This window comes from Paenibacillus bouchesdurhonensis, assembly GCF_900155685.1.
Classification (GTDB): domain Bacteria; phylum Bacillota; class Bacilli; order Paenibacillales; family Paenibacillaceae; genus Fontibacillus; species Fontibacillus bouchesdurhonensis.
In genome coordinates, this window is sequence record NZ_LT732548.1 from 38,062 (window position 1) to 95,732 (window position 57,671).

At 47.1% G+C, this 57,671-nt stretch carries 50 protein-coding genes, 1 rRNA gene, 1 pseudogene, 1 riboswitch and 2 other annotated features (1 of these 55 running past the window's edge); of the genes and pseudogenes, 10 read left to right on the forward strand and 42 right to left on the reverse strand.

The features are described 5' to 3' along the window. From CZ379_RS04270 to CZ379_RS04360, 19 genes are all read right to left on the reverse strand, one after another. Positions 1-1,232 (reverse strand): polysaccharide biosynthesis protein (locus tag CZ379_RS04270; protein ID WP_110934239.1); only part of this gene is annotated, 1,232 nt, incomplete at its 3' end. A gap of 238 nt (positions 1,233-1,470) precedes the next feature. Then, positions 1,471-2,013 carry a stage V sporulation protein T gene (gene spoVT / locus CZ379_RS04275; protein WP_110930519.1) on the reverse strand — a complete coding sequence of 181 codons (543 nt, stop codon included), beginning with the start codon at positions 2,011-2,013 and terminating at the stop codon, positions 1,471-1,473. Between the two features lie 323 nt (positions 2,014-2,336). Beyond that, on the reverse strand, positions 2,337-3,488 hold the full coding sequence (locus CZ379_RS04280; protein WP_110930520.1) for a peptidylprolyl isomerase: 1,152 nt from the start codon (positions 3,486-3,488) through the stop codon (positions 2,337-2,339). Next, positions 3,475-6,999: a transcription-repair coupling factor gene (gene mfd / locus CZ379_RS04285; protein ID WP_110930521.1), complete on the reverse strand. Its 3,525-nt coding sequence runs from the start codon at positions 6,997-6,999 to the stop codon at positions 3,475-3,477. Before mfd ends, CZ379_RS04280 begins: the two co-directional genes overlap by 14 nt. Positions 7,000-7,149: 150 nt before the next feature. Continuing rightward, positions 7,150-7,380, reverse strand: a complete 231-nt coding sequence (locus CZ379_RS04290; RefSeq protein WP_110930522.1) for an anti-sigma-F factor Fin — start codon at positions 7,378-7,380, stop codon at positions 7,150-7,152. Positions 7,381-7,544: 164 nt separating this feature from the next. Continuing rightward, positions 7,545-8,105: an aminoacyl-tRNA hydrolase gene (gene pth / locus CZ379_RS04295; protein WP_110930523.1), complete on the reverse strand. Its 561-nt coding sequence runs from the start codon at positions 8,103-8,105 to the stop codon at positions 7,545-7,547. A 494-nt stretch (positions 8,106-8,599) separates the two neighbouring features. Continuing rightward, a complete protein-coding gene (locus CZ379_RS04300) occupies positions 8,600-9,553 on the reverse strand; it encodes a ribose-phosphate diphosphokinase (RefSeq protein ID WP_110930524.1) in 954 nt (317 codons plus the stop codon). A gap of 211 nt (positions 9,554-9,764) precedes the next feature. Beyond that, complete coding sequence (gene glmU / locus CZ379_RS04305) at positions 9,765-11,162, reverse strand: bifunctional UDP-N-acetylglucosamine diphosphorylase/glucosamine-1-phosphate N-acetyltransferase GlmU (RefSeq protein ID WP_110930525.1); 1,398 nt, start codon at positions 11,160-11,162, stop codon at positions 9,765-9,767. Positions 11,163-11,287: 125 nt separating this feature from the next. Then, complete coding sequence (gene spoVG, locus CZ379_RS04310) at positions 11,288-11,572, reverse strand: septation regulator SpoVG (RefSeq protein WP_110930526.1); 285 nt, start codon at positions 11,570-11,572, stop codon at positions 11,288-11,290. Between the two features lie 183 nt (positions 11,573-11,755). Then, the gene (gene purR, locus CZ379_RS04315) at positions 11,756-12,586 is read right to left on the reverse strand and encodes a pur operon repressor (protein WP_110930527.1); all 831 of its coding nucleotides are present in this window, start codon (positions 12,584-12,586) and stop codon (positions 11,756-11,758) included. 71 nt (positions 12,587-12,657) lie between these two features. Further along, positions 12,658-13,512 carry a 4-(cytidine 5'-diphospho)-2-C-methyl-D-erythritol kinase gene (ispE, locus tag CZ379_RS04320; protein WP_110930528.1) on the reverse strand — a complete coding sequence of 285 codons (855 nt, stop codon included), beginning with the start codon at positions 13,510-13,512 and terminating at the stop codon, positions 12,658-12,660. Positions 13,513-13,702: 190 nt separating this feature from the next. Further along, a complete protein-coding gene (locus CZ379_RS04325) occupies positions 13,703-13,879 on the reverse strand; it encodes a small, acid-soluble spore protein, alpha/beta type (protein WP_110930529.1) in 177 nt (58 codons plus the stop codon). A gap of 170 nt (positions 13,880-14,049) precedes the next feature. Then, positions 14,050-14,328 carry a biofilm formation stimulator Veg gene (veg, locus tag CZ379_RS04330; protein ID WP_110930530.1) on the reverse strand — a complete coding sequence of 93 codons (279 nt, stop codon included), beginning with the start codon at positions 14,326-14,328 and terminating at the stop codon, positions 14,050-14,052. Positions 14,329-14,541: 213 nt separating this feature from the next. After that, the gene (yabG, locus tag CZ379_RS04335) at positions 14,542-15,492 is read right to left on the reverse strand and encodes a sporulation peptidase YabG (protein ID WP_110930531.1); all 951 of its coding nucleotides are present in this window, start codon (positions 15,490-15,492) and stop codon (positions 14,542-14,544) included. A 24-nt stretch (positions 15,493-15,516) separates the two neighbouring features. Next, positions 15,517-16,401, reverse strand: a complete 885-nt coding sequence (gene rsmA, locus CZ379_RS04340; RefSeq protein ID WP_110930532.1) for a 16S rRNA (adenine(1518)-N(6)/adenine(1519)-N(6))-dimethyltransferase RsmA — start codon at positions 16,399-16,401, stop codon at positions 15,517-15,519. Between the two features lie 6 nt (positions 16,402-16,407). Continuing rightward, positions 16,408-16,962, reverse strand: coding sequence for a ribonuclease M5 (gene rnmV, locus CZ379_RS04345; protein WP_110930533.1), 555 nt, complete (start codon positions 16,960-16,962; stop codon positions 16,408-16,410). Positions 16,963-17,075: 113 nt separating this feature from the next. After that, complete coding sequence (locus CZ379_RS04350; protein ID WP_110930534.1) at positions 17,076-18,212, reverse strand: 3D domain-containing protein; 1,137 nt, start codon at positions 18,210-18,212, stop codon at positions 17,076-17,078. 255 nt (positions 18,213-18,467) lie between these two features. Beyond that, a riboswitch (cyclic di-AMP (ydaO/yuaA leader) is annotated at positions 18,468-18,698 on the reverse strand. A gap of 215 nt (positions 18,699-18,913) precedes the next feature. Next, a complete protein-coding gene (locus CZ379_RS04355) occupies positions 18,914-19,681 on the reverse strand; it encodes a TatD family hydrolase (protein WP_110930535.1) in 768 nt (255 codons plus the stop codon). A gap of 17 nt (positions 19,682-19,698) precedes the next feature. Further along, entirely contained in the window at positions 19,699-20,985 is a 1,287-nt protein-coding gene (locus CZ379_RS04360) for an HD domain-containing protein (protein ID WP_110930536.1), read from the reverse strand. A 337-nt stretch (positions 20,986-21,322) separates the two neighbouring features. On the opposite strand from CZ379_RS04360, the gene CZ379_RS04365 reads away from it, so the two are divergent. Continuing rightward, positions 21,323-21,577, forward strand: a complete 255-nt coding sequence (locus CZ379_RS04365; protein WP_019640040.1) for an AbrB/MazE/SpoVT family DNA-binding domain-containing protein — start codon at positions 21,323-21,325, stop codon at positions 21,575-21,577. A gap of 183 nt (positions 21,578-21,760) precedes the next feature. Here the strand turns inward: CZ379_RS04365 and rsmI are convergent, their stop codons facing one another. From rsmI to CZ379_RS04415, 10 genes are all read right to left on the reverse strand, one after another. Continuing rightward, entirely contained in the window at positions 21,761-22,654 is an 894-nt protein-coding gene (gene rsmI / locus CZ379_RS04370; protein WP_110930537.1) for a 16S rRNA (cytidine(1402)-2'-O)-methyltransferase, read from the reverse strand. Then, positions 22,651-23,418, reverse strand: a complete 768-nt coding sequence (locus CZ379_RS04375; RefSeq protein ID WP_110930538.1) for a tRNA1(Val) (adenine(37)-N6)-methyltransferase — start codon at positions 23,416-23,418, stop codon at positions 22,651-22,653. The genes rsmI and CZ379_RS04375 overlap by 4 nt, the downstream gene beginning before the upstream one ends. A 90-nt stretch (positions 23,419-23,508) precedes the next feature. Continuing rightward, positions 23,509-23,889, reverse strand: coding sequence for an initiation-control protein YabA (locus CZ379_RS04380; RefSeq protein ID WP_110930539.1), 381 nt, complete (start codon positions 23,887-23,889; stop codon positions 23,509-23,511). A 43-nt stretch (positions 23,890-23,932) separates the two neighbouring features. Next, positions 23,933-24,733 (reverse strand): PSP1 domain-containing protein, encoded by an 801-nt coding sequence (locus CZ379_RS04385; RefSeq protein ID WP_110930540.1) that lies wholly within the window; start codon positions 24,731-24,733, stop codon positions 23,933-23,935. Positions 24,734-24,858: 125 nt separating this feature from the next. Beyond that, positions 24,859-25,839, reverse strand: coding sequence for a DNA polymerase III subunit delta' (gene holB / locus CZ379_RS04390; protein ID WP_110930541.1), 981 nt, complete (start codon positions 25,837-25,839; stop codon positions 24,859-24,861). 72 nt (positions 25,840-25,911) lie between these two features. Then, entirely contained in the window at positions 25,912-26,355 is a 444-nt protein-coding gene (locus CZ379_RS04395; protein WP_110930542.1) for a YaaR family protein, read from the reverse strand. 298 nt (positions 26,356-26,653) lie between these two features. Beyond that, positions 26,654-26,983: a cyclic-di-AMP receptor gene (locus CZ379_RS04400; RefSeq protein ID WP_019640047.1), complete on the reverse strand. Its 330-nt coding sequence runs from the start codon at positions 26,981-26,983 to the stop codon at positions 26,654-26,656. 82 nt (positions 26,984-27,065) lie between these two features. After that, positions 27,066-27,710: a dTMP kinase gene (gene tmk / locus CZ379_RS04405; protein ID WP_110930543.1), complete on the reverse strand. Its 645-nt coding sequence runs from the start codon at positions 27,708-27,710 to the stop codon at positions 27,066-27,068. After that, positions 27,700-29,406 (reverse strand): aminotransferase class I/II-fold pyridoxal phosphate-dependent enzyme, encoded by a 1,707-nt coding sequence (locus tag CZ379_RS04410; protein WP_110930544.1) that lies wholly within the window; start codon positions 29,404-29,406, stop codon positions 27,700-27,702. The genes tmk and CZ379_RS04410 overlap by 11 nt, the downstream gene beginning before the upstream one ends. A 170-nt stretch (positions 29,407-29,576) precedes the next feature. Then, positions 29,577-29,762 carry a sigma factor G inhibitor Gin gene (locus tag CZ379_RS04415; RefSeq protein WP_110930545.1) on the reverse strand — a complete coding sequence of 62 codons (186 nt, stop codon included), beginning with the start codon at positions 29,760-29,762 and terminating at the stop codon, positions 29,577-29,579. Between the two features lie 216 nt (positions 29,763-29,978). Between CZ379_RS04415 and CZ379_RS04420 the strand changes: the two genes are divergently transcribed. After that, complete coding sequence (locus tag CZ379_RS04420) at positions 29,979-30,515, forward strand: hypothetical protein (RefSeq protein ID WP_407668598.1); 537 nt, start codon at positions 29,979-29,981, stop codon at positions 30,513-30,515. 158 nt (positions 30,516-30,673) lie between these two features. On the opposite strand, the gene CZ379_RS04425 is transcribed toward CZ379_RS04420, so the two are convergent. The 4 genes and pseudogenes from CZ379_RS04425 to gyrA form a co-directional block, all read right to left on the reverse strand. Next, positions 30,674-31,102 (reverse strand): hypothetical protein, encoded by a 429-nt coding sequence (locus CZ379_RS04425; protein ID WP_110930547.1) that lies wholly within the window; start codon positions 31,100-31,102, stop codon positions 30,674-30,676. Positions 31,103-32,184: 1,082 nt separating this feature from the next. After that, positions 32,185-32,301 (reverse strand): 5S ribosomal RNA (gene rrf, locus CZ379_RS04430). Positions 32,302-32,469: 168 nt separating this feature from the next. Continuing rightward, positions 32,470-33,331: a sequence feature (23S ribosomal RNA rRNA prediction is too short), on the reverse strand. A 3-nt stretch (positions 33,332-33,334) separates the two neighbouring features. Continuing rightward, positions 33,335-34,137: a sequence feature (23S ribosomal RNA rRNA prediction is too short), on the reverse strand. A 69-nt stretch (positions 34,138-34,206) separates the two neighbouring features. Next, positions 34,207-35,127, reverse strand: a pseudogene (locus CZ379_RS27135) (HD-GYP domain-containing protein); the annotation flags it as partial. Between the two features lie 383 nt (positions 35,128-35,510). Then, a complete protein-coding gene (gene gyrA, locus CZ379_RS04440) occupies positions 35,511-38,075 on the reverse strand; it encodes a DNA gyrase subunit A (RefSeq protein ID WP_110930549.1) in 2,565 nt (854 codons plus the stop codon). 345 nt (positions 38,076-38,420) lie between these two features. Between gyrA and CZ379_RS04445 the strand changes: the two genes are divergently transcribed. Beyond that, entirely contained in the window at positions 38,421-39,200 is a 780-nt protein-coding gene (locus tag CZ379_RS04445) for a YheC/YheD family protein (protein WP_110930550.1), read from the forward strand. Between the two features lie 106 nt (positions 39,201-39,306). Here the strand turns inward: CZ379_RS04445 and gyrB are convergent, their stop codons facing one another. The 9 genes from gyrB to gnd form a co-directional block, all read right to left on the reverse strand. Then, positions 39,307-41,220: a DNA topoisomerase (ATP-hydrolyzing) subunit B gene (gyrB, locus tag CZ379_RS04450; protein WP_110930551.1), complete on the reverse strand. Its 1,914-nt coding sequence runs from the start codon at positions 41,218-41,220 to the stop codon at positions 39,307-39,309. A 51-nt stretch (positions 41,221-41,271) separates the two neighbouring features. Beyond that, positions 41,272-41,520: an extracellular matrix regulator RemB gene (gene remB, locus CZ379_RS04455; protein ID WP_110930552.1), complete on the reverse strand. Its 249-nt coding sequence runs from the start codon at positions 41,518-41,520 to the stop codon at positions 41,272-41,274. Positions 41,521-41,536: 16 nt separating this feature from the next. Continuing rightward, complete coding sequence (gene recF / locus CZ379_RS04460) at positions 41,537-42,649, reverse strand: DNA replication/repair protein RecF (protein WP_110930553.1); 1,113 nt, start codon at positions 42,647-42,649, stop codon at positions 41,537-41,539. Between the two features lie 69 nt (positions 42,650-42,718). Further along, positions 42,719-42,934, reverse strand: coding sequence for a S4 domain-containing protein YaaA (gene yaaA, locus CZ379_RS04465; protein WP_110930554.1), 216 nt, complete (start codon positions 42,932-42,934; stop codon positions 42,719-42,721). A gap of 64 nt (positions 42,935-42,998) precedes the next feature. Continuing rightward, complete coding sequence (gene dnaN / locus CZ379_RS04470; protein ID WP_110930555.1) at positions 42,999-44,141, reverse strand: DNA polymerase III subunit beta; 1,143 nt, start codon at positions 44,139-44,141, stop codon at positions 42,999-43,001. Between the two features lie 304 nt (positions 44,142-44,445). Beyond that, positions 44,446-45,792 (reverse strand): chromosomal replication initiator protein DnaA, encoded by a 1,347-nt coding sequence (gene dnaA, locus CZ379_RS04475; RefSeq protein ID WP_110930556.1) that lies wholly within the window; start codon positions 45,790-45,792, stop codon positions 44,446-44,448. A gap of 682 nt (positions 45,793-46,474) precedes the next feature. Then, positions 46,475-48,022 (reverse strand): gluconokinase, encoded by a 1,548-nt coding sequence (gene gntK, locus CZ379_RS04480; RefSeq protein ID WP_199925467.1) that lies wholly within the window; start codon positions 48,020-48,022, stop codon positions 46,475-46,477. 236 nt (positions 48,023-48,258) lie between these two features. Continuing rightward, positions 48,259-48,930: a GntR family transcriptional regulator gene (locus tag CZ379_RS04485; RefSeq protein WP_110930558.1), complete on the reverse strand. Its 672-nt coding sequence runs from the start codon at positions 48,928-48,930 to the stop codon at positions 48,259-48,261. Between the two features lie 68 nt (positions 48,931-48,998). Next, the gene (gene gnd, locus CZ379_RS04490) at positions 48,999-49,898 is read right to left on the reverse strand and encodes a phosphogluconate dehydrogenase (NAD(+)-dependent, decarboxylating) (RefSeq protein WP_110930559.1); all 900 of its coding nucleotides are present in this window, start codon (positions 49,896-49,898) and stop codon (positions 48,999-49,001) included. A 320-nt stretch (positions 49,899-50,218) separates the two neighbouring features. On the opposite strand from gnd, the gene rpmH reads away from it, so the two are divergent. The 7 genes from rpmH to rsmG form a co-directional block, all read left to right on the forward strand. Then, positions 50,219-50,353 carry a 50S ribosomal protein L34 gene (gene rpmH / locus CZ379_RS04495; protein ID WP_110930560.1) on the forward strand — a complete coding sequence of 45 codons (135 nt, stop codon included), beginning with the start codon at positions 50,219-50,221 and terminating at the stop codon, positions 50,351-50,353. Positions 50,354-50,763: 410 nt separating this feature from the next. Further along, complete coding sequence (gene rnpA, locus CZ379_RS04500) at positions 50,764-51,114, forward strand: ribonuclease P protein component (protein ID WP_110930561.1); 351 nt, start codon at positions 50,764-50,766, stop codon at positions 51,112-51,114. Between the two features lie 75 nt (positions 51,115-51,189). Continuing rightward, positions 51,190-52,077 carry a YidC/Oxa1 family membrane protein insertase gene (locus CZ379_RS04505; protein WP_110930562.1) on the forward strand — a complete coding sequence of 296 codons (888 nt, stop codon included), beginning with the start codon at positions 51,190-51,192 and terminating at the stop codon, positions 52,075-52,077. Then, positions 52,074-52,787, forward strand: a complete 714-nt coding sequence (jag, locus tag CZ379_RS04510) for an RNA-binding cell elongation regulator Jag/EloR (RefSeq protein ID WP_110930563.1) — start codon at positions 52,074-52,076, stop codon at positions 52,785-52,787. Before CZ379_RS04505 ends, jag begins: the two co-directional genes overlap by 4 nt. A 900-nt stretch (positions 52,788-53,687) precedes the next feature. Then, entirely contained in the window at positions 53,688-55,067 is a 1,380-nt protein-coding gene (gene mnmE, locus CZ379_RS04515) for a tRNA uridine-5-carboxymethylaminomethyl(34) synthesis GTPase MnmE (RefSeq protein ID WP_110930564.1), read from the forward strand. Between the two features lie 124 nt (positions 55,068-55,191). Beyond that, positions 55,192-57,078 (forward strand): tRNA uridine-5-carboxymethylaminomethyl(34) synthesis enzyme MnmG, encoded by a 1,887-nt coding sequence (gene mnmG / locus CZ379_RS04520; RefSeq protein ID WP_110930565.1) that lies wholly within the window; start codon positions 55,192-55,194, stop codon positions 57,076-57,078. A 4-nt stretch (positions 57,079-57,082) separates the two neighbouring features. Then, on the forward strand, positions 57,083-57,671 hold the 5' portion of the coding sequence (gene rsmG / locus CZ379_RS04525; protein WP_110930566.1) for a 16S rRNA (guanine(527)-N(7))-methyltransferase RsmG. It continues 134 nt past the right edge of the window; the window shows 589 of its 723 coding nt (coding positions 1-589); the start codon lies at positions 57,083-57,085; the stop codon falls past the right edge of the window.

Below are 57,671 nucleotides of genomic sequence, written 5' to 3' on the forward strand. Positions count from 1 at the left end.
CCCTGCAGCAGCGCGGCGCTGACGGTGACGAGCGCGCCAGGGGCCGCCGTCCAAGCGATCCACGCCAGCGTGTCGCTGCCGGCAGCATCCTCATACAGCATCACGTTGATCGGCTGCGCCAGCAAGGCGAGACCGGCCGATGCGGCAAGGCCGATCAGCCAGAACCAGCGCAGTGCCGTTGTCGTCTGCCGCTGTATGCCTTCTCGGTCGTTCTTCATTCGCAGCTCCGTCAGCGCAGGAATGAAGAGTACGGATAGAGAAGAGGCCAGCATGGTCACCAATTGAACGAGCGGTACGCCCCGATTGTATATGCCGACCTCTGCCATCGCTTGCAGCTCATTCGCCCCCCTGCTTTGCAGCAGCCTGGGAAGCGTGAAGGTATCCACTAAACTGATGAGCGGAACGGCAAGCGCAGCGAGACAGACGGGAATCGCATAAGCGAGCATCGACCCCAATAGCTTCGTCCCTTTTTCCAGATGAGCGCTTCCCATCAGGTTAGGTACCCCGGCCAACTCAGACTCGTCCGAAATTGACGTCCTGGCACTCCTTCGCCCAGATGCTGCCCCGCCCTTTACTCTAAAACCTCGACGCCAATAAATAAGCATGACAAAGAGTCCAACTGCTCCGCCTGCGGCCGATCCGGCAAAGGCCCCTCCTGCAATGACATCGTCCGGGGCGCCAAGCCCCGTCCAGTAAATAAGCAAAATAATCATCACTGTCACGCGCACCGCTTGCTCCGTAACCTGAGATACCGCCGTCGGCACCATTTCCTGAAGCCCTTGAAAATATCCGCGGAATGCTGCGCTAAGCGGTATGAACAGCAAAGCCGGGGCGGCGTTTTGCAGAGCTGGAATGAGCTGGCTGCTGCCGATGGCTCGCGACAATAATGGAGCCCCGAAATACAGCAAGGCGAAGCCCGCTGCTCCAAGCAGCCCCATAATCAGACTAGCCATTCGCAGGACAGCTCGTTTGCCCGCCTCTGCTCCAAGTACGTGGCGCTCCGCGATAAACTTAGAAATTGCCGTCGGAAAACCGGCCGTAGCCAGCGTAATAATCATCATATAGAACGGGTAAACGGTATTGTATATTCCAAATACCCCGTCTCCCCCTATATTTTGCAGCGGAATCTTCTGCAGTGTTCCCAGCAGCTTGGTCACAATGGCCGCTAGTGCCAGAACAGCGGCTCCCTTCAGCAGCTTGGATGACCGGGGTTCGGTTGTTTCGTCCTTCATAAGCACCCTACTTTATAATTCAAAATGTGCATCAGGTACCATTATAAGACGATTCCGTCCCCCGTTAAAGCTGAAAGCAGCTTGCAGCATACGAATTCCTCTCCACCAAGCCTTGATACAGCATAGCTTTACGCCTCATAATTCCCGGCTGGACATGCCTTAACAAATAAACTCCCGCCTGCCCAACGGCGCATCACCGTTTGCAGTAGCGGGAGATCATCAGCTTAACGGAACAGGATTACTGTTCCATTTGTTTGCCGAGAAAGCCTGCGGCGGTCTCAGCCATTTTCGACTCAAGCTCTGACATTTTTACGGCATCATCCTTATTCATCAGCACCACTGTACCGATCGGGTCTCCGCCCGAAATGATCGGTGCAACAACAAAAGAGGATATATTCTCCGGATGATCCTTAGTAATTTCATAGCTTCCCGTGTTGGTTTCGAGTAGAATTTTTCGCCCATCCATGCTGCTTTCCAGCAGCAAACTGATTTGCTTGTCCAAATACTCTTTCTTGGAAGCACCAGCTACTGCGATCAGCGTATCCCGGTCAGAAATTAGGGTAATATGACCTGTGCTCTCATATAGAGATTCCGCATACTCTTTGGCGAAATCGCCTAATTCGCCGATTGGGGAATATTTCTTCAGAATCACTTCACCGTCGCGATCCACGAAAATTTCGAGCGGATCTCCCTCGCGAATCCGCAGTGTGCGGCGGATTTCTTTAGGAATAACCACCCGTCCAAGATCATCAATACGTCGTACAATTCCAGTAGCTTTCATATCACATGTTGCCCCGCTTTCTTAAGAAGTTTTGACTACTGTCTGATGAATATTCTCCTTACCCTTTAGTACGTAATTCCAAAAGTCCGCAATTTGGCAGACGGTTTGCACCCCTCTTGCTTTAGGCAATCTGGCCGGCGATTTGTGTATATAATAAAGGGATTTCGGCTTCTGTGATTCTGACCATAGTATTCATCCCTTTCCAGCACCTTATTCATTGGATTTGTGCTTGAAATCAGCTTCAAACACGAATTGGGAAAAGAAAGCAGCGCGAAATGATTCGCGCTGCGGCCTTCAAGGTTGAATAAGAAGCCTAAGTTGCCTTACTTCGTGGTCCCTGCATCCCCGTCCGTTTGCTCACTGTTGGTTGCTCCAGCATTTCCGCTATTGTCAGATCCCTTATTCGTTCCTTCGGAATCTGTGCCCGCGTTGCCTTCGCTCGCCGGTGGCGTCTCGGCCCCGTTGTCAGTTTCTGTATTGTTCTCCGCCTTAGGCAGATCGATCTTCTTGATGAGCTTGTCCAGATCCTTCTCCATGAACTCGTCCAGTTTGTTCGAACCGACCAAGTTCTTGATCATGTCCTTCTCCTCTTCGGTTAAATCCTCATATTTCTTCTCCGTACGCGATTCAACCCGCATAATATGGTAGCCGTAATCCGTCTCTACCGGATCGCTGATTTCATCTATCTTCAGCGTCCTCGCTTTCTCTTGGAATTGCGGCACCCACTGCGAAACTAAAGCATCTGCATATAAGCCACCATTTTCTATATTTTGCTGTCCATCATCAGAGTATTCCTTCACCAGGGTCGCAAAGTCTTCCCCTTTATCGAGCTTGGCCTTCACTTCGTTGGCTAGCTTCAAGGCATCTTCCTTGCTGCGCTCCTTGCCTTCTGCATCCGTTAACCCAATCAGGATATGACGAACAGATGCTTTTGTATAGTCGTCCTTCGTCGCTTGGAATTCCGCCTTGATGTCTTCCTCCGTAATTCCGGCCGTTTGACTAGCCACTACTGTAAAAATACGGGTCATATAATTTTGCAATTCATTCTCAGTTACATTCTGGGCTCCCAGCATTTCCTTGAATGTCTCATCGCCCATTTGCGCTTTGATCGCCTTTAGTTGATCTTCCGCCGTTTTCTTGCCTTCCTTCTTGGCTTTATCGTCTGATTTCTCTGACAAGTATTCATAGGTTATGGCTTGCTTCACCAGAAATTCCCGAAAATCGTCCAACTCTAACAGTTGCCCCATTTGCGGTTGAAGTGTCTTCATGATGCGAAGCTCAAGATCGAATTCCTTCTCCGTGATCTCTCCGCCTTCATAGGTGGCAACTACTTTACCATTGCTCCCACCGTTATTTGCTGCTTCCTTATTCGTGTTATCCTCTTTCTTCCCGCATGCTGCCAGCATGGAAACCGTTAATACCGCGACAAGCGCGATAAAAAGCGTCTTCCAGGAACGTGCTTTACTTCGAGACATCTTGTAGTTCCCCTTTCAATTTGAACGAAACCTTCAGGGCCTCAAGGAATTGCTCCAGCAAACCCATCAATGCTTTATCGTCCAATTCCTTGGTTTTGATTCGGATCAGCATCGCCGAACCCTGATTAAATTGTACACGCCTTCCGAACAGATTGCCAACTTCCGCAAGTTTGCCCGGAATGATGTCCTTCTCGCGGCCATCAAGGAACTTAATCACTACCTCGTCACCCCGCCGCGTCATGGATTCGATACTGTAGAGCTTGCCGTATAGCTTCACCCGAGCGACGGACAGCAAATTTTCTACAGCCTCCGGCAACTCGCCGAATCGGTCGAGAAGCTCGTCCTCCAGCTCCGCAACATCCTCGAAGGTTGCTGCTGAGGCCGTTTTTTTGTAAATTTCGATCTTTTGAATACTATCATAAATATAGTCTGACGGTAAATAAGCATCTATGCCAAGATCGATCGTCGTATTCCATGTCTTGTCCTCCGGCGCCTCTTCGCCAAGCATCGATACCTTTCGCTTCTGAATTTCTTCAGCCAGCATTTGGGAGTAAAGATCAAAGCCAACAGACGCGATGAATCCATGCTGCTCCGCACCGAGCAGGTTTCCTGCCCCCCGAATGGATAGGTCTCTCATTGCGATTTTAAAGCCGGAACCTAGCTCTGTAAACTCCTTAATCGACTGTAGTCGCTTCTCCGCCACCTCCGTCAGCGATTTGTCTCGCTGATAGGTGAAATAAGCGTAGGCAATCCGATTCGAGCGACCGACCCTTCCGCGCAATTGGTAGAGCTGGGACAGGCCCATTTTATCCGCGTCATGCACGATAAGTGTATTTACGTTCGGAATGTCCACCCCGGTCTCAATGATGCTCGTACTGACCAGCACATCATATTCGCCGTCGAGGAAGTCGAGGATCGTCTTCTCCAGCTCCTGCTCCGACATTTGACCGTGCCCCACTCCAACTCTAGCCTCCGGAACAAGCATCGATATTTGCGCAGCCATTTCCTGAATACCCTGAACACGATTATACAGGTAGTATATTTGCCCGCCCCTCGCCAGTTCCCGTTCGATTGCCTCACGAACCAGAGCTTGGCTATGCTCCACGACATAGGTCTGGACAGGGAAACGATTCTCTGGAGGCGTCTCGATAACAGATAAGTCCCGAACACCGAGCATAGACATATGCAGCGTTCTTGGAATCGGCGTCGCCGTTAGGGTTAGAACGTCCACATTCGTCTTCAGCTTCTTGAGCTTCTCCTTATGAGTTACGCCAAACCGCTGCTCCTCATCGACAATTAATAGGCCTATATCCTTGAAAACCACATCTTGCGACAGAAGGCGATGCGTGCCGATGACGATATCCACCGTTCCCTGCCGGATGCCCTTGATCGTCTCATTCTGCTCTTTGCGGCTGCGGAAGCGGCTTAACGTCTGGATGTTGATCGGGTAACCTGCAAATCGTTCGCGAAATGTCTCATAATGCTGCTGCGCCAAAATCGTCGTCGGCACCAGCACAGCAACCTGTTTTCCCTCGATCGCACTCTTGAAAGCGGCCCGGATTGCCACCTCCGTCTTCCCATAGCCAACGTCTCCACATAACAACCGATCCATTGGCCGCGGCTGCTCCATATCCTTTTTGATTTCTTCAATAGCCCTGACCTGATCTCGGGTCTCGTCATAAGGGAACATCGCTTCAAATTCCTGTTGCTCGGGTGTATCCTTCTCGAATCCATAGCCAGGCGAAGCTTGACGATCAGCATACAGCTTGATGAGATCATCGGCGATGTCCTGTACCGAGGTGCGAACCTTGTTCTTAACCCTCGTCCATTCGTTCCCGCCTAGCTTATATACTTTTGGTTCTTTATCCTCGGAGCCCACATATTTCTGAATCAGGTCGATTTGCTCGATCGGTACGGAGAGTTTATCCCCGGCCGCATACATAATGTGCATATAATCCTTGTGTATGCCGCCAACTTCCAATGTGCCGATACCGAGGTATTTACCGATCCCATGATTCTGATGAACGACATAGTCGCCTACTTTGAGTTCGGTATAACTTTTAATGCGCTCGGCATTATCCATGCTTTTCGTTACTTTACGAGCTTTACGCTGCTTCTTGGAGAACATTTCTCCTTCCGTAATGACGACCAGATGCACCGAGGGCAGCTCAAACCCAGACTGTAGATTGCCTTGCAGTAAGGTCGGTTCATCGATGCCATAGTCAAGCAGCACCCGGCGCACACGCTCGATGCGCTCCTCGCCGTTCGCCAGCATGATCACATTCGCTCCGCTTTTCCTCCACCGATCCATTTCTGCCTTGAGTACATTCATTTGGCCATGGAAGTCCTGCATTGCCCGGCTCACAAAATTGATGATGTTCTGCGGCTGAACATGAGGCACCTGCCTTAAGAACAGCGACAGGAACAATGTCTGGAAAGAACGACGGTAAAGAACCTGATCTCCCTCCATCGCAAGCGGCAGATCAGGTAGGCTCTTGCCATTCTGGAACAGATGTAAATGCCACTCTGCTTCATCCCGCTCCAACTGCTTCGCCGTTTCCAGCAGCCGGGCCGGTTCGTCCAGAATCAGCAGTGTATCATCAGCCATAAAGTCATACAGCGTTTTGTTCTCAGGATAGATTAGTGAGATATATTTATAATTCTCAGGAAAATAAACCTGCTCACGCAGCAGTTCGATTTCTCTGGAAATTTCCTCTTTTAATCTTTGTTTAGCCTGACGGTCGGTCATCTTCTCCAGCTGCTGCTCCAGTCTCTCCGAGACGAGCTGTGCTGCCTTGGCTAAGCGTTCCTTAGAGGCGATGAGCTCCTTGCATGGAGGCACCGATACATGCTTCACCTGATCAATGGAGCGTTGATCCGCCGGATCAAACGTTCGTATTGAGTCAACTTCATCGTCGAACAGTTCAATTCGATAAGCGAGTTCCGCGGTCAGCGGGTAGAAGTCGATAATTCCCCCGCGAATGCTCATCTCTCCCCGCGACTCTACGCGTTCCACGCGCTCGTAGCCGAGCTCGACCATTTTACTCAAGAAATGATCCAACTGCAGCGTACCGCCAAGAGATATATCCAAATGGGCGGCGGCCATTGTTTCAGGCGATGGGATGTATCTGCGAATGCCGGAATAAGGCACCACCACAATCCCCCGGAATCCTTGGGAGCATTTCAGTAGTACCTCTATTCGCTGCGCCAGCGTCTCGGGACTGGATACCGCCGACTCTGCCGCTACGAGCTCATTGGCTGGATACAGCAGCACTTCATCGGACGATAGCGCTTCCTGTAAATCTTCTGCGATTTTCTGAGCTGCGAACATGTTATGAGTCACGACAAGCAATGGACGGTTTGTTTCCTTGTGCGCTGCGGCCAGCATAATTTGTTTAGACGATCCGGATAAGCCGGAAATCAATTGTTCTTTCATTCCCGAATTTACGCCTGCGATAGCAGTAGCAAAATCGGAGTCTTTAGAAAAAGCTTGTATAAGTGCTTGTAGCAAATGAGGCACCTCTCTTAAAATACTTACTAAAAATCTATGTTTGCCCTTTGTTCACGGCCTGTGGACTCGAAGCAAAAAGGAGCCTCAGCAACCGTGCCAAGGCTCTATTCAATCACCATCGATGTATAACTGCGCTGTTTGTTCCGCCTGTCATTGCAGCGGGCTGTTGAGCAGTGTCAGCTCCGGATGATTCGAAAGCGCTTCGGCGCAATAATCGCAAGTGACGCGAACCGTCGTGTCGCCGCTCGAATCATACGCTATTATATCTCTCCGCTCATCGGGGGTCAAGAAATGGAAACCAAGCTGCGCTTCGGATACGTGAGCAGCTTCAATTCGGCCAATTTGCGTGCGGCAATGTCTGCATACATAGTTTATTGCCATCTATATGCCTCCTGAAACATCATTATACCTCCAGTATGCCCCGGATAAACGACGTTTAGCCCTATTTAGCAATCCGTGTTCTGGATGCTAGCATAAACTTTAGGTTCTGGTTTCAGGGGGAGAAATTGATCACAGAATCAATCATAGCGCCCCAGATCGTTTGATCAGCGATTAAATTTAGCCATCGTTTGCTCGAAGGTATGATCGAGGCTGAACTCAAGCGCATCACATGCTTCCTGGATGGAATCGTCAAGTAACGGTCTCTCCTTTTTTGCAAAAGGGGACAGTACGTAATCGACAACCGCATATCCCGGCTCCGGCCTGGAGATGCCCATCCGAATCCGATTGAACGTTTGAGTTCCCGTATGTTGAATGATGGACTTAATCCCATTGTGGCCGCCAGCGCTTCCTTGATAACGAAGGCGGTTTCTGCCTATTTCGGTATCCAGATCATCGTATACGACGATCATGTCTTCTAGGCTGGCTTTGTAATAATCCATGAACGCCCTTACCGCTTCACCGGACAAATTCATGTAAGTCATCGGTTTAATGAGCGCAACCTTCTGCCCGCCGATTATGCCATCGCCTATCAGGGCTTTGCATTTACTTTGGCGGATATCAATGCTATGCCGCCTTGCCAGCTCGTCCAGCGCCATAAATCCGATGTTATGCCTTGTCTTCCCATATTGGGCTCCCGGATTCCCGAGGCCTACAAACCATTTCATGAGGTGATGTGCTCCTTTCACTCTGGTCTCAACCCTCCCAAACCCTCCCTTACCGTAAGGGAGGGCCCCCGCAAGGCTTGCAGCCCTCGGGACTCCCGCAAATTGGAGGAACGTGGGAGGTACAGAGGCGCTACTGCCCGCTGTCCCCTTTGGGGATGCGCTCTACTTTCGGTGCGTGGAACGCTTTTCCCCCTTCGGGTACGTCTTACTTTTGGTGCACCCGGGCAACCTGGAAACATGCTGCGGAATGGGGCTGCGCTCGGCGCTCCAGGGTTACCATTATGCTCTGAGCCGCTTGCCGCCCTGACGGGCCCGCTCTTAGCCTCGCTCCTGCAGGGGTGTGCTTTATACGTAACTCCTTGCTTGGAGACGCTCTTCGTTTGGGATTCGTTTCTTTTCGACGAAATTCATCGCATGTCTATATAGACGTAAATACGCCGATAAGGGTTACATCTTCCGTATGGAAGATGTAACCCCCGAATAACAAGGAATCCTTATTCGATTTCGAACAGTTTACTGATGGAGAGCTCCTCATGGACGCGAATAATCGCTTCTCCCATCAGCGGAGCGACCGACAACACTTTAAGCTTGCTCGTTGGGTTCGGTTGCGTAATTGGAATCGTATCAGTAACCACAACTTCCTTCAGCGGAGAATTCTCCAGACGCTCCATGGCCGGACCAGACAGCACTGGATGCGTACAGCAAGCGTATACCTCTTCAACACCGCCCTCTTTCAAGGCATTGGCGCCGAGAACGATCGTACCAGCCGTATCAATGATGTCATCGACGAGTATAGCTGTCTTGCCCTCGATGTTACCGATGATGTTCATCACTTCACTGACGTTCGGCTCTGGACGGCGCTTATCGATAATCGCAAGCGGTGCGTTCAGGAAATCCGCCAATTTTCGTGCACGTACTACACCGCCATGGTCTGGCGACACGACGACCGGATTTGAAATTTGCTTGGAACGGAAATACTGGGCAAGAATCGGCACACCCAGCATGTGATCAACCGGAATATCGAAGAAGCCTTGGATTTGCATCGCATGCAAGTCCATTGTAATGACGCGATGTGCGCCGGCCTTCTCAATCAGATTGGCCACTAGCTTTGCTGTAATAGGGTCACGGGAGCGTGCCTTCCGATCCTGACGAGCGTATCCGTAATATGGGATAACCACGTTAATGCTCTTGGCCGAAGCCCGCTTCAAAGCATCCACCATGACAAGAAGCTCCATCAAATTATCGTTAACCGGCGCGCAGGTCGATTGTACGATATATACGTGGCAACCGCGTACGCTCTCGGACAGCTTCACTTGGATTTCTCCATCGCTGAAGCTTGTCGTTTCCGAATCTCCCATCGGGATACCGATGTAATCGGCAATTTGATGCGCCAATTTGGGATTAGAGTTACAGGTGAATATCTTCAGTTTAGAATCACAATAAGTCATAAAATAAAAACCCTCCGTGCTGTATCGATAGTTCAAATCGATCTGGTCATTAAAATGGTTACTGCGTCTACATTCCATTGCTATGTTGTCATACTGTTACTGCCGTAATCAAGATTCCTCGGCTCATACATAAATGAACACATACTTCTATATTACACTATCTTGCTATGACATTACTATTAGAGGTTGTTCACTTTGTGAACATGGGCTATCATTGCTTCTCCCGATCATGCTTTGCCTTAGCCCGATTACGAAGCTTCTCGGCATATCCCGCCTTGTTCTCCTGCCGATTTCTGGCGATAGCAACGTCATTCTCCGGTACGGATTGAGTAATCGTCGAGCCTGCAACGACATAAGCTCCTTTACCGACCTTCACCGGCGCAATTAAATTAACATTGCTGCCTACGAACGCATCATCTTCAATTTCTGTAATGGACTTATTATAACCATCATAGTTAACAGTTATCGCACCACAGCCAATATTTACATTCTTGCCTACTTTGGCGTCACCGATATAGCTCAAATGCGACACTTTAGAGCCATCGTCAATTGAAGCATTCTTGATTTCCACGAAATCGCCAACTTTAACGTGCGCTCCAAGTTTTGCCCCTGGACGCAAATAAGCGAAAGGTCCAACGGTAGCTTTGCTACCTACTTCGGCATCCATAAGTACCGAATGCTTAACCTCCGCGCCGTGGTCGATTTTGCTATTATTTATTTCCGCCCCTGGCCCGATGATGCAGTCCTCGCCGATCACCGTATTTTCCGTCAACAATGTTCCCGGATAAAGAATAGTATCCGCTCCGATTTGAACATCTGCGCCGATATACGTTGATTGCGGGTCAATGATGGTCACCCCATTCAGCATATGCTTCCGGGCAATTCTCTCCCGCATAAACTGTTCAGCCTCTGACAGGGCCAGCCGATCGTTAACACCGATCGATTCCGCATAATCCTCGGTCATATAACCTTCAACAACTTCGCCGGAATTCACTAGAATACCGATTACATCCGTCAAATAATATTCCTGCTGGGCATTGTTGTTCGTTACTTTGCCAAGAGCGGCAAATAGCTTCGCATTATCAAAACAATAAGTACCTGTGTTAAATTCCTTTACCGCATCTTCTTCCGGAGAACAATCCTTCTGTTCTACGATTCGCACAACAGAACCATTCTCCCCCCGGATAATCCGACCATATCCCTGCGGGTTCTCCGTCCAGGCAGACAGCACGGTAGCTGCAGCTCCGCTGTTCGTATGCAAAGCGATGAGCTCCTCGAGCGTCTCTGGCTTCACGAGCGGAGTATCTCCGCAAATGACGATCGTAATTCCTTCCTCGCTGGCAAGCAGCGATTCAGCTTGCTTAACAGCATGACCCGTGCCTAGCTGTTGCTCCTGCAGCACGTATTCTGCTGACGTTCCGAGATAAGACTGTACCGCATCTGCACCGTGGCCAACCACCACAATGCTTCGCTCACACTGAATTTGCTTTACCGTGTCCAGAACATGTCCTACCATCGGTTTGCCACAAACGGGATGGAGCACTTTATAAAGCTTGGACTTCATGCGCTTCCCTTGTCCTGCAGCAAGAATAATCGCTAATCTTTTCAAGGCCCCGGCCTCCTTCTCTTAAACTCATTACTGAATATATCTTATTTAAGACAAAAAGAAAAGAGAGCCATGATTAACATGGCACCCTTTTCTTCGAACCCCAATTGGTTAGACAAAACCAGTACTTAAGCCCCTTCTTCAATAACTTCTTCTTGGTCAGCAGCGCGTTCGTACTCAGCCAATACTGCGGCTTGAATCTTCTCGCGTGTGCCTGAAGAAATTGGATGCGCGATATCCCGGAACTCCCCGTCCGGTGTGCGCTTGCTAGGCATTGCTACAAACATTCCATTATTTCCGTCGATGACGCGAATGTCATGAACAACAAACTCGTTATCGATGGTAATGGATGCAATTGCCTTCATTCTGCCTTCCGAGCTGACTCGGCGGAGCCTTACATCCGTAATTTGCATATGTGTTCACCACCTTTTTCCATCAGGGACTTGGTGTAATATTCCACATAGCCAACGGAAATCCTCCTTTTTTATGGAACAAAATACCCTAAATTCAGGAATTTTTTTGTAAACATGAGGTTTTCGACATGATTCGTCTAGATCATAGCCGATTTTTAATGAATCGACAGAAGAATTGACCAACTATTCTATTGAGAAATAGTTACCAGGCTCGACTTTTATTTCCTTCCCCTTAGCATCAACTACCGTGAGCGTCGCCAAAGACACATAGTCCTGGAGCAATCTTTGTTCCGACTCGATCTCGCCTGACTCTACGAGCACACCGACACCTGCCACCTTCGCGTCAAATTCGGCAAGTAGGTCTACCATCCCTTGGATCGTGCCTCCGGCCTTCATAAAATCATCCATAATTAGGACTCTGGATTTCTCTTTGAGCGCACGGCGCGACAAGGTCATCGTATGCAGACTTTTGTGCGAGCCTGATACATAATTGATGCTAACGGCAGACCCTTCTGTAACCTGATGGTCCCGCCTTACGAGTACGACTGGTAAATTCAGCTCAGCACCTGTGGCATAAGCAAGTGGGATTCCCTTAGTCTCTACCGTCATAATACAGTCGATCTCCCGATTTGAAAAAATAGTTGCAAATAACTTTCCGGCCTCGTTCATTAGTGCAGGCTGACCTAATAAATCAGACATGTACAAATAACCGCCAGGCAAAATACGATCTGGCTGGGACAATCTCTCGCACAGCTGGTTAATAAATGCTAGAGCATGCTCTCTGCTTACCTTAGGAATATATTTCACCCCTCCAGCAGCTCCAGCCAAGGTGTGGAGTTCGCCCATGCCTTCGTTTTCGAATACTTCTTTAATAATAGCCAAGTCCTCGCTAATAGATGATTTGGCCGCACCATAACGTTGTGCAAAAGTGGTCAGTGGTATCAAATGATGGGGACGTGACAATAGAAATCGCGTCATTTCCACCAATCGAGCGCTTCTTTTTAGTTTTTTCACGAAGTACCCCTCTAAATCCGAATATTTTAATGAAAATATTACACGTTTGTACGTCTTTATTCAAGTCTTCCTTAAGTAAGCAAGCGTACAGCGTAGACTTCTTTACAAAATCCCCTCAGCCCATTATAAATCCGCGATACTTTGGATTCCTTGGAAACCAAGCCAAATACAGTTGGACCGCTGCCAGACATCAATACTCCATCCGCTCCAAGCTTCAACATCGTTTCTTTAAGATGCGCCACCTCGGGATAGAGCTTAAGAGTCACTTCTTCCAGCACATTGCCTAGTTCCTCGCATACCCCCTGAAAAGAGGAACGCTCGATCGCCTGTAGCATGCGCCCCGCCGAAGGATGCACCACCACTTCATCGCTGCGAAAACGTCCATAAATCTCCGCCGTCGATACGTTGATCGGCAGCTTCGCCAGCACGACCCAGCATTGCGGCGGATTGGGAAGGGGGGTCAGCAGCTCTCCTCGGCCAGTCGCTAGCGCCGTTCCGCCTGTAATGCAGAAGGGTACATCCGACCCCAATTCGGCGCCAAGCTGCTTCAGTTCCTCTGCGGGGATCTTTAGATCCCACAGCCGATTCAAACCGCGCAGTGCCGCAGCAGCATCACTGCTGCCGCCGGCTAAGCCTGCGGCTACTGGAATGTTTTTATCCAAATGAATATACACGCCGCTGCGGACGTTGTACCGTTCTTTAATCAGCTTAGCCGCCTGGAAGGCCAGGTTCTTCTCATCCAGCGGAATATAGCCCGCCTGGCTCGAAATAATGATCGTATCCCGCGAGAGGGCTTCCATTTCCAAGCGATCAGCTAAATCCACCATGGTCATGATCATTTCAACCTCATGATAGCCATCCGGCCGCTTATGCAATACGTCCAGCATCAAATTGATTTTTGCCGGAGCTTTCTCGTAAATTTTCAAGGCGTACACCACCCTCAGCATGTCCATGGAATCATTTCTAATGTTAAGCAAGTAATAACGTTTACCATATTATAAAATTAACTGTCGGCTTAGTCTATTACAGACGGACAAATACCTGGGTTGTGTACGATTTTTTCTTAATATGTTAACAAACAGGGGACCCTCCTGAATCAGGAAGGCCCCCTGTGAATTATTTCCGTGTAGCTGCACGCTCTGCCAGCTCAATTGCTCTCTTCACCATATTGCCGGCGTCCTTCGCCTTAATGCCCCCCCAGCCTTCCTGCTGAACGGTGTCGTAGAACCCCAAATCCTTTGCAAGCTCCATCTTCAGCTCTTCCGACATTACACTGCGCCGTCTCCGCGCCATGGCATGCCCCTCCTTACAGGGTGATGGATGTAGGAACATTGGATAGTATGCGCTGTCCGTAGCCCTTCATACGGCGAAATACCTGCCAAGGAAACGCCAAAGAGGCGAAAAAAGAAAAAAACGGCGCCGCAGGATGCGGATCGCCGTTTACTAACTGAACATGATGCTCACTATTTAATATACGTAATCCGCATCTCGTTGTCGCTGTTGTCGTCACAAATCATTACTTCAACGGATTCGGTAAGTATATCGGCATAACTGTAAGACACTCGCTTAAAGGTCTGTTGCTCTTCATCCAGTTTCACGATAAAGACAGATGGATATGTCTCCTCCAATACGCCGGTACGTTCGACGGTCTTACGGCGACCACCGTTTGCACGCAGCATAATTTTCTGTCCTACGTAAGCGTCGAGACTATGCTTAATTTCCGACAGCGTATTTTTAGCCATTGCCTGTGACCACCTTCTTTCTTTGTCCATTATACACAAAAGCTGAGTACATGTCAAATGCAAAACCAATAATTATATCAGTCTGAAAAAAGTATTGTCAACGATTTTTTTTCGACATATTTTTAACAGCCAAATTATCGGCTAAAAAATCTTGAAAAAACAAAAAAAGCACCTCACGGTGCCTCTTAAAAAAACAGAGTTTACAAAATAAGTTTACATGGACGGCACTACCTTCAAAGTGGATAAATCTTTGAGCTTCGGCAATCCAATCCGGTAACTGCCACGCGTCTCGATTCCGCCGACTCCTTGCGTGCCACTGATCGTATTATTTAATATATCCATCATGTTAATGGTATCCCGGATCGAGGTAAAGGACACCTTTGCCGCAATATATACCGGATCCAACGCGTGAATAAGCACGCGAGAGGGTGAACTGGCGAAATTAGCCCCGGCTTGCAGCAATGCCTCGAAATGAGACTGGCATGCTCCTGCAACTACGGTTAATGCATCGAAGTTACGTTCGTACTGTCTTGCCGCCTGAACGGCTTCAACGAAGTGGCTGGAGTTCTTATAGCTCGACAAATTGTAAAGATCTGCTTGCGGACGATTCTTAAGGACACCATCATGTCCTGTTATGACGACAATATCCGGGCGAATACCAGGAAGCAGGCGGTATAAAGCACTGGCCATCTGCGATTCTGTCACATAATAACCATGAGCGGGAACCCGGAGCTTCTCGTACAGATCAAGACTCTTCTTCAAATATCGTTCATCCCCGTCCAGATGCAGGACCTTGCCTGGGACTTCAAAATAAGACGGCTCACTTTGTGCGTACCATAATTGACTCAGACTAGCCTGATTGCGTTCGGTTTGCTCTTGCCGATCTCGATGCAGCCGTTTAAGCGACTCTGTCGCCTTGATGCGCGCTCTCTTTGCCTTCTCCGTTGGAGAGGCCGGATCGACCTTCACAAGATCGTGCAAAGGCGCATCGGCCAGCAGTCGGAATTCTGTTCCCTTGATCATAGCTTCATTGCGTTGTATGCTCTCCACCCGGAAAGTCACGTCACCGCCGTATGATTTTCGGACGACCAAGTCTCCCAAATTCGTCAAATGAATCACCTCTACCCTAAGGTATGGGCGAAAGCTGAGATTGGTTACAGACATCCATTCTTGCACTCATCAAATTTTCTATTGCTTCAAGCCAGCTGAATAGAGCACATTGCTAAGCACAGCATACTCTTGCAAGGAAAGCGTCTCCGCCCTTCGGCTTGGTTCTATGCCCGCTTCGGCAAGGAACCGCTCCAGCCGTTCACGGCCTTCCTTCGGGAAAAATCGGCTCTTCAGGTTGTTCGCAATCGTCTTCCTTCTTTGTGCAAAGGAAGCGTGCACCACGTCAAAGAAGAAAGCCTCGTCCTCTACCGATACTGGCGGCTCCTTACGGACGCTTAAACGGATTACTGCAGATTCCACATTGGGCTGGGGAATGAACACCGTATGCGGCACAATACAGACGAGCTCGGGCTCGCTGTAATATTGAACGGCGATGCTAAGGCTGCCGTACTCTTTGCCGCCGGGAGATGCAGCCATGCGCTCCGCAACCTCCTTCTGGATCATCACGACGATATGCTCCAGCGGCAAGCCTTCCTCCAGCAGCTTCATCAATATCGGCGTGGTAACGTAATACGGCAAATTCGCCACGACACTGACTCCAGATACATCTTTAAACTGCTGTTCAAACAGCTCGCGCAAATGGAGCTTAAGAACGTCCCCATGTACGACATTAACATGCGGGTACGGCTCCAGCACCTCCTCCAAAATAGGAAGAAGCCGCTGGTCGATCTCCACCGCGGTTACTTTGCCTGCCTGCTGCGCCAGTTTCTCTGTCAGCGCGCCGATGCCCGGCCCGATCTCCAGAGCCCCTTTAGTCTTGTCCAAGCCGGCCGCGTCAATAATTTTGGCTAGTATATTCTGATCGACCAGAAAATTCTGGCCGAGGCTTTTCTTAAATGAAAACCCATGCCGCTGGATAATTTCCTTCGTTCGGCGCGGTGTCGATATATCTTCTCTGCTCATCGTACATTAAACCCCTTTATCCTCCAGTTGAGCCAGCGCAGCCGCAAACTCCTCCCGGCTAATCCGAAATACGGTAAGCCGCTTATAAAGCTGCTTGCCGTTACAGTAACCGATGCCAAGCAATTCGCCAATCACGCGCCGTCTGGCGGCGGCTGACGGGTGAACGATCAAGCCCGCTTCTATTAAGTCTTCCCAATCGATAAGTTTATCATCATTCCTGGCAGTTCCAGTCTCTGTATGCACACGTGCCAGCGCTTCCCTGATGGCTTCGGGCGAGGCATTCTCCACGCCGATATCGCCGTGGCGCGTAGCATCGGCTTCCCGAAGAAAAGCATGTTTGCAGCCGGGTACCTTGTTCGCGACGATTTTGCGGATTCGCTCGCCGGCATGGTCTGGATCCGTCAGAATGATGACCCCGCGGCGCTCCTGAGCCAATGCAATTTTACGCAGTACAGTCTCATTGATAGCCGAACCCCCGGTTTCGATCGTATCAGCCTCGACGGCTCGTTTGACGGCGACCGTATCGTCCCGCCCTTCTACAACAATGACTTCTTTGATCATCGGAAAGTTAACCCTCTTCCTCATACGCAAAAAGAAGAGGACTTCTCCTCTTCTTTACATACCTTTTTCATTTATCTATAGTATCTTATTCCCTTTGCAATGTAAAACAGGAATTAGTTTAATTCTGGTTTGTTCGGCCCGATTACATAAACGGTACGTCCTTTTTTACGACCGAAGTTTTTTGCCGTTTTCAAACTATCGAAATAAACGTCCATTTTATTGCCCTTAATGGCGCCACCTGTATCTTCAGCCCTGCGGAACCCTATGCCTTCGATATACACCCACCAGCCCATAGGAACGACGCTCTTATCCACGGCAATCGTTCTGCCTTCCGTTACGCGAGTTCCGGAGGCGGTCTTTGTGCCGATCCCGTCTTCCTCGGCGGAATAAGCGGTTAATGTGACGTTTTTGAGCACCTTTTTATATTTAAATGAGACACCGCCTTTGGTTGTTGTTCCGCTGATATCCACTTGATCCGCAGTGCGGGTAATGTTAGCGGCAAGCACAGCCTCTGGCTTGGGCTTCGTACCGACAGCGACCACCTTGTCTTGAGCCTTTGTCTCAATCTCTTTGCTCAGCCAACGCTTGGATACGAAATGTCCGTCTTCATACACTTTTTCAACGTGATGGACAACTACTCCCTCGTTGCCCTGCTGTAGCACCTTCGTCTGGCCCTTCTCCAAATTAGGATCAGAGGTTTTGACGACGTTAAATGGCACCGTCTCTTTCGTCTGTACCGTGTGCTTAGCCACACGTACGACGCTGATTTTGAGGTCGGAAGTAACTTTGCTGCTTAGCTCCGGAGTGACTTTATCATCCGGATTCACCTTAATACCAAGCTCATTGATAATGCCCTGCACACTGGATTGAGTCGTTAAATGCGACTTCGTTGCGCCATCCACGCTCACCTGTACCGGAACCGCCCTTACGATAACGATCCGATCTCCTTCTTTGAGAGAGCTTTCGAGCGAACGCGATATTGTATCGCCTTGGCTCAGCACGATAGATTGTTCATCCAGTACTTGATTCACTAAAGATTTGCGGGTCTCGATCTCCTGGATCTGCCCGTCTACCACCAAATAAATGTTCTTGCTGTTGCCATTCAGCCAAATTAGAATGACAAAGATCGCTGCGACAGTTAACAAAGTGACGACCGATATCTGACGTAGATTCTCATGCTTCCATCGTAATGCGTAAGACATACTGGATGAGCGCGATTCATGGGTCTCTTCTTTCTGGAAAATGCCCACTTTCCGTCCTCCTTCATAGTCCCGCCCTAGGTCAATGCATGATTAAATGTTGACGTGACTATATCCGTTTTTTACGAAATGCTAGAGGTTCAGCATCTCGCATCCTGCCCCAGTCTGGTCGGCATTTGTCACCTCCTGTTATAGAACAGTATGATGACCCTATTACAATTATTCAAAACAAAAGAAGCCCGAAGAAAGAGTTAGAGCAACTCTTTCGTGGCTCCCTGAAGGTCTTGGTGTAATAGGATGCACGAAGTTGCCTCTCTTGACACGCTTACGAGGTTAGCTGTCGGGTTCGGACGAAGAGAGCCGCCCTTTCTTAGTTCATTCGCTCATGGCGCAATGACCTCGAATTCACCCCAAAGATCCTGCAAAGAAATCAAATACGGCCTGATCACCTTCAGTTGACTGTAGATCAAGGATATTGCATTAATACCGTATCCGGTTCCCCCGTTCTCCAAAATGGAGACTCAGCGAGACTGGTTCATGGAACCTGGATCGTGGCCATGTTGCATTGCTCCAAATTCGGCCAAATCGATCACTGAAAAGATTCTATCCTGTTTCGATGCATGTTGTAAAGGACGAATCAAGAACGTTTTCTTAAGAAAAAGGTTAAAAAAATGTAATAGACTCGCTGTTTTAAATTAAAATGTATTAATCTTTCTCAAAAGCTCTTCTTTTCACCGCTTTTACTCCCGTTTTCATTGAATGCCAAATCGTTCCAGCGCGTTCCGGGTAGTTTTTTCTGCTATTTCCTGGAAAGAGACCCCTTTTAATTCAGCTGCTGCTTCTGCTACCAAATTGACATAAGCGGATTCATTTCTTTTCCCGCGATAAGGATGAGGCGTCAAATATGGAGCATCTGTTTCAAGTAATAATCGATCGATTGGCGTTTGCTTCAGCACCTCTTTAGGCTGCTTCGCATTTTTGAACGTAATGGGGCCTCCAAAGGACAAATGAAACCCCATATTTAGACATAATTTGGCGGTTTCCCAGCTTCCTGAGAACGAATGCATTACTCCGCCGACTTCATGCGCCTTTTCTTCCCGTAAAATACGGATCGTGTCCTCATGGGCATCTCGATTATGAATAACAACCGGCATACCTAGCTCCCGCGCCAACCCGATCTGCTTGCGGAATACGGCATGCTGCACGTCCTTTGGCGACGTGTCCCAATAATAATCAAGGCCGATTTCCCCAATAGCGACGACTTTCTCGTGGCGGCACAATTCCGCAATCCAGTCCAAATCCTCGTCCTTCATCGTAATGGCATCCTGAGGATGCCAGCCGATGGCAGCATAAATGAAATCATAAGTCTCGGCCAGCTTCATCGTCGTAGGGATCGTCTCCCGATTAAAGCCGATATTAATAAGGCGCGTAACCCCTTGCTCTACCGCGCGAGCAATCGTTTCCTCCCGATCCTCATCAAACTGCTGCGCATCCAAATGCGTGTGTGTATCTACCAACATGGTAATATTCCTCCTAGTTAACACTCCGAGCCAAAGAGCTCGACTAATTCCGCAGGCAATCGATGCCATACGGCCCGTAATTTATTGTCCGGAAAGTACAAATAAAATTTTCCCCGCTGCATGCCGCTGATCGAACGAACAATATCAGAGACCTCGGATATTTCCACCAATCGCTCCTGCTTGTCCAGCAGTAATATTTGCTTTCCCTGAAGCTCTTCGTCAGGACGAGACACATCATAAGGCAAGTCCGTTGGAAAATCAATTTCCAAATCATATTTCGGATTTAAGCCTAAATTCCGGAATATTTCGCGGATTTCCTCTATTTTGTCCAAATTCAACGATTCAAGTTCAACATATTTGTACAATTTACGATCCATGAATCGGGTACAAAGATCAGAAAGGAGTTCATCCTCTTCATTCTTCCACTGCATAAAAGCCGTTTGGACTAAAGCTTCATCTAATAACAAATATTGCTGAACCGTCAAATCTGAATTGAACAAGCCAGGTAAAGGATGCGGCAGAAACGAAAAACTATAACCTTCAGCAAATAATTCCTTCGCCCGGCGAAGAATTTGCCGCAAAATAATTTCCGAGCTCCGCGTAACCGGATGAAAATAAATTTGCCAATACATTTGATAGCGGGACATCAAGTAATCTTCAACCGCATGCATGCCCGTCTCCTTGACGACAATCCGTCCCTGGTAGGGGCGGAGCATTCGCAATATTCGATCCATATCGATCGTACCGTAATTAACACCCGTAAAGTAAGCGTCTCTCAGCAGATAATCCATTCGATCTGCATCAAGCGGGCTGGTCACCAGATTAACGACAATCTCATTCGGATAATCTTTACGGATAACCGAGGCGACCTTAGCCGGAAATTCATCGCCCATTCTCTTTAATACGTGCCCCACTTCCGTTTCTCCAAGCAAAATTCGGCAAGTCCAATCCTCATGATTCATCTCAAAGGCTTGTTCAATAGAGTGAGAGAAGGGGCCATGTCCCAAATCATGCAGCAATGCTGCGCAAAGAGCAACAAGACGTTCCTCCTTAGGCCAATCTGGATAATTATTTCTTTCAAATTGGGAAATGATTCGCCGCGTGATCTCATATACTCCTAAAGAATGAGAGAATCGGCTATGCTCTGCCCCATGAAAGGTTAAATATGAGGTGCCAAGCTGACGGATCCGGCGAAGCCGCTGAAATTCCTTCGTATTAATAAGTAACCAGATCAATTCGTCCTGAACATGAATATAATTATGAACAGGATCTTTGAATACCTTTTCTTCGCGAAGGTTATGCATGGTTAATTCTCCTTGTTTTCAATTTTTTTGAAACTAAAAGAATTTAACGCCTTAGGTTTTGTCGAGATGTCGACATAGTTTGTCGAATTATGTCTAATAGTGTCGTATTAAGTCTTGTAAATATGTCGAATGCTTAAAAAGCCCGGTATAAAAGCAATTTTTTGATGTAATTCATGCATTTGTGTCTTTAATTTAGTAATTTAACTGAACTCTACCATAAATAGGTTGACTGTTTTGGGAAACGTTGGTATTATAAATATCATAAAAGATAGAAGTTTGTCGAATAATGACGCTTTAAATTAATTTCAAAATTTTTGCGAGAGGGGTATCATCAGTCATGATGAAATCAACAGGTATTGTTAGAAAAGTAGATGAGCTAGGTCGTGTAGTTATTCCTATCGAATTGCGCCGTACACTCGGAATCGGAGAGAAAGATGCGCTTGAAATTTATGTAGACGGTGAGCGTATTATGCTTAAAAAATACGAGCCTGCATGCATCTTCTGTGGCAATGCTGAAAACGTAACTTACTTCAAAGGCAAAATTGTTTGTCATGAATGTCTCACAGAAATTCCAACACCTGTGACAAATTAAGAATTATAGTATATAATAGACTTACTGAATCTGTTAATTCTAACCTTTTTCATATCTCCTTGGTGCCTTCTTCGGCTTGAACCCGGCCGAATGAAGGCTCCCTTTTTTTTGTGCTGCCCTATTTTATGCGATAATTGCATGTTTATAACATCTGCAGACACGTTGATATGCGGTTAAGCTTAGCTATATCAAAGATTGATAAATGTCCCTCTTGGATACTCCCCGATCATTAGCTGCCTTCTTCATAGCCTCCTTTCGTGATATCCCCTCCTCCTCTTCATAATGCGTCACATGCTCAAGGATGGACATGGACTGCCACCAAGCATTCCGCTTCTCTTTAAGCTGCTCTGGATCGGCTCCCTCCACCACAACACAATATTCCCCCATGGGTGGATGTTCTTCCAGCCAATCCAGACAATCTTGAATCCTTCCCCGAGCCATTTCTTCAAATCGTTTAGTGAGCTCTCGGGCTAGGACAACCCTCCGATCTCCCCATACGCTGAGCATCGATTCCAGGGTTCTGATCAAACGATGCGGAGATTCATACAACAATAAGGTACTCTCCTCCTCGCTCTGTAAATGAAGAAGATCATCACGCTCCCGTTGCTCCCGGGGAAGGAACCCGATAAATTTAAATTTCTCCGTAGACAAACCGGAGACGATTAAAGCCGAAAGGGCGGCATTTGCTCCTGGTACAGGGACAACGGAAATTCCCGCCTCGATCGCTAGCTTCACAAGATCGCTTCCAGGATCAGAAATAGCCGGCAATCCCGCATCGCTGACGAGCGCCAAATCTTTTCCTTCTATTATAAAGCGTATAAGCTCTGGGCCGCTGGCTTGTCGATTATGATCATGATAGCTCACCAGCTTACCCGGCGTAATTTCAAAATGGGACAGCAGCTTTCTGGTCTGTCTGGTATCCTCTGCAGCGATAATATCCGCCTCCCGCAGAATACGAACAGCACGATAAGTCATATCCTCCAAATTACCAATAGGTGTAGCGACGAGATAGAGCGTGCCGAAATCCCCTTGATCGCCAGGCTGCTCCACAAAACTCTTTTGAACCTTAACACTCATGCTTTTCCCTCTTTTGATCCATAATATATTTCAAAAATCTCCTTACAGTATTCTCCGTTCTCCTCGTACACGATGAGCGGCGGCAGCACCCTCACATCGGGCTTGCCGTCCCGCAGCGCTTCAATGAGCACCATGTTGGCTTCCATGCCTGCCCGCGGATGAACAAATCGAATAACCTTCGGTTCTAACCTGTACTGGCGCAGAAGCGTCATGATTTCACCAAGCCGTTGAGGCTTGTGCACCATCGACATTTTTCCTCCGGTTCTCAGCAGCCTCATCGAGGAACTGATGACCTCTTCCAGCGTGCAGTGAATTTCATGCCTGGCAATCGCTTGATGCGGATTCAGCTTCAAATCCCCGCCAGTTAGCGGCATATAAGGCGGATTGACCGTCAAAGCATCGTATGTCCCGTGGCCCGTCTCTTGTACCAGTTCCCGCAAATCTCCTTCCCGAATAGTGATTCGATCCTGTAATTGATTTAGCTGTGTGCTGCGGCGCGCCATATCAGCAAGCCTGGGTTGTATTTCAATGCCTTCGATCTGCGCTTCGGTACGCGTGGACAACAGCAGCGGAATGACACCATTGCCGGTACATAAATCGATAACTCTGCCCCGTTTCGGTATAGCCGCAAATCTAGCCAGCAGTACCGCATCCATGGAGAAGCTGAATACCTCATCGCTTTGAATAATCCGCAAATGATGCGTCAGCAGGTCATCCAGCCTTTCTTGTTCATATAATGGCACTTCTATCGGTAATTGAGTCATCGAATACTCGCCTTTCTATATAAAGGTCATTATAAAGATGTCTGCCAATAGGTAATTGAAAAAAACCGTAGGAAGCTCCTACGGCTTTACTCATTTATTCAGAAAAGACAAACAGAACAGGCAATCGCCTTCCGTTCGTAAATGTCCGTAATACACGTTGCAAATGTGGAATCCCTCATGATACAGACGGGCGAGATTATCATAACCTTCCCCGACGATATCGCTCGCTTCGATCGGTTCCTTGCCTTCTGGCAAGGATGAATCGGCTTGATCTGAAGATGACGACGGAAGGCGACCTTCGGTGGTCTCCCGCTTTAATATTTTGCGTAATTGCTCGTTCTCCAGTCGAAGCTGCTGGTTCTCTTCTACCAGCTTTTTCACCTCAAGCATCAGCTTGCTCATTTCGCCGTGAACGGTTCCCATTTGTGCATCCAGCGCCTGCATATGCGTATAAATATCTTTATTCTCCAAGTTCCCACCCCAGAGTCATCTCTAAAGTTTATCTTGAAAACCATTACTTAACAACAACATCATCTAAAGGAAGCTCCTTAACCTTACCTACTTCAAACAACTGCACATGAACCGACCGCGATCCTGCGTTCAGTCCCACAACTTTCCCTTCGCCAAGTGAAGTAATCACCATCTTGCCTACCGATGGCAGTTCTTCCTTCACGCTTTCATAGTTATCATGCTCAAATTTTAAGCAGCACATCAGCCTTCCGCAAAGTCCGGAAATCTTCGTCGGGTTAAGCGATAGACTCTGATCCTTGGCCATCTTGATCGATACAGGCTCAAAGTCGCCCAGCCAGGATGAGCAGCAAAGGATGCGTCCGCAAGGGCCAATCCCACCGAGCATCTTGGCTTCGTCCCGCACTCCAATTTGACGGAGTTCAATTCGGGTACGAAAGATACTGGCCAAATCTTTAACGAGTTCGCGAAAATCGACCCGACCTTCGGCCGTGAAATAAAAAATAATTTTATTGCGGTCAAACGTAAACTCGACATCGACCAGCTTCATTTTGAGATCATGATCTTTAATTTTATTTAAACAAGTGGCAAAAGCATTCTTTGCCGCAAGCTTGTTCTCTTCCACAACACGGGCATCAGCATCGTCGGCGATCCGGATCACCTTCTTCAGCGGAAGGACGACATCCGATTCTCCAACCTGCTTCTTCCCGACGACAACCTTACCGTATTCAATCCCTCGCGCCGTCTCGACGATAACGCTCTGTTCCTTGTCGACCGGAAGCTCCAGAGGATCGAAATAATAAATTTTGCCCGCTTTCTTGAAACGGACACCTACTACAGTGTACAAAAACTTACCCCCTCGTCTAGCACTGGCACTAATAAATATGTGACCTTCCAAAAAAATCCCTTGTTACTGCATGGGAGAAAGTTTACTGCAATTCTTGGTGTCATAATGTCAGGGTCTTTATATCTCTAATGGTATCCCTCGACACCGATCAAAAACTGCTCAACACAGAGCTGGCCGTTCATATTCTGTCTTAGCTTCTTCCGGCTCTCCGCGGCAAGCGCCATCGCCTGAATCCATTGTTCCTGGCTGCGGCTTGAAGCATGTCTGTTGATGAAATCCAGCTCATCTATAAAAACGATTTGGTCATGTCTATGATAGAGCGCATGGAGCATGTCCTTAAACCACAAATGGAAAAGATTAAACAACATGTCCAAATGATCGCTCAGACCTGCCTTGAAAATAGTCTGCTGCGCTGTAATTAAAGGAGTCCCGCCACGCCCTGCGGATTCCTTCCCTAATTGTAACACTACGTTTCTAATTTCTGCAAACCAATTCTGCTGCAAAAGCTCGCGGCACGGGCCTAATCCTGCGGCCAAATGAACAGCGCAACGCGATAAGGTGGGTGGAAATCCTTCGTTTGATAAAATTTGGAGCATTCGCTCCGGATCGAGTGGGGTAAATGGGACCCACTGTGCCCTTGATTGGATCGTCGGGAGCAGGGCTCGTCCATTATCCGACAATAAAATAGCGACTGCCGGAGATGGCGGTTCCTCCAGAAACTTCAGCAAACTATTGGCTGCCTGCACCGTCATTTTCTCAGATTCATCAATAATATAAGCCTTCGGATTTCCACTCTCTGAACGATATGAGAAAATCCGCTGTAAATCGCGGATTTGATCAATCTTAATGGTAGAGCCCTCAGGGGCGATATAATGGAGATCGGGGTGATTGCCATGCATTACTTTACGGCATTCTAGACATTCCCCGCAAGCATCGTCGCCATCCTCCATACAGAACAGCGCCTGGACGAACGCCATCGCCATCTCCTTCTGTCCGCTGCCTGGGGGCCCGCTAAATATATAAGCGTGCGAAATTTGATTGCGGCGGAGTCCACTTTGCAGCAGACCTTTAGCCGCATCCTGCCCCATAATTTGCTCAAATGACATTTGCAATTCCCATTCCTTATTGAATATAGTACAAGTTCAAAGTAAAAGTTAAAAATACCGGATTTCAGCACATTAAAAACAGAGATTGATGAGCATGCCCCGGATCTCGCCGATCTTCTGAAGCAATTCGATCTTTCCTTGCTCTGTCTCCAGCATTTCATCAGCCATTTCCAGCAATGCTGCGTCGATCTCATCCAACAGTTTATATCGCTTGCCCCGTCCACGGCGATCCCATCCTCGGGAATCCTTCATACCTACGCCGCGCCGCACCGTATCCTCCATAAATCTTTTGACAAGAAGACGGTACGCCTTTAACTCGCGAATCGTCATAGAACGAGCCAGACGATCACCTTGAAGCTGAATTTCTTTGAAACGGCGATTCAGTTCCTCCTGGGAAGCACGCTCCCCCTGCTGCTGCATGACGTCGGAGAATGTCTTGGATTGTACTGGTTTTGCAGTATTATCATTGATCCCTAACCCACTGTTCAGCGGCCTGAACCCCGGATCTATCTTCATTACATTCACAGCCTATCTTCAATTTATTTCAAAATAAAAAATATACAAATCGAACTATTAAAATGAATGTGGAGCAGATACGCAAAATGTTCCTACGATCGCCGTTGCTCCTAGATTTCTTAGATGATATGGATTCATAAGAGCTAGAAATCCAGTCACAAAAACGCCCTCAAGCTTATGCGCTCGAAGCTGCCTTCTTTCAGAAAGCTGCTCCATTTCGTCGGAATCACTTTCCCCCCTGCCTTCCATCTCATTCTTAAGTTCATCCTATATAACTTATATATACCGAGTTCAACCTCTAAAAATGTTCGAAACGGTCTACCGGCAAAACGAAGACAGTCGCCCCACCTACCTGCACTTCGACTGGCAGCGGCAAATACGAATCGGTCGTTCCGCTCATCGGCGTCACTGGCGTGACAAGCTGTTCACGGACTTTGCAACTGCTGCGGATGACATTCAATACGGATTCTACCTGATTATCATCTACCCCGATCATAAACGTCGTATTCCCTGCCCGCAAAAAACCGCCGGTACTTGCTAGCTTCGTCGCCCGATAGTTTTCCTTCACGAGCGCGCTGGATAGACGATTGCTGTCTTTATCTTGGATAATTGCAATGATCAGTTTCATTGCAGCCCCTCCTCGTATTTAGAATATCATATGACTGGTTCCCATCCGGCTTTACGAAGCCGAATACAACTATATTTGACAATCATACTGCAAATTCCTTTAATGCCGCAAAAAGATAACGCTTCATTTCTTCGCTGACCTCTTCCAACGGTCTAGAAGCATCGATCGTAATAATTCGCTCCGGGTACATCTGTGCAGCGATTTGATAACCTTCCCTCACTTTATGATGGAATTCCAGGCTCTCCATATCCAATCTGTTCACCTCACGCCCTTCTCCTGAGGCGATCCTCGCAAGTCCCTCTTCTGGCTGAATATCCATATAGAATGTCAAATCAGGAAAGCGGCCGTTCGTCGCAAAGCTGTTAATAGCCAATACTTCCTCAACACCGAGGCCTCTGGCATGGCCTTGATAAGCGAGACTACTGTCAATGAAACGATCGCATAGCACGAGGATTCCTTCTTCCAACGCAGGCTCTACCTTCTCCGTCAAATGCTGCCGCCTCGCTGCCGCATAGAGCAGAGCTTCGGTTCGCGCATCCATCGCCGTATGCTCTGGTGCCAGGATGACCTCGCGGATTTTTTCCGCAATAACGATTCCCCCCGGCTCTCTCGTTGTTATATTAGGTATTCCCTGCTCCTGGAGCATCAAGCTCAGCAGCTGCAGCATCGTTGTCTTGCCCGAGCCTTCCCCGCCCTCCAGCGTAATAAACAGTCCTTTACTTTTCATCGGTATTCCCGCCTTCTGTTTGCTCTTTATAATGTGGCTTATAGACTAGAATAGTATTTAATTGCGGGTTCGCAACTCCCTGACATTTCGCTCCAGATTGGCGCAATCCCAATAAACGTTTCATCGTTCTTTCTGAGATAGCCTCACCTGGATAGAGCAGAGGAATACCTGGCGGGTAAGGAATGATCATTTCCGCTGCAACTCGGCCCATCGTATTTTCTACGTTTACCGCTTCCATTTCTTCCTGAGATCGCGGCTGTATAGAGAAGGGCACCGGATCGGACACCTTGTCTTCCATATCGGCTTCAATGTTCCACGTGGAAACGAACCTCGAAGTGGAAGATATCTCTTCCTTCCGCACATGCTTATGCACTGTCGTGTGTCCCGCCTGATGCTTCTGTGTCCCCTCTTCTTGCTGCTGCCCAAATCCATGCTCCTGCTTCTCTGAATCTAACTTACTGGCAAGCTTGCTGCCCCGATCATTTCTGGCCTCGAGCCCGGTTGCAATCCTGCTACATGTCCCATCCGCCATCCTCTGTAGCGCATCATATAGGTGCTCAGCGTCTTCCATCGTCGTTCCCAGGCTCAACGCCAAGACTACATAGCCCTCATCACTCATCTCCGGTATGCAGCCCGCCGTCTCCAGCTTCTCCTGCAGCTCATAGCCACTCCAGCAGCCTGCCGCATCATAAAGAACCAATTTGAACGGATCTTGTGTAGTATATGCAGCATCTTCTCCGCTGGCGCCTATCTTAAGGATACCAAAGCGGGGTAATGCCGATTGGATCGTCTGGCGAAGCCAGTCCGCCGCAGCCAGTCCGCCGCTAAAAGCAACGCTGCCCTGCTGCTCTAGCAGATGACGGCTTAGATCGAGCGAAGCCATGATCGGATACGATGGGCTCGAGCTCTGCACCATCGCGAGCCGCTGACGCACCAGACTGCGGTCGAGCAGGCTGCCCTGCACGTGCAGCATCGCGCCCATCGTGAGGGCGGCGAGCATCTTATGCGTCGACTGCACGACGCCATCGGCGCCTTGGGCCAACGCAGACACCGGCAGAGCCGGGTGCAGCCCATAGTGGGCGCCATGCGCCTCGTCGACGAGCAGCGGCACGCCGTGAGCGTGGCAGAGCTCCGCTAGCTCTGCCAGCGATGCGCCCATCCCGTAGTAGTTCGGGTGCGTGACGAGCAGCCCCTTGGCGCCGGGATGCCGGCGCAGGGCCTCACGCACCGTCTCGACGGACGGGATGGTGGCGAGCCCGCTTGCGCCGTGCAGCTGCGGCGCAAGGAACACCGCTTGTGCGTGCGCGAGCATAAGTCCGTGAATCACGGATTTATGCACATTGCGCTGCACAAGCAGCACGTCGCCTGGAGCGGTGCACACGCTCAGGATCAGTGCCAGGTTGCCGGCTGTACTGCCGCCGACAAGGAAATACGTCTCCTCCGCTCCGAATAAGGAAGCAGCCTGCTGCTGCGCCTCCTTAATAACTCCCTCCGGATGATGAAGATCGTCCGTGCCGGTAATCTCCGTCACATCGATCGCCATGACCTCATCCAGCTCTGTCATAGAATCACGGCTGCCGCTCCTATAAGCTTGGCCATTTTTATGGCCCGGCACGTGAAAAGAAGCATAATTCGCCTTCTTGTACCGAAGCAGGGCCTCGTATAAAGGAGCCCCGTGCTTCACACTGTCAGACATATTTATCTGGTCCTTCCGAATTGACTTTACTTACTCTCTTATAAAAGAGAGTGAAACCTACAATATAAAAAATTAAATAGGCCATCACTTCATTTTAACGCTACTCTCCTGCTTAGAGCAACATTAAAAGGATCCACCATACACAACCAGTGGATCCCTAATTATACATATTACGCATTCTTCTGTACCCATATCTGCTTCATTCGATGAATAAAGAAATGATACTTCTCTTCCTGCACGTCCGTGTGAACCATTTCTGCTTCACAGGCATCACATATAAATTCGGACACAATATAAATTCCTTCCAACTTATGCTCACCGCATATGATGCATTTATTCTGCGCATGTTCATCCATCCGCAATCCCACCTTGTTCATTTTACTATCAGTATGACACATGTTCTATTATTTTAAACCCTTTCATAGTACATTACTTACTATATATGTATATGCAGCGCTTGCTGCAATGGTGTTTGTACGGAACAAACGTAAAATATTCTTTTTTTCTGCCGATATATTAGTAAGAGCATGCCTAAATTGAAAGGTTTGTCTATTTTATTTTTCCAAGGAGGGTTGAGTGTATCGATGCCCGCTGAATCCGGCACGAATGCAACATTTTATCATTACCGATTACTTAAAAAACTGGTCATCCCCAAATCACTGATCCATAGTCTGCTGACGCTGCCATTAATCTGGCTTGCGGCAGAAATTTTCCTTTTCACTTGGACGAGCATATTTTTCTTCCTGCTGGCCATTCCAGTTGCGCTTTGGGTTCAATATGTCATAGCCCGATCTGTATTGGTCATTATTAACAGCTCTTATCGGAAGCGTTGGCGTTTTACCCGACGTTTGCCTTGGATCGGTTATATGCCGGATCAGTATGTTGCCTATTCGGTATATCGACGTGTGCAAGTGCATACCTCTTGGATCGGATTGATCATTGTTGCAATCATGATTCCCTGGTCTCCGATGTCTTTTGTATTTTCCTTATTCTTCTGGCACATCTGGAGCATGGCTCCACGGCTTTACCCCCTATTTGGCTTCAAAAATCAACCTAAAGAAGGCATGATCAAATTCAACGAAGAAGACATCTCGTACTATATGCCTTAAAGCAGCCCTATAAGCATTACATATATAAAGTAAAAGACCTGCCCCCCCCATACATTCGCGCTTTTTTACCCCGGTATCTAAAAAACCTGTTTCCTGCATTTCTGCAGGAAACAGGCCGATTGTTAACGCATATCCGTATGCTTCATATTCTATTGGAGTTACGGACTGCTCTCCAGTCCCTGTATTACGGTTTTCTTATCTTGCTTTGGCACCAGCACGGTGAACGAATTATCATGAATCGTTAGTTGAACAATGACCTTATCTTTCTTATATACACGCGTTGTCCCTGAGTTCTGATCTTCTTGCTCCATCCAACCCCATTCATTAATCGCTTGCTGATATTCCTCAGGTACACTGCTGGATTCATTAATACCCGACAAAGAATAATGGACATAATCCATTCTAGAGTTGTTAAGAGCGGTTTCCGTTATACTGGCTTCCTTTGGAACAGGAAAGCTCTTCTCCACAGCTGAGCCTTCAAATTTCGTCCAAGAAGGTGTGGAAGATGCACAGCCTGAGATGACGAGCAGGATCATCCAGACTACCCCCATGAAGCATAAGGAATATCCTTTCCCTCTTAGCCGCATGTTTAATTCCTCCTGACCTAACTTACTATTCCATATGGATAATTTAGACAAATATGCCACAATATTATTGAAAATATAGGCTAAATCTCCTAGGCGAGAAACTACCATTCTCATTATAACGCCAGTCTCGCTCATGTCGGTAACAAAAAGGTTACATTCAAATGAACAGTTTAGTGCGAAAAAGCAGCATTTCTCATCCTGTTTCTGAGAAAATATCGGCTTTCATTTAATCTCCATCCTAGCTACGTTTGTTTTGTTGCTTATCTCATTCTATATTAAAGGAAATTGTCACCTGAAGATAATAAAGTTGCTGTAAAGTTGCTGTAGGCACCTAAGAAATTCAATTCCATTATCCCTGAACATGGACGTATATTCATACAATTAGAAGGAGACTTTCAACTTTCCAGCCTAAACAATAGCATGCTTTGCCTTCACCAGCTCTGTAAAACCACTGCATATTATTGCTTTTGAGACACTGCAGGGTACTCTATATCTTTGATAGAGCCATTCAGCTATCTGTCTTATGTAAAGTTCAAGTACTAAATGCATACTATACAATTAGTTAGCCTCTTTATTAAAAAACACTTGTGGTAAATGTAAATCATACAGTTAGTTAGCCTTAATTGGATTAAATCCTCGTAAAAAGCCAAATCTAAATGTAGGTTTGCAGCTAGTTGCCTCCAATATGTCTATAACCAGTAAACTAACTGCATGAAATACATTTCAATACTTAGCGATAGTACCACTTCACCTCATGTGGGGGAATATTCCGTCAGATTTCAGATATGCTGGAGCAACAATACTAATATCATGGTTCTGCGCCAAAGCTTCATGCTGAGCTCGACAGATAGCTTATCATTTATGATCCAGACAAACATAAACCGAAAAGAATACAATTTTCCTAAATGGTAAGAAGACGTCTATCCACGTACCCTGTACTTTCTAAAGAAGCACAAACCCCTTTTGCGGCAGTTTGCTTGCACGCGCGGCGGTATTAGAATGAATTCTCCTCATAATCCCTGCTTTAATACTTCAATAAAATAAAAACCACCACCGATATTGAATATCAGCAGTGGTTCTTCGCTTGGCGACGTCCTACTCTCCCAGGACCCTGCGGTCCAAGTACCATCGGCGCTGGAGGGCTTAACGGTCGTGTTCGAGATGGGTACGTGTGGAACCCCTCCGCCATTGCCACCAAACAGGAGTTTTCCGCTCGATTCTCTCCCCGAATTCCTTCAGGAAAAGATCCGACGCTAGAAAAGTCATGCAGCTTAAACTGCATTTCAGATGTTTGATCACCTGAAAACTGGATACGAAACAACCATTTGCGTGTTAGCCCTACTTCATATAGGGAATTGGATAAGCCCTCGACCGATTAGTACCTGTCAGCTCCATACATTGCTGCACTTCCACCTCAGGCCTATCAACCTCGTCGTCTTCAAGGGGTCTTACTAAATTGGGAAATCTCATCTTGAGGAGGGCTTCACGCTTAGATGCTTTCAGCGTTTATCCCATCCGCACGTAGCTACCCAGCTATGCTCCTGGCGGAACAACTGGTGCACCAGCGGTGCGTCCATCCCGGTCCTCTCGTACTAAGGACAGCTCCTCTCAAATTTCCTACGCCCACGACAGATAGGGACCGAACTGTCTCACGACGTTCTGAACCCAGCTCGCGTACCGCTTTAATGGGCGAACAGCCCAACCCTTGGGACCTACTTCAGCCCCAGGATGCGATGAGCCGACATCGAGGTGCCAAACCTCCCCGTCGATGTGGACTCTTGGGGGAGATAAGCCTGTTATCCCCAGGGTAGCTTTTATCCGTTGAGCGATGGCCCTTCCATGCGGTACCACCGGATCACTAAGCCCGACTTTCGTCCCTGCTCGACTTGTCAGTCTCGCAGTCAAGCTCCCTTTTGCCTTTGCACTCTACGAATGATTTCCAACCATTCTGAGGGAACCTTGGGGCGCCTCCGTTACTCTTTAGGAGGCGACCGCCCCAGTCAAACTACCCGCCTGACACTGTCCCCGAACCGGGTCACGGTCCTAGGTTAGAACTTCGATACGATCAGGGTGGTATCCCAACGATGCCTCCACCGAAGCTGGCGCTCCGGATTCCTAGGCTCCCACCTATCCTGTACAAATCGCATCAAAGTTCAATATCAAGCTGTAGTAAAGCTCCATGGGGTCTTTCCGTCTTGTCGCGGGTAACCTGCATCTTCACAGGTATTAAAATTTCACCGGATCTCTCGTTGAGACAGCGCCCAAGTCGTTACGCCATTCGTGCGGGTCAGAATTTACCTGACAAGGAATTTCGCTACCTTAGGACCGTTATAGTTACGGCCGCCGTTTACTGGGGCTTCGGTTCACAGCTTCGGGATTACTCCCTAACCGCTCCCCTTAACCTTCCAGCACCGGGCAGGCGTCAGCCCGTATACTTCGCCTTACGGCTTCGCACAGACCTGTGTTTTTGCTAAACAGTCGCTTGGGCCTTTTCACTGCGGCCCCCTCGTGCTATTCACACTACCGGGGCACCCCTTCTCCCAAAGTTACGGGGTCATTTTGCCGAGTTCCTTAACGAGAGTTCTTCCGCGCGCCTTAGAATTCTCTTCTCGCCTACCTGTGTCGGTTTGCGGTACGGGCACCTTCTCCTGGCTAGAGGCTTTTCTTGGCAGTGTGAGATCATGACCTTCGGTACTGTAAATTTTCCCTCCCCATCACAGCCCAGCCTTAACGNCTTTGTTTCTCGTATGTTACCGTTGTTTCAGCGGCAACTCTTATAATATAACACTTGCTGCTAACAATTGCAAGAGTTTTTCTAAAATTAATTTTTTCGAATATAAACTCTATCTCAGCTATCGCTGCAGCAAGTCATACTATACCTATTTCCTAGTTAAAAAGCAAGCCTAGGAAAGAACTTCCTCGATATACAACATAGTATCTTTCATTAAATTAATAATTTCGCCATTAACCGATACCATTGGGCGTGTAGGATGATTGCGATCCGAGAATATAATCTCACCCACCTTGTCATTGCTGAGGCGTACTCTCATTCCATTATGGAACTGGGTTACTTTCTCCACGAAGGTCTGCACAATACTAGGATCAAGTTTTCCAAACGCCTCCGTCTTTAGCTGTTCCAGTACCAAATATGGGGATTGCGCTTTACGATATCTCCGATTGAGCGTCATAGCATGAAAAATATCTGCTATAGCTACGATTCTAGCGTATATATGTATTTTCTCACCTGTCAGGTGGAAGGGGTACCCTGATCCATCCATTTTCTCATGATGCTGCAGTGCTGTTAGACGGACTCCCTCATTGATTGCAGATGTTTTCCGGAGTTGTTGATATCCATAAGTCGTATGCATTCGCATTTCTTCAGCTTCGCTCTCCGTTAGAGGGTTAGGATTATATAGAATCACCGGATCAATCTTCGTATTCCCAATATCATGCAGTAGACCGGCGAAAGCAACCTGCATCCAATCCTTTTGTGGCAGACCATGCCACTGAGCAAGCAAATAAGATGTCATCGAGGAAAGAATGGCATTGTGGTACAGGTAATCATATTCATTCATGTTTCGCGGCGTAAAGGTCAATACTTTGTAATGCTTCATCTGTTTGATCAAAGCCTCCAGTTGGCGACGCAGCTCATATATGGGAAGCTCCACAGCTAGTACAGACTGAAAAGCACTTTTCGTCAAATGAAGCATCCTATCGTACTCCTGGTGAAGAGGGTTGATCGGCAAATGTTCCGATTCGGAGGCGGCTGCACTTCCGCTCGGTACGGTCGCCGCTGCTTTCTCTGGTTTACCCGCTGCTGACGTAGAAGGAGTGGCATTAGATTCCTTTGCCGACTTAGATAGTTCTTCAATTTCTACATCCGATATCATAAAAGCACGCAATATATCCAAATCCCTCGGCAACAGCACCTTCCCTTTTTGCAATAACAAACCACCTAAGGGACTGTATACGTTGCTTATGATTTTTAATCCGGGCTTGAGTTCTGTCACAGGGATCTTATTCATTACACTCTCTCCTCAACTCTCTACTTTATTTAGGATGTATTCCCTATGTATTTAATAAAAACTACCGACAATAACAGTACTAATGTCATTATAGTATGGCTGGATTGACCCAACAATCCACTTTTCATAAAAGATATCTTAAAATGTTAAGTACTTTAATTTTATGTGTAACAAAACATAAGCTTCAGAGTCTAATTACCAAAATAGAGTCTAATTACCAAAGGGGAAGCCAGGAGAAGCATATGTCGGAGATCGTCTATCGGAACTATATTTGTGCGGATACACAAAACTAAAGATACGCTCTAAAATAAAACGTAAAAAAGCGGCTCCCATAAATGGGTGCCGCTTTGCATATCCCTGCCATTTGGTATGACGTAAAGCTGCTACTCTTCGGAGGCTTCGTTGTCGGCATCTGAATCTGCATTTGCCTCATCAGTCTTATCCTGATAATCGGCATCGGTCGCTTCTTCGCCAAGCGCCCCTTTCAGATTTTCGCCATCCTCTTCATCCTCGTGCTCTGAATCTTCGCTCTTGTCTGAGCGGCAAACCGTAGCAACAGCGTCATCTTCACGGATATTAATCAACTTCACGCCCTGTGTGTTACGCCCCATGGTCGATATTCCTTCCATACTCGTACGGATAAGCGTTCCGCTGCTTGTAATAATCATGAGATCCTCTTCGTCCTTAACTACCTTCAGACCAACGACAGAACCATTCTTCTCTGTTACATTGATCGTCTTAATCCCTTTACCTCCACGACTTTGAATCCTGTATTCGGAGACAGGGGTGCGTTTGCCATAGCCCTTCGTCGTTACGATCAGAATATCCTGCTCAGGCACAATGACATCCATACCGATCAATTCATCATGCTCATCCAGCGTGATCCCTTTAACCCCAGTGGCGGCTCTACCCATAGAGCGAACATCACCCTCTGGGAAGCGGATGGACATCCCTTGAGCCGTACCCATGATCAGCTCTTGCTTACCATCGGTAAGTCTTACATCAATCAGCGTATCATCTTCCCGTAGATTCACGGCGATAAGTCCGCCTCTACGAATATTGATGTAATCCTCCAGCGGCGTCTTCTTCACGATACCCTGACGCGTCGCAAAGAACAGATATTTATCCTCATCGAACTTCTCTACCGGTATAACCGCGTTAACCGTTTCCCCTTGTTCGATTTGAATCAGGTTAATGATTGGTGTACCGCGCGCCGTCCGGCCAAGCTCGGGAATTTCGTAAGCCTTCAGACGATACGCCTTGCCTCGATCCGTAAAGAACATCAAGTAATGGTGAGTATTCGTTACGAAAAGATGCTCCACAAAGTCATTATCCTTCGTATCCATCCCTACGACACCCCGTCCACCACGCTTCTGACTGCGATAAGTGGTCACTGGCAGGCGTTTAATATAACCGGTGTGCGTAATCGTGATAACGACTTCCTCTTGTGGAATCAAGTCCTCATCGAGGATACTCTCTTCACCGACCGTGATTTCTGTACGGCGTGGATCTGCGAAACGATCACGAATTTCCTGAAGCTCGTCACTGATAATTTGCAGCACGAGTTCCTCGTTAGCCAGAATTTCACGATATTCCGCTATTTTAATAAGCAGCTCATTGTACTCTTCCTCGATCTTCTCACGCTCGAGGCCTGTCAGGCGTTGTAGACGCATATCGAGAATGGCCTGCGATTGCTCCTGACTTAGTCCGAATCGCTCCATTAGACCCGTACGGGCAATTTCCGTCGTTCGCGATCCGCGAATAAGGGCAATAACCTCATCCAGATTATCAAGGGCGATCCGCAATCCCTCGAGAATATGAGCACGTGCTTCTGCCTTCTTCAGCTCAAATTCTGTTCGGCGGCGAATAACTTCTACCTGGTGCTGCAAATAATGATGAAGAACTTCTTTCAACGTCAGAATCTTCGGCTCATTATTCACAATCGCCAGCATATTAATTCCAAAAGTACTCTGCATGGACGTATGCTTATATAAATTGTTCAGCACGACATTCGGATTGACATCGCGGCGCAGCTCGATCACTACGCGCATTCCGTTGCGATCAGATTCATCCCGCAAATCGGTAATGCCGTCAATTCTTTTCTCGCGAACGAGTTCAGCGATTTTCTCAACCAATCGAGCCTTATTTACTTGATACGGAAGCTCGTCCACAATAATTCGCGCTTTGTTATTATGCTCTTCAATGGTCGTTCTAGCTCTCATTGTTACAGAACCGCGACCTGTGGTATATGCCTGACGAATGCCGGAACGTCCTACAATATAACCTGCGGTTGGGAAATCCGGGCCTTGAATATAATCCATCAAATCAAGTGAATCGATATCTGGATTAACAATCATCGCTTGAACCCCATCGATAACTTCACCTAAATTATGCGGCGGAATATTGGTCGCCATACCGACAGCGATGCCGGATACGCCGTTAACGAGCAAGTTTGGATATCTTGCTGGAAGCACAACCGGTTCATGTTCCTCACCGTCATAGTTTGGCATGAAATCGATGGTTTCTTTATTAATATCGCGCAGCATTTCCATCGCAATTTTGGATAAGCGCGCTTCCGTATATCGCATTGCCGCAGCAAAGTCACCATCTATAGAACCGAAGTTGCCGTGACCTTCCACGAGCATATAACGCATCGAGAAATCCTGAGCCATCCGGACCATCGTTTCATATACCGCTGAATCCCCGTGCGGGTGATATTTACCAATAACTTCGCCGACGATTCTGGCCGATTTCTTATACGGCTTATCGGGATACATACCAAGCTCGGACATCGCATACAGAATACGACGATGCACCGGCTTCAAACCATCCCTAACATCTGGCAGAGCACGGCTGACAATAATGCTCATCGCATAATCCATAAAGGATTCACGCATTTCCACATTAATGTCCCGATCTACGATTTGCGAAAATTTTTCTTCCGCCATGCTGGACCTCCTTCAAATTCTATCCATATGCCTATGTTTGGGAAAACCTTGAAAAAACCGGTAAGTCACTATACCTATTATATTACTTTCACAATTTAAGCACAATTAAACGTATTTGATTTCCCGGTTATCTTCCCAGATAAGACACCTTAAAAAAATGGGGATGTGTCCACTCCCATTATTGCTTCCGCTCATATACTACGGATATAGGCATTTTCTTTACACGCCAATGAACTAACATGATTCCCACATCTCATAATTATATCATTTTTTATCTCTTCTGTCCTATGTTTTCCTCCGCGAAGAAAATGTACAACTACAGCTCAGGAAAGGAAGGAATATTACTTGGCGATTCAGCGAGTTGCAAGCAAATGGGAAAAAACTATAGCCTTGAACAAAAGAGAGCACATTATGCCGTATATTCCAGACACCCGCAAATATTCTCTTGCCCAGCTGCAAGATATGTTGGGCTTATATGAAATGGTATACATTAAGCCCGACTGCGGAACTTACGGTATTGGCGTCATGTGCGCCGAAATATGGAGAGACGATTCAAACGAGAACACCGATCCTAAGTGCATATTGAAATTTGGAACCCAAAGTGAAATTCATCCCACCGTAGAAAGTCTTCATAAATCGATAAAAGAAAAGATCGGTGCAAAAATGTATTTAATCCAAAAGGGAATTTCACTGTTAACCTATAAGAACCGCAAATTTGATATCCGAGCCCTTGTACAAAAAACGCCCCATAATACCTGGGAAACTACAGCCTTCATAGGCCGTGTTGCCGCACCACGAAAAATCGTAACCAATCATCATAGCGGGGGGACGGTACTGCCTATAGAGGACTTACTGGGATCCTATTTAATCCCTTCCCAATTCTCGGGCTTATATAAAGAAATGAAAAACCTCGGTGTTCACGTCGCATCCCAGCTTTCACGAAAATATCCCCGGCTTAAAGAGATCGGCCTCGACCTGGCAATCGACGAACAGTACCGCATCTGGATTCTGGAAGTCAATACCAAGCCTGCTCTCTTCCCTTTCAAATGGCTGCAGGACAAAAGCATTTATAAAAAGGTTCGCCGATACGCTGTTGCTTACGGAAGGCTGAAATCTGCAAAATAGCATAAGACAATAAAGCTGGCTTCATCCGTTGTAATACTTGTAGAAATAAAAAGAGTGCTGTCCGTAAGACAGCACCCTTCTATCATCCAATTATCAATTTCCAAAATTAAATATCCAAATTTGTCACGTATTTAGCGTGCTCATTAATAAAATCACGACGTGGTTCAACGTTATCGCCCATCAGAGTATCAAAGATGGCGTCCGCTTGAATCGCATCGGAGATAGATACCTGCTGCATAGTACGGCTCTCGGGATCCATCGTTGTCTCCCAAAGCTGTTCAGCGTTCATCTCGCCAAGACCTTTATAGCGCTGTACGTTGACCTTGACGTTCTCGCCAAACTCAGCGATGATCTCATCACGCTCCTGCTCCGATCCGGCATAGCGTATCGTCTTGTTGCGCTCGATTTTGAAGAGCGGCGGCTGTGCGATATAAATATAACCAGCCTCGATCAGCCTCCGCATGTAGCGGAAGAAGAAGGTCAGAAGCAAAGTACGGATATGCGCACCGTCAACATCAGCATCCGTCATGATGATGACTTTGTGATAGCGGGCCTTGGAAAGATCAAACTCTTCTCCGATTCCTGTCCCCAACGCCGTAATAATCGCCCTAATCTCCGCATTGCCAAGAATGCGGTCAAGCCTTGCCTTCTCTACGTTAAGAATCTTACCGCGCAGCGGAAGAATCGCTTGGAAATGCCGATCCCGTCCCTGCTTAGCTGATCCGCCCGCAGAGTCCCCTTCGACAATATACAACTCACTGATCGAAGCATCTTTAGAAGAGCAGTCCGCCAGTTTCCCTGGCAGTGCACTAACCTCCAATGCACTCTTGCGGCGCGTCAGCTCACGTGCCTTACGGGCAGCCTCACGAGCCCGGGAGGCTTGGAGCGCCTTCTCCAGAACTCGGCGGGATACCGCTGGATTCTCCTCCATGAATTCCTGCAGTTTCTCGGCAAACAAGGATTCAACGATACCGCGAACCTCGCTGTTCCCCAGCTTCGTCTTCGTTTGGCCTTCAAACTGCGGCTCAGGAATTTTGACAGAAATGATCGCTGTTAAACCTTCGCGCACGTCATCGCCGGTCAAATTGGAATCATTATCTCTGATCATATTGTTCTTGCGGGCGTAATCATTAATAATCCGGGTAAGAGCACTCTTGAATCCGGATTCATGCGTCCCGCCTTCGTGCGTATTGATATTGTTCGCAAAGGAATGAATGTTCTCTGTGTAGCTGTCGTTGTACTGCAAAGCTACCTCGACCATGATCATATCCCGCTGTCCTTCGACGTAAATCGGCTCCTCATGAAGAACTTCTCTGTTCTGGTTCAAATATTTTACATATTCGATAATACCGCCTTCATAATGGAATTTCTCGGACTGCCCTGTCCGTTCATCCGTCAAAGACAAATTAATGCCTTTGTTCAAGAAGGCCAATTCACGAATACGAGTTAATAAAATGTTGTAATCGTATTCCGTAGTTTCCGTGAACACTTCCTCATCCGGATAGAACGTTGTCTTCGTGCCCGTAAGCTCCCCTGCTTCACCGATGATGCGAAGATCATACTGAGGTATCCCGCGCTGATATTCCTGCATGTATACATGCCCATCCCGCCTTACTTGTACGACGAGCTTCGACGAAAGAGCATTAACGACAGATACCCCAACGCCGTGCAGACCACCGGACACCTTATAGCCGCCGCCGCCGAATTTACCACCGGCATGGAGGACGGTCATAACGACTTCGAGTGAGGAGCGCTTCATTTTGGGATGCTCGCCAACAGGGATACCGCGCCCATTGTCCGTAACAGTAATGCTGTTATCCTGGTGGATCGTTACGTCGATTGTATCCGCATAACCGGCAAGTGCTTCGTCAATACTATTGTCCACGACTTCCCACACCAAATGATGCAGTCCCCGGGAACTGGTTGAACCAATATACATACCGGGCCGCTTACGAACGGCCTCCAGGCCTTCGAGCACCTGTATCTGACTCTCGTCATACGATTGTTCGTTCATCGACATGCCTTCATTCACCTACTTCTATAGATTCAAAACACCCGCTTGACGGGTCAGTTAGATTGCAAAAGATATATTTGCCTTCTTCTTGAGGGTTGCGGAAGAAATTGGTGAATAATATACCGTAGTTTTCGTTACTACGATCGATTTAGCTTCTTCCTCTCCGATGCGCTGCACGTTCTTCTCTTTGATCGCGTGGCTAACGAACTGCTTGGAAATCTTCGAGGACTTCTCGATTGAAATGTCGAAAATAGCAACCAGTTCTGAGGAGAATATGACCTTCTCACCACCTAAGTGAATGTACATCTCTTTCCTCCACTCATTATGAATTGACTTGTCCTTCGTGCACGTGAAAAATGCTGGCGTCTTGCAGCCGGCCCGCGTTGATGCTCTCTATGCCTGTTGCCGTAATAAACGTCTGAACTTTGCTTTGAAAAGTCTCGATCAATTGAGTTTGGCGATATGGATCAAGTTCTGAAAGCACATCATCCAGCAGAAGAATCGGATATTCCCCAATCTCTTCATGAATCAGCTCAATTTCCGCTAATTTAAGCGATAATGCCGTTGTTCTTTGCTGTCCCTGGGAACCGTATACCTGGGCTTCATTTCCGTTAATATGAAAAGCCAAATCGTCGCGGTGCGGCCCAGAAAGCGTCATGCCACGGCGGATTTCCTGCTCTTTCATTTGTGATAACTTTATCATAAATTGCTCCATTAGGACAGCTTCATCTTCTTCCTCAGCCTCTCCGAAGGAAGGTAAATAGGATAATTCCAGCTTTTCTAGGCCTCCGGTAATGCCCTCGTGAATCTGTTCAGCCCATTTCTGCAGCTTTCTTATAAATTGTTTCCTTCTTTTGATAATTTTAACACCGTGCTCCGCAAGCTGCTCATTCCAAATCTCCAGCATGGTTCCCATTTCAGGGCCGGCTCCATAAGCTTGCTTCAACAGATTATTTCTCTGTACAAGCACCTTTTGATATTGCTGAAGATGGAACAAATAACTGGGCTGCACCTGGCCGATTTCCATATCCAGAAAGCGTCTGCGAATTCCCGGCGTTCCCTTGACGATTTCCAGATCCTCCGGAGCGAACATAACGACGTTCAAAGCGCCGATGAAATCGCTTAACTTACGCTGCTCCAAGCTGTTGACCTTGGCTCTCTTCCCTTGTTGAGACAAGCGAAGCTCTAATTTCAATGTGCCGTACTTCTTCTCCACATCGGCGCCGATGACCGCATGATCACTGCCGAAAGCGATCAGCTCTTTATCCTTTGTCGTACGGTGTGATTTCGTTAAAGCGAGCACGAAGAGAGACTCTAGCAAATTAGTCTTTCCCTGCGCATTGCGGCCGATGAGTAAATTGACATTACCGAAATTATTCAGCGCCAATGTCTCGTAATTTCGGTAATGCTCCAAACGTAAATGATTGACATACATGCGGTCTTAAGCCCCCTTCCTTCCCGCTGCTCCCAAATCGGCTTCTGATTGGCGAGCAGTTAAGGGACTTTATTGCTTAGCAACCTGGAAAGCGCCGCATCCTTCCACTTCAACCGTATCTCCGGGATAGAGCTTGCGGCCCCGGCGTTCTTCCAACTCGCCGTTGACCTTGACGGCTTCCTCCTGCAAAAGCGCCTTGGCCATGCCTCCCGTAGGTACGCAATCCGCCAGCTTTAGAAATTGATCCAGCTTAATGTATTCGGTCGATATGGCGACTGTCTTCATGTTTAAATTCTTCCTTTCTCCTCGATCGGGATCGCAGGCGTACTCTAGGCCGCCTCATCACCGATTAATTCGTTGTTCGGTAAGGGAGGATGAGATAGAGGCTTTGGCTATCATCCAATGGCTTGATAATGATTGGGCTCATTGCGCCCGTGAAGCCAATATGGAGCTGTTGACTCTCGACGACTTTCAGCACATCAAGCATATATTTCGAGTTAAATGAAATTCGCAGCGGATCTCCCTCAAATTTAGCAACCTCGAGCTGTTCTGTAACTTTTCCAAGCTCTGACGAACTCGAGGAAATCTCAATTGTCCCGTCATCCATCGTTTGCAATCGAACAATATTGGTTTTCTCTTCGCGAGATAGCAAATAAGCCCGGTCAATCGAATCGCTCAGTTTCTTCGTATCCAGGACAAGTTCTGTTTTATAGGTTGTCGGAATAATCTTGGAAGTATCCGGATAAGTTCCGTCTAATATGCGCGAATAGAACAAGATCCGATCAATTTTGAACAACACTTGATTGTCCGCGACGACGATCTCGATGATGGTGTTCTGATCCGGGATAATCTTGCTCAGCTCGTTCAACGTTTTCCCCGAAATAACGATGTTGCTGAACCGGATATCATCGGCATCGTCTAATACAGCAGTTCTGCTAGCTAGGCGGTGACGGTCGGTAGCTACGAATTTGAATTGATTGTCACTTAAGTTCCACAGTATCCCGGTCAAAATAGGTGATGTTTCATTTGTGGAAATGGAGAATGCCGTTTGTTTGATCATGTTCTTGAGCAAATCACCCGGAATCATGATGATTTGATCCTCTTCAATGCTTGGGAGCACCGGGAATTCCTCCGGGTCAAGCCCCACCATTTGAATATCCGTTGAGCCGGAGCGGATTAACGTCTGGAAGCCGTCTTTAACTTCCATTTCGATTTCTTGAGAAGGAAGCTTTTTAATGATTTCAACGAAAAATTTAGCCGGAAGTACGACGCTGCCCGGACGCTCGATTTGAACGATTTGTTTATCATGATCTTCAGCTGGAATAAAAGCCTGAATCGAAATATCGGTATCGCTAGCAGTTAGAGTCATGCCTTGGAAATTTACCTCTAGCTTAATGCCTGTCAATATGGGAATCGTTGTCCGGCTGGAGATCGCCTTGGAAACGTGTTGAATGGATTCATTTAATTCATGTTTAAGAATGCGGATTTTCATAATTTCAACTCCTAAAAGATTTTATGTAGCCAATAATCTTCTCAAATATTTAGTCATATCCCTCGTCCTAAAGCATACATTCTAATTATATCGACAAAAAGCCCGTGAGAATTTCGCTGTGCCATAAATAAGCGCAGATTTGGTTTTATATTTCAAGCGGCTTTAGGCCGCCTATATATGATGATATATCTTTATAAATAATAGAAGAAGTAGTAGGGGCACTGAATATGTGGATAACACACATAATTATATGAAATGAAGCCTATCCACATGTGCATAGAATGTGCATAGGCTTAAAGCTTATTCAGGATAAGTTTTTAATTTTTTCGATCAAGTTATTCACAATTTTGTAGAGTTCCTGATCCGTCTTCAGAGCTTGGGATATTTTGTCATGCGCATGGATGACGGTTGTATGATCTCGGCCGCCAAAGGCGTCGCCGATTTTTGGCAGCGAGAAATCAGTGAGCTCCCGCGATAAATACATGGCGATTTGCCGCGGAAAGGCGATGGCCTTCGTCCGTTTGCGAGCTTTGAAATCTTCAATTTTCAAATTGTAATATTCGCCTACTTTTTGCTGAATGTCTTGAATGGTAATCATTTTGGGACGACTGGATGGGATGATGTCTTTCAACGCTTCAGCGGCCAGATGAGTGGTTACATCCTGGTTAATCAGGGAAGAGTAGGCCACAACTCGTATCAATGCTCCTTCAAGTTCCCGAATGTTCGTATCGATTTGATTCGCGATATACATCATCGCTTCGTTCGGGATATCCAAGTTCTCTGCTTTGGCCTTCTTGCGCAAAATCGCAATCCGGGTCTCCAGATCCGGCGGCTGGATATCGGTAATCAATCCCCATTCAAACCGTGATCTTAGCCGTTCTTCCAGTGTAGGAATTTCCTTTGGCGGCCGATCACTGGAAATGATGATCTGCTTACGTTCTTCATGCAGCGCATTGAAGGTATGGAAGAATTCCTCTTGCGTGGATTCTTTACCTGCCAAAAATTGAATATCATCAATAAGCAGAATATCGATATTCCGGTATTTGTTCCGGAAACTCTCCGCCCTGTTGTCTCGAATGGAATTAATGAATTCATTCGTGAACTTCTCAGAAGAGATATATACTACCTTGCTGCTCGGGCTATGCTCCAAAATATAATGTCCGATCGCATGCATCAGGTGCGTCTTTCCCAAACCTACGCCACCGTATAGGAATAAAGGGTTATAGGCTCGGGCTGGTGCTTCGGCTACAGCAAGTGATGCCGCATGGGCAAACCGATTGCCCGATCCGATAACGAACGTATCGAATGTATACTTTGGATTAAGCATATGGGAGATTGGTTCCTCTACAGCGACTGGCGTTGGCGTCTCTTTCTGCTTCTGCGTCTGCTCAGCTGGTGCTGATTCTTCAATCACAAAAGAGACATCGACCTGTTTGTCGAGATATTCATATACGGTTGTAGCTACAAGCTTGGTATACCGGCTTTCCAGCCATTCGACGGCAAACGTAGTCGGGGCGGATATGACGATCGAATCGTCGGTAAGGGATACCACTTTCGTTGCCTTGAACCAGGTGTCGAAGCTCGGTTTGCTCAGCTTGGTATTAATGATGGATAAGATATGCTGCCATATTTCGGAGGTATGGCTGTCCACAGACTGTCACTCCTTTTAAATCTTACATTTGTGGCTTGAGCCATGCAGAATGGGTCGAAAAAAAGCATAAATAAAGGGGACTGTTATCCCCATTAGTCAGAAGGCTATAATAATTATAAACGTGGATAATTTAAAATTGTTCACAATGTTATCCACAGGCTGTTGATAATTATGTTGTTAACATCTAGATATTCACAACAAAAGCAATCTAATCATAGCAAAATAAGCCTTGTATTTCAATGTTCCGCATCAAATTATCCACAAATTCAATAACTTGTGTATAATTTTAATTCACACCACTACATATTGTTTATAAATTGTTTAGTATTCGACATAATGAGCGAATTCTCGCTAAAAATTATACACAGGTTGTTAAAGGAAAGGTAGAAGGTTGTAGAAAAAAATGATTGAGAAATATTGTGAATAACTTTTTGAGGACTTATTAAGTTGTGGAGAGATATGTCGACGACCGCTGTCATGCAGCAAAATATTGCGCGAGGGCTCCCGCGCGTAGTATTGGGTAAAAGGCCAGGTTAAGGAAAACTGAAAGGGAAAAATTGTGGATTTAGGGGTACAAGCGGCCAGGGAATGTTTGCAGATAAAGTGCAGATATACAAAAAAAAGGGCTGGGGATGAGAGACAATAGAGCCCTCAAAACCCAAACCCATTCGGTGATTAGAACCTATGGCCGATTCAAATTCTTCTGAAAATGAGCAATCGCCTCATAATCCTCCTCGAGCTTCCTTGAAATCCGGATATAGATCGGAAGGAGCTCTTTGTAAATCGTAGCACTTTCTTTATTTGGGGCATGTTCATAGGTTTCGCCGATCATTTTTTTGACGACCTCAAAAGAATCAATTTTGCCGATAGCATATAGGCCGAGAATGACTGCGCCAAGGCAGGAGCTTTCGATACTCTCTGGAATAACGACCTTTTGATCGAAAATATCCGCCATCATTTGACGCCATAACGGCGAGCGCGCAAATCCGCCTGTCGCTTGTATTTTCCGCGGTTGACCGATTTGTTCCTCCATAGCTAACAGGACGGTGTAGAGGTTGAAGATCACACCCTCTAATACGGCGCGAATCATATGCTCCTTCTGATGGTTTAATGTCAATCCGAAGAAAGAACCTCGCGCGTTAGAATTCCAGAGCGGCGCACGTTCCCCAGATAAGAAGGGATGGAACAACAGGCCATCCGAGCCTGGATTGACACGTTCTGCTATTCGCGTCAGCACGTCATATACACTAATGCCGAGCCGGTTGGCTGTTTCAACCTCGGAAGCGGCAAACTGATCCCGTACCCAGCGGAAAATCACGCCGCCGTTGTTCACCGGCCCGCCGATCACCCAATGCTTATCAGTAAGCGCGTAACAGAAAATACGTCCTTTCGGATCGAAGACAGGCTGATCCACGACCGTGCGGATGGCTCCGCTGGTACCGATAGTCACGGCAACGACTCCAGGATCAATCGCATCCACGCCAAGATTGGACAGTACGCCGTCACTGGCGCCGACAACAAATGGGGTAGAGGGAGCAAGCCCCATTTCCTGTGCATATCGTTCATTGAGCCCCTGGATCGTATGCGTAGTAGGAACAAGCTCGGACAGTCGATCTGGAGTGATTCCGGCAAGTGCCAGAGCTTCAGAATCCCACTCCAACTGCTGCAGATTTAATAAGCCTGTGGCCGATGCGATCGAATAATCGACGATATATTGTTGGAACAGCTTGTGAAATATATATTCTTTAATAGAAATAAATTTATAGGCATTATTGAAAACGTCCGGTACGTCATGACGCAGCCACATTAACTTAGGGAGCGGCGACATCGGATGGATTGGAGTTCCGGTTCGCAGGTAAATATCGTGCCCATTCAGTTCATTTTTTAACCGATTAGCCCACTCTACGCTTCGATTGTCTGCCCATGTCAGACAACGCATTATCGGCTTCCCATCCTGATCGACAGGAATGACACTGTGCATAGCGGCGCTGAAGGACACCAGGATAATATCTTCAGGGTCAATACCGCTTTTCTTCATAACTTGCTTCACCGTACTAATGACGGCTTCAAAAATCTCCTCCGGGTCTTGCTCCGCCATATCTGCCGAAGGCGTATATAAAGGATAACCTTCATTAGCAGAAGCTATAATTTTACCGTTGTCTTCAAATAAGACCGCTTTTGTACTTGTCGTGCCTATATCAATTCCGATCATATACGATAATTTGGCCATCTGATTCACCCTTTCTTCAGGATATATCCAATTCTTTATGCTTTGATATCCAATCTATCATCAGTTTATCGGAGGAAGATCTTAAAGTATAGCACTGATGGCGACTAGGATTAATGCTGGATCAGCAATGGATGGGATCAGCAATGGACGGGATGGCCTCCATTGTATACTTGTCGACAAATGGAATTATGATAAAATTTCATAAAGGGTGGAAGTAAATCCCCTTCATTGCTTGATCAATGGATACTTTTATGAAGCGTTTGATGTGAATCGGCAAAATACTCCTCGATTCGAGCGGTAATCACAGCAGGATCTTTGGTTTCCAGTCCTTGCAGCAGCCTACGGTGTTTGTCGATGACGAAATTAATTTTATCCTCTCCTTGGGACAGGACTTCCTCCGTCGTGATCAGTATTACCGTCATTACAATTTGGCGGATACTCAACCATAAATGCCAGATTCGCGTATGCTTCGCTTCCTTAATAATTAATTCATGAATGGAGAGATCTTGATAGGCGAATTCCACAATATCAAGATGCTTCGCTGCAAGCTGCATTTTGTCAATAATTTGCTGAAGCTGTGAAATGACTAGTGCTGTATCCTGCCGAGCTAAACGCTTCCAAGCAAAACTCTCAATCAGAAATCTGACATCATACAGTTCAGAAATATCATGCAGTTGTAGTCCGTTAACTACAGCTCCCATTCGTTTAAGCGTAATTAATCCCTCAGTGGACAATGTCTTCAAAGCTTCTCTGACAGGCGAACGACTCGTGCCGAAGTCAGCGGCAATTCCATTTTCGGATAGGATCTCTCCCTGTTTAATCGTACCATTAATAATTTGTAGACGAAGTTCACAGGCGATCGCTTCACCTAAAGAGCTTCCTTTTAGCCAAGAGGATGGATATTTCATGTTATAGACTCCTATCACAAAGTTACTAACTTATCATAACATGAATGATTCTGCCTGGGTACGTCAAGTCATTGCGTGCTTTCTACGGCATGTCCGCCAAATTCATTGCGCAGGGCAGCGACGACTTTACCGTGGAAGGTATCGGTGTCCTGCGAGCGATAACGCATGAACAGGGACATGGCAATAACAGGCGCCGTTGCTTGAAGGTCAAGAGCAGTTTCCACGGTCCATCTGCCTTCTCCTGATGAATTCATAACACCGCGAATATTGTCCAGCCTTGTATCTTTGGAAAATGCATTTTCAGTCAGCTCCATTAACCAGCCGCGTATCACCGAGCCGTTAGACCATACTCTGGCCACATCTTCGTAATTGAAATCAAACGAGCTTTTCTCCAAAATTTCAAAGCCTTCAGCAATGGCCTGCATCATGCCGTATTCTATCCCGTTATGAACCATTTTTAGAAAATGCCCGCTGCCGCTTGGGCCTGCATATAAATACCCCTTATCAACGGCAATGTCCTTAAAAATAGGTTCAATGTGACAAAATACAGCTTCATTGCCGCCGATCATGAAGCAACCTCCATGTTCTGCCCCTTCTACGCCTCCGGAAGTTCCGACATCGAAAAAGTTGATCCCTTGCTTTTCTAATTTTTCAGCTAAATCTACAGAATTTTTGTAATTCGAATTGCCTCCGTCAATGATGATATCCCCTTCATTTAAGTGCGGAATCAGATTGTCAATAACTGAATGGAGAGCATCTCCGGCGGGAACCATAATCCAAATGATGCGCGGGGTATCCAGACCAGTGACAAGCTCTTCTAAACTGGAGGCGGGAACTGCCCCTTCTGTAGCAATGCTTTCAACAGAACGGGGATTCATGTCGAAGGCAACCACTTCGTGATGACGTTGCAGCAGATTTAGCACGAGATTGTAACCCATTTTACCAAGTCCGATCATGCCAAGTTTCATAAAAACACCACTCCTTTTTTTAAACAAGTATACTTGTATACAACTTATAATAAACCCATCATACATGCTCCGTTATCATCTGTAAATGAACAGTTGTTTATAATTTTTAGGGGTTAAAATACTTTTCCACATGTGAATAACTTTTATACACTAGAAATAGTAATGAAGATTGTGGACAAATGTTGAAAAGTTCTGATGAAAAGAAATGCCGGGCCCGGTTGACTTTACTCCGGGTTTTATGGTTAAATGAAAAAAGGCATTTTCTGTGGATAATGAAAATGGTGAATATAGAAGTTAGTCCTTGTGAGGGGGTGCAATAGATGAAACCGACTTTCAAACCGAATGTGAGCAAACGTAAAAAGGTTCACGGTTTCCGTAAGAGAATGAGCACGAAAAATGGCCGTAAAGTTATAGCTGCTCGTCGTCTAAAAGGCAGAAAAGTACTCAGTGCGTAAATGACTGCGTGAAGACCACTACGGTGGTCTTTTTTTAGAGGTTTATGCAATATATTGTTGGCTATGGTTCCCTGCAGTGAACGTTCCGCTTTCTCGTTTCCGTCTCTCGGTTGTGGTACCGCATGATATTTACCGGAAGTGATTTTAAAGCGCTTGTTGCTGCGGGGTTATTTTTGTTCTTCGATAATGATGGCATGCTTTCCTAGTTTCGTTGGGCAGGCATCCTAATAATAATGAACGTTATGATTTTCACGTAAGTGGGAACATAAAGCTGTAATAGGGTTGTACATGGAACGGGACACCTAACTTATAAATAAGGTTTACCGTTTTTGGTGTTGGTTTATAATACAAAGAAAGTGAAGCCCTGCATTGTCCAAAAGCGACGCGGGGTTCGAATCAAGGAGATTGTCGTGCATAAGAAGCTACGATTAAGGAACCGGGCTGATTTCAGCCGAGTTTATCGGTTTGGTAAGTCTTTTGCGAACCGCCAGCTTGTTGTTTATTGGTCGAATAAACCGGATATTGAACGATTCCGGCTTGGCGTTTCAGCTAGCAAGAAAATTGGCAATGCCGTTGTCCGCAATCGAATGCGCCGGATGATCAAGGAGATTGTCAGGCTGCATGAGGCTAAGATTAGGGATCATGTAGACATTATTTTTATCGTGCGAAAAGGCGCAGTCGGGATGGAGTATCAGGAGTTGGAGAAAAGCGTGCTTCATGCCCTTCGCAAAGCCTCGCTGCTCAAGCCTTCCAGACCGTAGGGATGCTTGTTTATTTGTCCTTTTAAATATGTTATGATTTACGATGAATGGATAGGTTAAGAGAGGGGTTTTGAAGTGTCGCGTTTTAAGAATAACAGAAGCAAGTGGCTTCTCCTCATTTTAGCGATCGGTCTTGTTGTCGTGCTTGCCGGTTGTGGACAAGTTACGAATAATGCTACGACAACTGAAAATATGCGTAACAGCGGTTCTTGGTGGACTGCGAATGTCGTTTATTACTTCTCATTTGCTTTGGATACGTTTGCGGATTGGTTTGGCGGAGAATATGGTTTGGCGATTCTCGTTCTTACCATTATTGTTCGAACGCTGATTTTGCCTCTGACGCTTAAGCAGGTCAAAAGTTCAAAATCGATGCAAGCCATTCAGCCTGAATTAGCGAAGATTAAGGAAAAGTATAAGGATAATCCAGAACTGCAGCAGCAAGAGACGATGAAGCTGTTTCAAGAGAACGGTGTTAATCCGATGGCCGGCTGTTTCCCTTTATTGATTCAAATGCCGGTATTCATCGCACTATATAATTCGATTTACAATAACTCGGCGATTTCTACACATTCATTCTTATGGTTGCAGCTGGGTGAGCCGGATAAACTGTTTATTCTGCCTGTAATTGCGGCGTTGACGACATTTATTCAAACCAAAATGATGTCGAGTATGAACCCTTCGGGCATGCAAGGACCCATGCAGTTCATGATGCTGATCTACCCTGTGCTGATTTTCATCATGGCCTACAATTTCCCTGCAGCACTTCCTCTATACTGGGTGTACAGTAACCTATATACGATTGCGCAAAACTATTTCATTTATCGCAAGAAAGATCCTGTCGTGGCTACGGCTGGTGGTAATGGCAGCGATGGAAGCGGCGGATCTAAGTCGAAAAAGGGCGGTTCCAACTTAAAAGCCGGTCATCCCGGCAAAGGAGCCAAGGAGGCCAAAAAGTCGAAATGAATAAAATTGTGACGTCGGGAAAAACCGTTGAAGAAGCTGTAAGACAAGGATTGGCCAAGCTCGGCACTACCGAGGACAAAGTCGCCGTGAATGTGTTGGAGCAGCCGTCAAAAGGATTCCTGGGGCTGATCGGTGTCAAGGAAGCCAAGGTAGAGTTAACCTTGCTTGAAGAGACCCCGTCAGAACCGCTTCAAGGAAGCCGTTCGAACGATGCTGTTCCTATGACTTATAAAGAGGATGAGGTTAGCGACGGGCGGGATCCTTATGAGGAGGCGGCGTCATTTGTTCGGGACGTCGGCGAGAACATGGGTCTTCAGGTAAATGTAGAGGTACAGCATAAGAAGGATAATACGGTGCTAAACATTTCCGGTAATGATTTGGGATTACTGATCGGGCGTAGGGGGCAAACCCTTGATGCCCTGCAATATTTGGCGAATATTATCGCTAACCGTTATTCCGATAGCTTCGTTCGTATCGTGCTTGATGCGGAGAATTTCCGGGAACGCCGGAGAAAGACGCTCGAGGATTTGGCCGTCAGGCTTGCTGGTCGGGTGATTCGCACCCGTAAAGAGCTGGCTCTTGAACCGATGTCGCCGCAGGAGCGCAAAGTGATTCATTCCAAACTTCAGGATCACCCAGAGGTTAAGACTTACAGTAAAGGTGAGGAGCCTAACCGGCGTGTCGTAATCGCCCTGAAGCAGAGTAAATGAATGAGGACGCAATGACGTTGTTTCGGCAAATGTCATTGCGTCTGTTTTTTATTGTGGATCTCAACCCACCCAAACCCTCCCTTACGGTAAGGGAGGGCTCCCAAGGCTTGCGGTCCTCGGGACACTCGCAAATTGGGGTAACGTAGGAGTAAAAGAGGCGCACCTGCATCGCTGTTCCCTTCGGGAATGCGCTTGGGTTTGTGTAAGGCACGCTTTTCCCCCTTCGGGTACGTCTTACTTTTGGAGCACCCGGGTAACCTGAAAACATGCTGCAGGCACTTCTGCTGTAGACGCCCTCGAGCATGGGTTGGCGAAGGGAGTCGCTATCGCCCTAACGGGCACGCTTTACTTGCGACGTTCCTGCAGGCGTAGGAGTCGGGTTGGTGCTAGTGTGATCTACCTGTGTGCAAGGAGACGCCGTTTCCTGCAGAAATGCGCTTAAGCTGGCGCAAGGAAATGTTGGCGATCCTCGGGAGTAGAATTGGTAGTTAGGATAGAGGCGCTTACTGTCACGGGTTGAAGTATGAACTGTCCCTTTGGGATGCGTTTGGTTGCAAGCGGGAATTATAGTGTTTGAATGTGGTCTAGCTTATGGGGGGTACCCGAAAGAGCATCGAGACCACGCGAGGATGATTATTTAATAGTTGAAAAGATTAGCATAGCAGGCCATTTGAATTCGGAGAAGCGCTAGCGTTCGTCTTTGTCGTCGGATTATAGCCGCTTAGGAATTCATCAGATCCTGATAATCTGACGACAACAGCGATCGTAGGATCAACCGGAATGCGTGGCGGCTAACATTTTCACCAGAAGTTCTTTTCACACGCCAACCCTGTTACCGCACAGCTTCCCCGAAAAGCAGAATGAGCATTTTTATTTTATAAATCACGAGGTGAATTAACCATGTTGAGCGATACAATCGCTGCCATATCAACGGCAGTGGGTGAAAGTGGGATTGCGGTCATTCGTGTCAGTGGACCGGAGGCGATTGCTGAAGTAGGAGCATTGTTTCGCTCCAAGAAGCCGTTGACAGATGTGGAGAGCCATACTGTTCATTATGGCTTCATTATACATCCAAAGACGCAGGAAAAGCTGGAAGAGGTGCTGGTGTCGGTGTTCCGCGCGCCGCGTTCGTTTACGACGGAGGATGTTGTGGAAATCAGCACGCACGGTGGGATCATTTCCGTCAAGCGGGTGATGGATCTTCTTCTGCTGCAGCCGAATATTCGCCTGGCAGAGCCGGGCGAGTTCACGAAGCGGGCCTTCTTGAATGGGCGAATCGATTTGTCGCAGGCGGAAGCGGTCATTGACTTGATCCGCTCCAAGTCAGATCGGGCATTCTCGGTTGCCCTGAAGCAGGTGGAGGGTGATTTATCTCGCAAAATCACTGCCCTGCGCCATACGCTGGTGGAGACGCTGGCACATATCGAGGTTAATATCGATTATCCCGAGCATGACGTCGAGTCGATGACGACGCAGTTCATCAAGACGAAATGCACGGAAGTGACCGAGGGGATTGATCAGCTCCTTAAGACGGCAAATCAGGGCAAAATATTGCGTGAAGGCATTACGACGGCGATTGTTGGGCGACCAAATGTCGGTAAATCTTCGCTCTTGAATGCTTTGGCTAGAGAGAATAAGGCGATTGTTACCGATATTCCCGGAACTACCCGGGACGTGATTGAAGAATACGTGACGATCAACAATATTCCACTCAAGCTGCTGGATACAGCGGGAATTCGCGAAACGATTGATGTCGTGGAGCAAATCGGAGTAGAGCGCTCCAAGGCTGCGGTGAATGAAGCAGATTTGATATTGCTAGTGCTCAATAACGCTGAGCTGCTTCATGAAGACGAGATTCATTTGATGGAGCAGCTGAGAGGGAGGCAGACGATTGTACTGCTGAATAAGATTGATTTGCCCCAACAGTTGAACAGGGAGGTTGTCAGCCGTTATTTCCCGGAGGAAGCCATTGTAGAGCTGTCCGTGAAGACGGAGGAAGGTCTTGATTATTTGGAAGAAGCGATCTCCAAGCTATTTTTCGGGGGACAGCTGGAGTCCGGGGATCTTACTTACGTCAGCAACGTACGTCATATTGCCCTGCTGAATAAGGCGAAGCAATCGCTCGCAGATGCTTATGAGGCTGCGGATATCGGCATTCCGATCGATATTCTGCAAATTGATGTACGGTTAGCGTGGGAACAACTGGGCGAAGTGATCGGCGATGCTGCGCCAGATGCTTTGATTGATCAGATTTTCTCCCAATTTTGTTTAGGAAAATAGTTTCTCGCACGTATGACCTGCGTTCATTCATGGTATGATGAAAAAGAACGTTTTTGAATAATTTAATTTTAAATTAAATGTTGGTGTCTACTATATAACCATTGAAATTAAAGGGGGTTTTAGGATGGGATTTGAAGCAGCAGAATACGATATCATCGTCGTCGGTGCTGGACATGCAGGCAGTGAATCGGCATTGGCTGCAGCACGTATGGGCTGTAAAACACTGCTGGTGACGATTAATCTGGATATGGTCGCTTTCATGCCGTGTAACCCCTCCATCGGAGGGCCGGCTAAAGGCCATGTAGTAAGAGAAGTGGATGCCATTGGCGGTGAAATGGGCCGTAATATCGACAGAACATTCATTCAAATGCGGATGCTGAATACAGGCAAAGGACCTGCGGTTCACGCGCTTCGTGCCCAAGCGGATAAGGTGTTGTATCAGCATACGATGAAAGAGACGCTGGAGAGGCAGGATAACTTAACGCTGCGCCAAGGCATGGTTGAGGATTTGATCGTGGAGGATGGCAAATGCGTGGGCGTTATTACCCAGACGGGGGCCGAATATCGTAGTAAGGCGGTTGTGTTGACGACAGGCACCTATTTGCGCGGAAAAATTATTATGGGTGAGCTGGCGTATGAGAGTGGGCCAAACAATCAGCAGCCTGCCGTTAACTTATCTCATAGTTTGAAAAAACTTGGCTTCGAGCTCGTTCGCTTCAAGACAGGTACACCGCCTCGCGTTCATCGGGATTCCATCGATTTTTCGCAGACGGAAATTCAACCAGGGGATGAGAACCCTAAATTTTTCTCATATGAGACAAAAAGCTCGGATAATGAACAGATGCCGTGCTGGCTGACTTATACTTCGGCGGAGACGCATGAAATCATCAATGCGAATTTGCATCGTGCACCGATGTTCTCCGGTATTATTGAAGGGACAGGTGCTAGATATTGTCCTTCTATCGAGGACAAAATCGTTCGATTTAGCGATAAGCCGCAGCATCAGGTCTTTCTGGAGCCAGAAGGAAAGAATACAGCAGAGTATTATGTTCAAGGACTATCGACGAGTATGCCAGAAGAGGTTCAGGAGCAAATCGTTCGTTCGGTACCTGGTCTGCAAAATGCCAAAATTATGCGTAACGGCTATGCGATCGAATATGATGTCATCGTACCGACACAGCTGTGGCCGACGATGGAGACGAAGCAGCTCCCTGGCTTGTTTACTGCGGGACAAATTAATGGGACATCCGGATACGAAGAAGCATCGGCTCAAGGAGTTATGGCAGGAATTAACGCTGCTCGCAAGGTTCAAGGCAAAGAAGCTATCGTTCTGGATCGTTCCCAAGGGTATATCGGGGTATTGATCGACGACTTGGTAACGAAAGGAACAAATGAGCCTTACCGTTTGCTGACATCGCGTGCAGAATATCGTCTATTGCTTCGACATGATAATGCTGATCTAAGACTGACTCAAATCGGTTATGATATCGGTTTAATTTCACCAGAGCGTTATACGCAATTCCTGGATAAGAAGGAGAAGGTGGAGCAGGAGGTGGAGCGGCTTCGCACCACCAAGGTTCGTCCGGTGGACATCAATCCTTTGTTGGAGTCGATCGGATCTGCTCCGATTCAGGACGGCAGCAATTTGATGGCGATATTGCGGCGTCCAGAGGTCACTTATGCGCATATCCATCAATTTTCACCGTCTGAGGTTGTTTTAGATGAAGAAATGATGGAGCAGGTTGAAATTCAAGTGAAGTATGCTGGATATATCGAGAAGCAGCTGCTTCATGTTGAAAAATTGAAAAAAATGGAAAGAAAGAAACTCCCTGAAAATATCAAGTACGAGGATATCCAAGGTCTGGCTATCGAAGCACGTCAGAAGTTAGCGAAGATCCGGCCGCTCTCCGTCGGGCAAGCTTCACGGATTTCAGGGGTATCACCAGCTGATATTTCCATTCTACTTGTTTATTTGGAACATTATAATCGGGTTACCGCTGCAGGAGGATAAGTGATTGGATCAAATACAATCTCAATTTCAATTATTGCTTCGCGATCAAGGAATCGAAGTCGATGCGGAGCAACTAACCCAATTTGAAACATATTTCAAAGAATTGGTTACTTGGAATGAAAAGATGAATCTAACGGGGATTACTGAGCGCGACCAAGTTTATGTGAAGCATTTTTATGATTCACTCTCCTTGTCTTTTTATGTGAACATGAAAAATGTTCATTCTTTGGCTGATATCGGTTCTGGAGCTGGATTTCCAGGCATTCCCCTAAAAATTTGCTTTCCACACATCAAGCTTACGATTGTAGATTCACTGAACAAGCGGATTCAATTTTTGCAAAATATTGTAGATAAGCTGTCGCTAGAGAATGTTGAGCTTATTCATGGCCGAGCAGAGGATGTTGCTCGCAAGCCACAATATCGCGACCAGTTTGATTTAGTAACGGCTAGGGCAGTAGCACGGATGGCTGTATTAAATGAATTCTGCCTTCCTTTCGTTAAAGTAGGCGGCACTTTTGCGGCGATGAAGGGGAGTGATCCACGTGAAGAGGTGGAGGAGGCAACACGCAGTATGAAGGTGCTTAATGGCAAGC

Bases quoted from the DNA above. Each gene is read 5' to 3' on its own strand.
- spoVT (WP_110930519.1), bottom strand. From the start codon at position 2,013: ATGAAAGCTACTGGAATTGTACGACGTATTGATGATCTTGGACGGGTG.
- CZ379_RS04280 (WP_110930520.1), bottom strand. From the start codon at position 3,488: ATGTCTCGAAGTAAAGCACGTTCCTGGAAGACGCTTTTTATCGCGCTT.
- CZ379_RS04290 (WP_110930522.1), bottom strand. From the start codon at position 7,380: ATGGCAATAAACTATGTATGCAGACATTGCCGCACGCAAATTGGCCGA.
- pth (WP_110930523.1), bottom strand. From the start codon at position 8,105: ATGAAATGGTTTGTAGGCCTCGGGAATCCGGGAGCCCAATATGGGAAG.
- CZ379_RS04300 (WP_110930524.1), bottom strand. From the start codon at position 9,553: ATGACTTATTGTGATTCTAAACTGAAGATATTCACCTGTAACTCTAAT.
- spoVG (WP_110930526.1), bottom strand. From the start codon at position 11,572: ATGCAAATTACGGATGTAAGGCTCCGCCGAGTCAGCTCGGAAGGCAGA.
- CZ379_RS04325 (WP_110930529.1), bottom strand. From the start codon at position 13,879: ATGGCGCGGAGACGGCGCAGTGTAATGTCGGAAGAGCTGAAGATGGAG.
- veg (WP_110930530.1), bottom strand. From the start codon at position 14,328: ATGGCTAAAAATACGCTGTCGGAAATTAAGCATAGTCTCGACGCTTAC.
- yabG (WP_110930531.1), bottom strand. From the start codon at position 15,492: ATGTCTGTAACCAATCTCAGCTTTCGCCCATACCTTAGGGTAGAGGTG.
- rsmA (WP_110930532.1), bottom strand. From the start codon at position 16,401: ATGAGCAGAGAAGATATATCGACACCGCGCCGAACGAAGGAAATTATC.
- rnmV (WP_110930533.1), bottom strand. From the start codon at position 16,962: ATGATCAAAGAAGTCATTGTTGTAGAAGGGCGGGACGATACGGTCGCC.
- CZ379_RS04355 (WP_110930535.1), bottom strand. From the start codon at position 19,681: ATGTTGGTAGATACACACACGCATTTGGATGCGCAGCAGTTTGATGAG.
- CZ379_RS04360 (WP_110930536.1), bottom strand. From the start codon at position 20,985: ATGCATAACCTTCGCGAAGAAAAGGTATTCAAAGATCCTGTTCATAAT.
- CZ379_RS04365 (WP_019640040.1), top strand. From the start codon at position 21,323: ATGATGAAATCAACAGGTATTGTTAGAAAAGTAGATGAGCTAGGTCGT.
- rsmI (WP_110930537.1), bottom strand. From the start codon at position 22,654: ATGAGTGTTAAGGTTCAAAAGAGTTTTGTGGAGCAGCCTGGCGATCAA.
- CZ379_RS04375 (WP_110930538.1), bottom strand. From the start codon at position 23,418: ATGACTCAATTACCGATAGAAGTGCCATTATATGAACAAGAAAGGCTG.
- holB (WP_110930541.1), bottom strand. From the start codon at position 25,839: ATGTCATTTGAGCAAATTATGGGGCAGGATGCGGCTAAAGGTCTGCTG.
- CZ379_RS04395 (WP_110930542.1), bottom strand. From the start codon at position 26,355: ATGAAGATAGATCCGGGGTTCAGGCCGCTGAACAGTGGGTTAGGGATC.
- CZ379_RS04400 (WP_019640047.1), bottom strand. From the start codon at position 26,983: ATGAAACTGATCATTGCAATTATCCAAGATAAAGACAGCAATCGTCTA.
- tmk (WP_110930543.1), bottom strand. From the start codon at position 27,710: ATGAAAAGTAAAGGACTGTTTATTACGCTGGAGGGCGGGGAAGGCTCG.
- CZ379_RS04410 (WP_110930544.1), bottom strand. From the start codon at position 29,406: ATGTCTGACAGTGTGAAGCACGGGGCTCCTTTATACGAGGCCCTGCTT.
- CZ379_RS04415 (WP_110930545.1), bottom strand. From the start codon at position 29,762: ATGGATGAACATGCGCAGAATAAATGCATCATATGCGGTGAGCATAAG.
- CZ379_RS04425 (WP_110930547.1), bottom strand. From the start codon at position 31,102: ATGCGGCTAAGAGGGAAAGGATATTCCTTATGCTTCATGGGGGTAGTC.
- gyrA (WP_110930549.1), bottom strand. From the start codon at position 38,075: ATGGCGGAAGAAAAATTTTCGCAAATCGTAGATCGGGACATTAATGTG.
- gyrB (WP_110930551.1), bottom strand. From the start codon at position 41,220: ATGTCGATGAACGAACAATCGTATGACGAGAGTCAGATACAGGTGCTC.
- remB (WP_110930552.1), bottom strand. From the start codon at position 41,520: ATGTACATTCACTTAGGTGGTGAGAAGGTCATATTCTCCTCAGAACTG.
- recF (WP_110930553.1), bottom strand. From the start codon at position 42,649: ATGTATGTCAATCATTTACGTTTGGAGCATTACCGAAATTACGAGACA.
- yaaA (WP_110930554.1), bottom strand. From the start codon at position 42,934: ATGAAGACAGTCGCCATATCGACCGAATACATTAAGCTGGATCAATTT.
- dnaN (WP_110930555.1), bottom strand. From the start codon at position 44,141: ATGAAAATCCGCATTCTTAAACATGAATTAAATGAATCCATTCAACAC.
- gntK (WP_199925467.1), bottom strand. From the start codon at position 48,022: ATGGCCAAATTATCGTATATGATCGGAATTGATATAGGCACGACAAGT.
- CZ379_RS04485 (WP_110930558.1), bottom strand. From the start codon at position 48,930: ATGAAATATCCATCCTCTTGGCTAAAAGGAAGCTCTTTAGGTGAAGCG.
- gnd (WP_110930559.1), bottom strand. From the start codon at position 49,898: ATGAAACTTGGCATGATCGGACTTGGTAAAATGGGTTACAATCTCGTG.
- rpmH (WP_110930560.1), top strand. From the start codon at position 50,219: ATGAAACCGACTTTCAAACCGAATGTGAGCAAACGTAAAAAGGTTCAC.
- jag (WP_110930563.1), top strand. From the start codon at position 52,074: ATGAATAAAATTGTGACGTCGGGAAAAACCGTTGAAGAAGCTGTAAGA.
- mnmE (WP_110930564.1), top strand. From the start codon at position 53,688: ATGTTGAGCGATACAATCGCTGCCATATCAACGGCAGTGGGTGAAAGT.
- mnmG (WP_110930565.1), top strand. From the start codon at position 55,192: ATGGGATTTGAAGCAGCAGAATACGATATCATCGTCGTCGGTGCTGGA.